Source organism: Winogradskyella endarachnes, from assembly GCF_009741275.1.
GTDB classification, from domain to species: Bacteria; Bacteroidota; Bacteroidia; order Flavobacteriales; family Flavobacteriaceae; genus Winogradskyella; species Winogradskyella endarachnes.
Window position 1 is genome coordinate 461374 of record NZ_WOWS01000002.1, and the last position, 57671, is coordinate 519044.

At 31.7% G+C, this 57671-nt stretch carries 52 protein-coding genes (2 of these 52 only partly in view); 20 read left to right on the top strand and 32 right to left on the bottom strand.

Annotated features, from left to right (window positions below):
• The 5 genes from GN138_RS06710 to GN138_RS06730 all read right to left on the bottom strand — a co-directional run.
• Positions 1–475: the 5' portion of an acylneuraminate cytidylyltransferase family protein gene (locus tag GN138_RS06710; RefSeq protein WP_157363025.1), read on the bottom strand. The gene continues 206 nt to the left of window position 1, outside the view; only the first 475 of its 681 coding nucleotides appear in the window; its start codon is at positions 473–475; its stop codon lies beyond the left edge, outside the window.
• Between the two features lies 1 nt (position 476).
• The gene (locus GN138_RS06715; RefSeq protein ID WP_157363026.1) at positions 477–1181 is read right to left on the bottom strand and encodes a sugar phosphate nucleotidyltransferase; all 705 of its coding nucleotides are present in this window, start codon (positions 1179–1181) and stop codon (positions 477–479) included.
• Between the two features lie 3 nt (positions 1182–1184).
• Positions 1185–2396, bottom strand: coding sequence for a UDP-N-acetylglucosamine 4,6-dehydratase (locus tag GN138_RS06720; RefSeq protein WP_157363027.1), 1212 nt, complete (start codon positions 2394–2396; stop codon positions 1185–1187).
• A gap of 165 nt (positions 2397–2561) precedes the next feature.
• Positions 2562–3410 (bottom strand): glycosyltransferase, encoded by an 849-nt coding sequence (locus tag GN138_RS06725; protein WP_197429323.1) that lies wholly within the window; start codon positions 3408–3410, stop codon positions 2562–2564.
• 1 nt (position 3411) lies between these two features.
• The gene (locus GN138_RS06730) at positions 3412–4311 is read right to left on the bottom strand and encodes a polysaccharide pyruvyl transferase family protein (RefSeq protein ID WP_157363029.1); all 900 of its coding nucleotides are present in this window, start codon (positions 4309–4311) and stop codon (positions 3412–3414) included.
• A gap of 88 nt (positions 4312–4399) precedes the next feature.
• Between GN138_RS06730 and GN138_RS06735 the strand changes: the two genes are divergently transcribed.
• Positions 4400–5158 (top strand): Kdo domain containing protein, encoded by a 759-nt coding sequence (locus GN138_RS06735; protein WP_157363030.1) that lies wholly within the window; start codon positions 4400–4402, stop codon positions 5156–5158.
• A gap of 1 nt (position 5159) precedes the next feature.
• Here the strand turns inward: GN138_RS06735 and GN138_RS06740 are convergent, their stop codons facing one another.
• Positions 5160–5921, bottom strand: coding sequence for a glycosyltransferase family 2 protein (locus GN138_RS06740; RefSeq protein WP_157363031.1), 762 nt, complete (start codon positions 5919–5921; stop codon positions 5160–5162).
• A gap of 40 nt (positions 5922–5961) precedes the next feature.
• Here GN138_RS06740 and GN138_RS06745 point away from each other — a divergent pair, with 40 nt between their 5' ends.
• Entirely contained in the window at positions 5962–6789 is an 828-nt protein-coding gene (locus GN138_RS06745) for a glycosyltransferase family 2 protein (protein WP_157363032.1), read from the top strand.
• 3 nt (positions 6790–6792) lie between these two features.
• Positions 6793–7614, top strand: a complete 822-nt coding sequence (locus GN138_RS06750; protein ID WP_157363033.1) for a glycosyltransferase family 2 protein — start codon at positions 6793–6795, stop codon at positions 7612–7614.
• Here GN138_RS06750 and GN138_RS06755 read toward each other — a convergent pair.
• Together GN138_RS06755 and GN138_RS06760 are read right to left on the bottom strand one after the other, a co-directional pair.
• Positions 7611–8678 carry a glycosyltransferase family 9 protein gene (locus GN138_RS06755; RefSeq protein WP_157363034.1) on the bottom strand — a complete coding sequence of 356 codons (1068 nt, stop codon included), beginning with the start codon at positions 8676–8678 and terminating at the stop codon, positions 7611–7613. The genes GN138_RS06750 and GN138_RS06755 overlap by 4 nt on opposite strands.
• A gap of 87 nt (positions 8679–8765) precedes the next feature.
• Entirely contained in the window at positions 8766–9581 is an 816-nt protein-coding gene (locus GN138_RS06760; RefSeq protein WP_157363035.1) for a 2,3,4,5-tetrahydropyridine-2,6-dicarboxylate N-succinyltransferase, read from the bottom strand.
• Positions 9582–10057: 476 nt separating this feature from the next.
• Between GN138_RS06760 and ruvX the strand changes: the two genes are divergently transcribed.
• The 4 genes from ruvX (at position 10058) to mazG (ending at position 12453) form a co-directional block, all read left to right on the top strand.
• Complete coding sequence (gene ruvX, locus GN138_RS06765) at positions 10058–10471, top strand: Holliday junction resolvase RuvX (RefSeq protein WP_157363036.1); 414 nt, start codon at positions 10058–10060, stop codon at positions 10469–10471.
• A 127-nt stretch (positions 10472–10598) separates the two neighbouring features.
• Positions 10599–11189 carry a peptide deformylase gene (gene def, locus GN138_RS06770; protein WP_157363037.1) on the top strand — a complete coding sequence of 197 codons (591 nt, stop codon included), beginning with the start codon at positions 10599–10601 and terminating at the stop codon, positions 11187–11189.
• 10 nt (positions 11190–11199) lie between these two features.
• Positions 11200–11619, top strand: a complete 420-nt coding sequence (locus tag GN138_RS06775) for a DUF5606 family protein (RefSeq protein ID WP_157363038.1) — start codon at positions 11200–11202, stop codon at positions 11617–11619.
• 60 nt (positions 11620–11679) lie between these two features.
• Positions 11680–12453 carry a nucleoside triphosphate pyrophosphohydrolase gene (gene mazG, locus GN138_RS06780; RefSeq protein WP_157363039.1) on the top strand — a complete coding sequence of 258 codons (774 nt, stop codon included), beginning with the start codon at positions 11680–11682 and terminating at the stop codon, positions 12451–12453.
• 300 nt (positions 12454–12753) lie between these two features.
• Here the strand turns inward: mazG and GN138_RS06785 are convergent, their stop codons facing one another.
• The 18 genes from GN138_RS06785 to GN138_RS06870 form a co-directional block, all read right to left on the bottom strand.
• Positions 12754–14727, bottom strand: coding sequence for a DUF349 domain-containing protein (locus GN138_RS06785; RefSeq protein ID WP_157363040.1), 1974 nt, complete (start codon positions 14725–14727; stop codon positions 12754–12756).
• 77 nt (positions 14728–14804) lie between these two features.
• The gene (locus tag GN138_RS06790) at positions 14805–15566 is read right to left on the bottom strand and encodes a shikimate dehydrogenase family protein (protein WP_157363041.1); all 762 of its coding nucleotides are present in this window, start codon (positions 15564–15566) and stop codon (positions 14805–14807) included.
• Positions 15535–16554 carry a DUF368 domain-containing protein gene (locus GN138_RS06795; protein ID WP_157363042.1) on the bottom strand — a complete coding sequence of 340 codons (1020 nt, stop codon included), beginning with the start codon at positions 16552–16554 and terminating at the stop codon, positions 15535–15537. Before GN138_RS06795 ends, GN138_RS06790 begins: the two co-directional genes overlap by 32 nt.
• On the bottom strand, positions 16554–17522 hold the full coding sequence (locus GN138_RS06800) for a DUF368 domain-containing protein (protein ID WP_157363043.1): 969 nt from the start codon (positions 17520–17522) through the stop codon (positions 16554–16556). The genes GN138_RS06795 and GN138_RS06800 overlap by 1 nt, the downstream gene beginning before the upstream one ends.
• A 38-nt stretch (positions 17523–17560) precedes the next feature.
• Complete coding sequence (locus tag GN138_RS06805; protein WP_157363044.1) at positions 17561–18967, bottom strand: tetratricopeptide repeat protein; 1407 nt, start codon at positions 18965–18967, stop codon at positions 17561–17563.
• Positions 18968–19128: 161 nt separating this feature from the next.
• Positions 19129–20304: an aspartate aminotransferase family protein gene (locus GN138_RS06810; protein ID WP_157363045.1), complete on the bottom strand. Its 1176-nt coding sequence runs from the start codon at positions 20302–20304 to the stop codon at positions 19129–19131.
• A complete protein-coding gene (locus GN138_RS06815; protein ID WP_394366119.1) occupies positions 20305–22167 on the bottom strand; it encodes an OstA-like protein in 1863 nt (620 codons plus the stop codon).
• Between the two features lie 86 nt (positions 22168–22253).
• Positions 22254–23534: an adenylosuccinate synthase gene (locus GN138_RS06820; RefSeq protein ID WP_157363047.1), complete on the bottom strand. Its 1281-nt coding sequence runs from the start codon at positions 23532–23534 to the stop codon at positions 22254–22256.
• 11 nt (positions 23535–23545) lie between these two features.
• Positions 23546–23998, bottom strand: a complete 453-nt coding sequence (locus GN138_RS06825; RefSeq protein WP_157363048.1) for a Fur family transcriptional regulator — start codon at positions 23996–23998, stop codon at positions 23546–23548.
• 115 nt (positions 23999–24113) lie between these two features.
• Positions 24114–26321 carry a RelA/SpoT family protein gene (locus tag GN138_RS06830; RefSeq protein WP_157363049.1) on the bottom strand — a complete coding sequence of 736 codons (2208 nt, stop codon included), beginning with the start codon at positions 26319–26321 and terminating at the stop codon, positions 24114–24116.
• Positions 26322–26532: 211 nt separating this feature from the next.
• Positions 26533–27858, bottom strand: a complete 1326-nt coding sequence (locus tag GN138_RS06835) for a TolC family protein (RefSeq protein ID WP_231743047.1) — start codon at positions 27856–27858, stop codon at positions 26533–26535.
• 4 nt (positions 27859–27862) lie between these two features.
• A complete protein-coding gene (locus GN138_RS06840) occupies positions 27863–30970 on the bottom strand; it encodes an efflux RND transporter permease subunit (RefSeq protein ID WP_157363050.1) in 3108 nt (1035 codons plus the stop codon).
• Between the two features lie 3 nt (positions 30971–30973).
• Positions 30974–32029, bottom strand: coding sequence for an efflux RND transporter periplasmic adaptor subunit (locus GN138_RS06845; RefSeq protein WP_157363051.1), 1056 nt, complete (start codon positions 32027–32029; stop codon positions 30974–30976).
• Positions 32030–32035: 6 nt separating this feature from the next.
• Positions 32036–32638 (bottom strand): TetR/AcrR family transcriptional regulator, encoded by a 603-nt coding sequence (locus tag GN138_RS06850; RefSeq protein ID WP_157363052.1) that lies wholly within the window; start codon positions 32636–32638, stop codon positions 32036–32038.
• Between the two features lie 408 nt (positions 32639–33046).
• Positions 33047–33766, bottom strand: a complete 720-nt coding sequence (locus GN138_RS06855; RefSeq protein WP_157363053.1) for a 3-ketoacyl-ACP reductase — start codon at positions 33764–33766, stop codon at positions 33047–33049.
• A gap of 114 nt (positions 33767–33880) precedes the next feature.
• Entirely contained in the window at positions 33881–34330 is a 450-nt protein-coding gene (locus tag GN138_RS06860; RefSeq protein WP_157363054.1) for an SET domain-containing protein-lysine N-methyltransferase, read from the bottom strand.
• A 15-nt stretch (positions 34331–34345) separates the two neighbouring features.
• Positions 34346–35578, bottom strand: coding sequence for a M48 family metallopeptidase (locus GN138_RS06865; protein ID WP_157363055.1), 1233 nt, complete (start codon positions 35576–35578; stop codon positions 34346–34348).
• Positions 35579–35712: 134 nt separating this feature from the next.
• Positions 35713–36510: a TrmH family RNA methyltransferase gene (locus GN138_RS06870; protein WP_157363056.1), complete on the bottom strand. Its 798-nt coding sequence runs from the start codon at positions 36508–36510 to the stop codon at positions 35713–35715.
• A gap of 287 nt (positions 36511–36797) precedes the next feature.
• On the opposite strand from GN138_RS06870, the gene GN138_RS06875 reads away from it, so the two are divergent.
• A complete protein-coding gene (locus tag GN138_RS06875) occupies positions 36798–37577 on the top strand; it encodes a hypothetical protein (RefSeq protein ID WP_157363057.1) in 780 nt (259 codons plus the stop codon).
• 148 nt (positions 37578–37725) lie between these two features.
• The gene (locus GN138_RS06880) at positions 37726–38526 is read left to right on the top strand and encodes a DUF6503 family protein (RefSeq protein WP_157363058.1); all 801 of its coding nucleotides are present in this window, start codon (positions 37726–37728) and stop codon (positions 38524–38526) included.
• Positions 38527–38797: 271 nt separating this feature from the next.
• Here the strand turns inward: GN138_RS06880 and GN138_RS06885 are convergent, their stop codons facing one another.
• The 3 genes from GN138_RS06885 to GN138_RS06895 form a co-directional block, all read right to left on the bottom strand.
• Positions 38798–40111, bottom strand: a complete 1314-nt coding sequence (locus GN138_RS06885; protein WP_157363059.1) for an amidohydrolase family protein — start codon at positions 40109–40111, stop codon at positions 38798–38800.
• Between the two features lie 12 nt (positions 40112–40123).
• The gene (locus GN138_RS06890) at positions 40124–43108 is read right to left on the bottom strand and encodes an amidohydrolase family protein (protein WP_231743048.1); all 2985 of its coding nucleotides are present in this window, start codon (positions 43106–43108) and stop codon (positions 40124–40126) included.
• Between the two features lie 185 nt (positions 43109–43293).
• Positions 43294–44361, bottom strand: a complete 1068-nt coding sequence (locus GN138_RS06895) for a DUF3810 domain-containing protein (RefSeq protein ID WP_157363060.1) — start codon at positions 44359–44361, stop codon at positions 43294–43296.
• A 230-nt stretch (positions 44362–44591) separates the two neighbouring features.
• Between GN138_RS06895 and GN138_RS06900 the strand changes: the two genes are divergently transcribed.
• The 3 genes from GN138_RS06900 (at position 44592) to GN138_RS06910 (ending at position 49885) form a co-directional block, all read left to right on the top strand.
• Positions 44592–46055, top strand: a complete 1464-nt coding sequence (locus tag GN138_RS06900) for an aminoacyl-histidine dipeptidase (protein ID WP_157363061.1) — start codon at positions 44592–44594, stop codon at positions 46053–46055.
• A 433-nt stretch (positions 46056–46488) separates the two neighbouring features.
• Entirely contained in the window at positions 46489–48009 is a 1521-nt protein-coding gene (locus GN138_RS06905) for a PhoX family protein (protein ID WP_157363062.1), read from the top strand.
• Positions 48010–48079: 70 nt separating this feature from the next.
• Positions 48080–49885 carry a cytochrome-c peroxidase gene (locus tag GN138_RS06910; protein ID WP_157363063.1) on the top strand — a complete coding sequence of 602 codons (1806 nt, stop codon included), beginning with the start codon at positions 48080–48082 and terminating at the stop codon, positions 49883–49885.
• Between the two features lie 86 nt (positions 49886–49971).
• Here the strand turns inward: GN138_RS06910 and GN138_RS06915 are convergent, their stop codons facing one another.
• From GN138_RS06915 to GN138_RS06925, 3 genes are read right to left on the bottom strand one after another with little or no spacing between them, the layout of a single operon-like run.
• On the bottom strand, positions 49972–51135 hold the full coding sequence (locus tag GN138_RS06915; protein WP_157363064.1) for a peptidylprolyl isomerase: 1164 nt from the start codon (positions 51133–51135) through the stop codon (positions 49972–49974).
• Entirely contained in the window at positions 51128–51661 is a 534-nt protein-coding gene (gldI, locus tag GN138_RS06920) for a gliding motility-associated peptidyl-prolyl isomerase GldI (RefSeq protein WP_157363065.1), read from the bottom strand. The genes GN138_RS06915 and gldI overlap by 8 nt, the downstream gene beginning before the upstream one ends.
• A gap of 10 nt (positions 51662–51671) precedes the next feature.
• Positions 51672–52706 (bottom strand): DHH family phosphoesterase, encoded by a 1035-nt coding sequence (locus tag GN138_RS06925; RefSeq protein ID WP_157363066.1) that lies wholly within the window; start codon positions 52704–52706, stop codon positions 51672–51674.
• Between the two features lie 234 nt (positions 52707–52940).
• Here GN138_RS06925 and GN138_RS06930 point away from each other — a divergent pair, with 234 nt between their 5' ends.
• From GN138_RS06930 to GN138_RS06965, 8 genes are all read left to right on the top strand, one after another.
• On the top strand, positions 52941–53360 hold the full coding sequence (locus tag GN138_RS06930; protein WP_157363067.1) for a nucleoside-diphosphate kinase: 420 nt from the start codon (positions 52941–52943) through the stop codon (positions 53358–53360).
• A gap of 493 nt (positions 53361–53853) precedes the next feature.
• Positions 53854–54276: a DUF2141 domain-containing protein gene (locus tag GN138_RS06935; RefSeq protein ID WP_157363068.1), complete on the top strand. Its 423-nt coding sequence runs from the start codon at positions 53854–53856 to the stop codon at positions 54274–54276.
• 17 nt (positions 54277–54293) lie between these two features.
• Complete coding sequence (locus GN138_RS06940; protein WP_231743049.1) at positions 54294–54959, top strand: tetratricopeptide repeat protein; 666 nt, start codon at positions 54294–54296, stop codon at positions 54957–54959.
• Positions 54960–54971: 12 nt separating this feature from the next.
• On the top strand, positions 54972–56324 hold the full coding sequence (locus tag GN138_RS06945) for a histidine kinase (protein WP_157363069.1): 1353 nt from the start codon (positions 54972–54974) through the stop codon (positions 56322–56324).
• A 10-nt stretch (positions 56325–56334) separates the two neighbouring features.
• A complete protein-coding gene (locus tag GN138_RS06950) occupies positions 56335–56655 on the top strand; it encodes a 2TM domain-containing protein (RefSeq protein ID WP_157363070.1) in 321 nt (106 codons plus the stop codon).
• A gap of 11 nt (positions 56656–56666) precedes the next feature.
• Positions 56667–57005, top strand: coding sequence for a 2TM domain-containing protein (locus tag GN138_RS06955; protein ID WP_157363071.1), 339 nt, complete (start codon positions 56667–56669; stop codon positions 57003–57005).
• 10 nt (positions 57006–57015) lie between these two features.
• On the top strand, positions 57016–57336 hold the full coding sequence (locus GN138_RS06960; protein ID WP_197429324.1) for a 2TM domain-containing protein: 321 nt from the start codon (positions 57016–57018) through the stop codon (positions 57334–57336).
• Between the two features lie 46 nt (positions 57337–57382).
• Positions 57383–57671 carry the 5' end (the start) of a LytR/AlgR family response regulator transcription factor gene (locus tag GN138_RS06965; protein ID WP_157363073.1) on the top strand. Its footprint extends 467 nt past the window's final position, so only the first 289 of its 756 coding nucleotides appear in the window; its start codon is at positions 57383–57385; the stop codon falls past the right edge of the window.

Sequence of the window (57671 nt, forward strand, 5' to 3'; positions counted from 1 at the left end):
CTTTAGATGGTTTTAAATAACCGTTGTGCTCTTCGTATAAATTATAATACGGATTTGCAGAAGCTTGTTTAGCCGAAACTACCATGTCTATTGAGTTATTGTACAATTCTATACAATCTTTTACTTGCTGTATAGTTCTAAATGGAGACGTTGGTTGTAATAGTAAAATGGCATCATAGCTTTTGTTATTTAACGTTTCATAAGCGTCTAAAGCATGTAAAATTACATCTCTAGAGTTGGCTGTGTCTGTAGCTAATTCTGCAGGACGTTTAAACGGTACTTCTAGCCCTAAAGTTGTGGCAACCTCAATAATTTCATCACTATCTGAGGTAAAACAAATATCTTTTATATCTGCAATTTGTTTTGCTATATCTATGCTGTAGGCTATGAGCGGTTTTCCGTTTAAAAGCTTAATATTTTTTTTAGGAATACCTTTACTTCCGCCTCTTGCAGTAATGACAACTAAAAAATTCATGTTACAATTTTAGGTTTTTTATATCGTTTTGTGCTTTTTTGAAATCTTCAGGACTACCAATATCTAACCAATACTCTGAAATTGAATAATTAGATATTTGTTTCCCATTTGTTAGCAGGATTTTAATTAAATCTGTAGCATCAAAAAATGTATCATCTGGAATAAAATCGATGCATTGGCGCTTAAATAAATATATGCCTGCATTTAAATTATAGGTATAATTGTGTTTTGGTTTTAAGTTTGTTACTAGACCTTTTTTAGTTTCAATAATATCATGCGGAACCTTAATATTGTATGGTACAGTTGCAATTAAAGCATCACTTTTGTTTGATAAAAATTGATTAAAAAGCGCTTCAAAATTTATGGTAGTTAATAAATCTGAATTCATTACTAAAATATAATCATTATAAAGATTCTTCATTAATTTTAAAGCACCAATTGTACCTAAAGATTTAGATTCTGTAATAAAATTAAAATTAATTTGATGCGGATTATTTGTTTTAAAGTAATCTATTATCTGTTCTTTTAGATAGTTAACAGAAATATTAATTTCTTTTATTTGCTGTGATGCAAGTAAATCAATGTTGTATTCAATAATAGGTTTGTGTCCTATTTTTAATAGTGGTTTAGGCGTGTTTTGGGTTAGCGGCATTAAGCGATTTCCCTTTCCGCCCGCCATTATTACAACATCTAATTTCTGGTACATTAATTACATTTTTTGGTCTAAATATTTACCCGTTTCTTTATGGTTAAAGTTCGGTAAAATTTTACGGACTAACGTTACTAAATCTTCCTTAGTCCAATGTTTTTTGGTTTTTAAAGCATTTATACTATTAGTGAAATCTAATATTGCATTAGAATTTATAACTTTTGGATTTTGTTTAATAATGCCAATAGCTGAAAATTGACTTAAATCTATGTTGTCGTCGTCTGTAAAAAATATTTCAGATTCTTTTTCTCCTGTGGTATCACTTTTAGAAATAAAATAGGGCCACTGACCTTTGCTTGGTAGGCTTTTAGCTAGTAATCTTGCCGTATCCTCGTTTTCGCATAATTGTGGCTCTAACTGTAAGTGTTTTAAATAATTTATAGCTATGTCTTTAAAACTAGTTAATTTTAGATTAGAATTTAATTTTGGAAAAAAAATGTCGTTATTGTTTCCAAAAATACAGGCTAATAAACAGAGTTCACCAGCTTCTTTTGGTGTAATGAAATAGCGTTTAATGTTATGTGGTACTACAATAGGTTGTTGTTTCTTAATCCGTTGTTCAAAACCATGTAATAAAGAGCCGTCAGAAAAAGCAACATTAGCAAAACGCGCTGTAGAAATACTAATTTCTTTACTTTTCTGAAGTAAAAATAATTCCATAATTCGTTTAGAAGCACCCATCATATTTACTGGGTCTGCGGCTTTATCTGTAGAGACGCAAAAGTATTTTTTAACCCCTTTATTAATAGATTGTTGAAGCGTTTTTTCAGTATTAAAAATATTTGTCTGAATCATTCTCATTAATGTAAATGGGTCTTCTTCACTACGCACATGTTTTAATGCAGAAAGATTTAAAACATAATCATAATTTCCGTCTGAAGTTATAAAGGCATCATATTCAAACGAGCCAATATCTAAAGCAAAGGTTTTAAATTCACCAGCAATATAGCCAAAAGAACTTCTGATATCTCTTACTAATTCTACTAAGTTATTTTCACTAATATCTACAATATGTAACTTTAAAGGATTGCGCTCAAAGATTTCTTTGGTAACGGCTTGGCCTATTGTACCTGCGCCTCCTAGAATTAAGAATTTTGAAGAAGCTACTATATTATTTAAAATACTATTGTTAGCAAAGTCCTCAGTAAACAAGGCTTCTTTTCTACCTATTAATTTGGTGCAGTTATTTGGTGTAAGCTGATTAAATTTCATTTGCGTTTTTTAGCCATATTTGTTTATTTAGAATCAATGATATGGTTAAATACGTAAATATAAGTTAAGTCTGTAATCTTTAAAAATGAATTAACTACAGTTTTGTCAGATTAGACAGAAATAAGTTAAGCTTTGTCTATGCTTTATATTTTAATTAGCAAGTAGTTATTTGTACTTGTAAACCCCTAAAGCCTTTTTTAAGTTTTTGTACTGATAATTAAAATGAGATTTAAGCCTCATTTTAAAGTTATAATATTCAAAATTATTGGCAGGAATAATATGTTGTTTAATGTAATCTTGCTGATTTTTAGAAATTATAAAAGTATTTAAATAATCGTCTATATTAACTTTGCCATATCCTCCAAAACCATTGACTTTGTTTTCTAAATGAGATACAGCTGTCCATAGATTAACATGTCTTACAAATTGCACGTTTTTTTCACGTTTCCAGTGGGAGTGACTTGCGCTCCACACTGTTTTAGGGTTATCATTTTTTTCTATAAGACTAATAAAAGGAGAGTATTGATCTATACGTTTACCAATTTTTACGTTGGGTTTAATTTGTAAAGAGTAACCATCTATAAAATCTATGGCCATAAAATGCTGTTTATTAAAGCGTTTTTGTACTTCTTCAATATAATATTTACTAATACAATCATCATTATCTAATCGACTTGTAATAATATACTCTTCATTAAAATTAGAAATATAGTCTTTAATTGAAGGTAAGTATAAATCCATGCCATCAATGTAAATTGGGTAAAAATTATCCATCCTTGATTTAAAAGAATCAATAATATCTCTGTATTTCTGAGGTGTTGTAGTATCAAAAAAAACGAGCCACTGAAAATTTTTGTTGGTTTGGTTATTTACGCTTTCAAAACAAAAATCATTAAATAATTTAAACCTATTGTCGTGCCATTGGTCTGTTAAAATTGGAGCGTTTTTTTTATCTGCAACCCATTTAGGGTTTCTTAAGTTAAAACGAGTAATAAGGAAATGTTTGTAAACCACTTTATGATAAGTTAAGATAGTTAAATGCTTTCTCAGCAAAGTTATGATTAATCTCTCTACATTCTTCTAATATACCAGAATAACTCTTAGCCTTTTTTAAATCGTCTTCAAAGGTGTCAAAAGAAGAAAATACGGGTTTGTATTTAAAATCGTAAAATTTTGAAGAATTAGGTATGGCAATTACCTTTTTGTTTAATAACATAGACCAATACATGGCATGGTAACTATCTGTTACAATGGTTTCGGATTTACCAATAAAGCTTATCATTTCGTTAAGATTAGTGGTGTTAGAACTTGTAGCGTAATTTTCTAATCGCTTTACTAAATTATCTTTTTTTAACGTGTCTTTGTGAAAAATAATTCCTGTTTCTTGTGTGCTAGTAAATTCTGTGTCAAAAATAGGATGCAAACAACTAACACAAGGTACATATTCACCTGGCATATTGTAATCTCTTGTGCCAACTAATCCAAATTTTGAAAGCTCAATATTGTAGTCTATATAATTATTATATGTAGAAGAGTCTTTGCGATTATGACCTAAACCCCAAAGTACAATTTTTTTGTTTTTATCAGTTAATTTTTCAAAAAGCTTCATTTGTTTAGAAAAACCAGAACGGTTAAGTAATCCGCCACCACCTACAATTAAACTATTGTTAGATATTTTTTCAATAAAATTATTTGTTGTGGTTTTGTTATCTACCTTATAATCAAAAATATCTAGTGATTTATCTTTTAAAACATCAAAATAAAGATGTGGTGCACAGAAAAAATCACCAACATTATTTTTGTCTATTCTATGAAGATTAACAACAGAATTGTTGTATTGTTCAGAATTTAAAATAGCATTTATGGTTTTCTTTTTAATGCGTTTTCTTTTTAGTGAAGCTAAAATGTTTTTCATTTGTTTACATCTAAAAATTTATTGACGATTTATTTTCAATATCGGCTAAATTAAGGTAAAAGTTATAAACTAATTGTAATTTTGTAAGATGAATAGAGTTATATCAGAAAATTTTACAGCCTTTACAGATCAATTAGATTATAGTATTCTAAACTTTGATGCTTCTGGTACTCCGTTCGGAAATCAAGATAGAAATTCTTTAAAACTATTTAATATTGACGGTAAGGTTCTTAACGTTAAGTCATTTAAGATTCCAAATATAATAAACCAGTTAGCTTACAGGTTTTTAAGAAAAAGTAAAGCGCAACGCTCTTATGAATATGCTAATAAACTTATAGAGCTAGGAATAGGAACTCCTCAGCCAATTGCTTACTACGAGTTTAAGACTCCTTTGTTGTTTAAGAAAAGTTATTATGTAAGCGAGCAATTAGATTGCGATTTAACTTATAGGGAGCTAACCACAGATTTAAATTATCCTAATCATGAAGACATTCTAAGAGCTTTCACAAGATTTACATATAATTTACACGAAAAAAATGTTAATTTTTTAGACCATTCGCCTGGTAATACTCTTATAAAAATTAATGATAATAGTTACGATTTCTTTCTTGTAGATCTTAATCGTATGCAATTTGGTTCTATGGATTTTGAGACCAGAATTAAAAACTTTGCAAAATTAACAACTCATAAATCTATGGTAAAAGTTATGAGTGATGAGTACGCTAAATGTTCTAATGAGTCATTTGATAAAGTGTTTAATTTAATGTGGTCTTCTACGCAAGCTTTTCAGGAAAAGTATTATCGAAAAAAGCGATTAAAGAGAAAGCTTAAATTTTGGAAACGTTAATCTATGGGTTTGTTTTATTTAATTGGCGCAATTTAGCATACTTTAAAAATCTAATATGCGCGGTTTGTACAGAAATGTAAAAACCATTAAATCCATCTAAAAAACCCAATTTTAATATATAAGATTGAAAAAAGGCCCAAGTAGGATTTACAATAATTTTGAAAAGAGAAGCTTCTTTACCTAAATCGTAATAAGCCTCTGCTGCTAAAGATGTAAATTTTTCAATTTGTTGATTATGTTCTGAGTACGTTTGATAATTTCGGTGTAAAATGTCGCCTTTTAGTTTCCCTGTTTTAGCATCTTTAGAATTTAAGCTAACTGTTTCGTGTATTTTTAAACCGGTCCAAGCAGCTTTTGTTTTATCAAAAACCCTTAGTTTTTTTTCAGGATACCATGTTGTGTGCTTTATCCATTGACCACAAAAGTTATTAAAACGGTTAACGTAGTATCCATCAAATTTCCAATTAGATTTAAGATTGGTTATAGAATTTTGTAAAGTCTCTGATAAGGCTTCATCACCATCTAAAGACACTATTTTATTATAAGTTGCTTTTGATAGGGCAAAATTCTTCTGTTCTACGTAACCTAAAAATTTTTGTTCAAAAAATTTCACATTGTACTTTTCACAGATAACTTTGGTATTATCTGTAGAAAAAGAATCTACAACTACAATTTCGTCCACTACATTTACCAAAGATTTTAAACAATCTTCAATATTATTTTCTTCGTTAAATGTAATTATAACTCCAGATAGTTTAATCATAGTTGTAATTTTTCATTTGTAAAAATAGTATTTTTGCGTTATGCTATCTAATAATACAACAGCTTCTGTAATTATAAGTACTTATAATAAACCAAATTGGTTAAAGTTGGTTCTGCACAGTTATAGCTTACAGACCGTTACTAACTTTGAAATTATTGTTGCAGATGATGGTTCAGATGAAAAAACAAAATTGGTGATAGATGCATTTGCATTGCAAAGTGGTTTACAAATAACACATGTTTGGCAAAAAGACGATGGTTTTCAGAAAACTAAAATTTTAAATAAAGCAATTACAGCATCAAAAGGGGATTACTTAATTTTTACAGATGGAGATTGTATTGCAAGACAAGATTTTGTAGAAACGCATTTAAAACTAAGAAAAGTAAACTGTGCACTCTCAGGTGGTTATTTTAAGTTAGTAGATTGTATTACAAATTCAATTTCTATAGATGTAATAAACAATCAGCAATGTTTTAATAAAGATTGGCTTCTTAAAAAAGGTCAGCCAAAAAGTTTTAAATTAAATAAATTAACAAAATCGAAGCTAAAAGCAAATATTTTAAATAGAATAACACCCACAAAAGCTACATTTGATGGCATGAATATATCTTGCTATAAAAAGGATATTTTAAACGTAAATGGTTTTGATGAACGCATGAAATACGGTGGTTTGGATAGAGAAGTAGGTGAGCGCATGATGAATAATGGAGTGCAATTTAAACAAGTTCGTTATAGTTGTATTTGCGTACATTTGCACCATGATAGACCTTATAAAAATGAGGAAAGTTTAGCTTTTAATGCAGAGATTAGAAGAGCAACAAAACAGAACAAATTAACCTATACTAATTTTGGTATAGAGAAAAAATAGACTATGACATTACCGAGTATAACAGTAATTATTGCAACTTATAATAAAATAGATTGGTTAGAGAAAGTGCTCTATGGATATAGTGTTCAGACGTATAAGAATTTTGATATTATTATTGCAGACGATGGCTCTACAAATGAGACTAAAGTTTTAATTGATAAGTTTAAAGCTAATTATCCCGTAAATATTACGCATGCTTGGCATGAAGACAAAGGTTATAGACGTCAAAAAATATTGAACGAAGCTATAGTTATGGCTAAAAATGATTATATATTGTTTACAGATGGTGATTGTATTCCTCGTGAAGATTTTGTAGAAACACATGCTAGATTTGCTGAAAAAGGCTATTTTCTATCTGGAGGCTATTGTAAGCTTAATATGGATTTAAGCGAAACCATTTCTAAAGAAGATATAACATCTCAAAATTGTTTCAATGTAAAATGGTTAAAATCTAAAGGGCAACTGGGGAGAAAAAACACCTTGAAACTTTCTGTAAAAGATGGTTTAGCTAGTTTTTTAGATGTAGTAACTCCAACAGGTGCAACATTTAATAATTGTAACTCTTCTGTTTGGAAACAAGATTTAATTGCAATAAATGGGTATGATGAACGTATGCAATATGGAGGACCTGATAGAGAATTGGGAGAACGACTAGTAAACTTTGGAATGAAGACTAAACAAATTAGATATAAAGCAATTGTTCTGCATTTAGACCATGCTCGTGGTTATAAAACCCAAGAGTCGTTAGATAGAAATTTAGCAATAAGAGCTAAAGTGAAAAAAGAAAATTTAAAATGGACTGAATTTGGGATTAAGAAAACTTAATTAATGCGTTTTAAGAAAGTATTTAACTCCTCTTTAAAATTAGAGGGCTTAAACTCTAAATATAATTCTGAAGCTTTTGATTTTAATGCTTTAGGGTGTTGTATATTAAGATACACTTGTTCTTTATAATCTTTAAGATGAACCGAAACATGCTTTTTGCCATCATCAAACATATTCCAAGCTTCTTTTTTAATCCAAGGTGAAAATATTGTAAACGTAGGTATGTCTAAGGCCTTTGCCATATTTATAGCGCCACCTTCATTACCAATAAGCGCATTACAATGTGAAGTAATTGCTAGGAAATCTCTCAAACTTTTTCCAAACACATTAAAATAAATTTGGTTTTGAGTTTCTGTAGCACATAATTCTAAAATGGCTTTAGCATCTTTCTCTTGCTTTGGGATATAATTGAAAATAATTTGGCCTTCGGGTTCTTCTATCGCAAGTTTGTCAATCACTTTTGCCATATATTTAAATGGATAGGTTTTGTTGTATCCACTACCCAAAACACCAATCATAAATAAAGGCTTGTTTAAATCAATGCCATTAGATTTTAAAAATTGTTTAGCCTTAAGTTTTTCTTTTTCGGTAAGATATATTTTCGGTTTTACAATTTCTAAAGGATTTATCTTTAAAGGTTGTAATAATTGTAAACGATTTTCAATAGCTAAACCAGCATTTGTGTCGGCTTTTAATTTATGTTTAAATGTATGGTTGTATATAAATGATTTGTTGCCTTTGTCTATTGAAATCTTAGTTTTAGCATTAGATAAATAGCTTATTAACTTGCTAGACAACTTAATGTAAACATCTATTACTACGTCAAAATTTTCTTTTTTTAAAGTTTTAGCAAATTTATAGAGTTGAAATTTACTCTTTTCTAGTACAGGTGTAAAAAAATGAATTTTATCTATAAACGGATTGTTTTCAACTACCGGAAATGTATGAGAATTAATTACATAGTGTAGATCTGCATTTGGATAGGTTTTTTTTATGGCTTCAAATAAAATACTTGTAGCCAAAACGTCACCAATCATTTTCTGTTGAATTATTAAAATTTTCATTTTTCAAGTAAAAAACCAACAGTTAAATTAATAAAATACTGTTGGTTTTTTGGTAGTTATGTAATTTGTAATTTAAAGGTACAATTATTAAACCGCCACGTCATACTCACGTAAAGCATCATTTAATGATGTCTTTTTGTTGGTGCTTTCTTTACGCTTTCCTATAATTAATGCACAAGGTACTTGGTATTCTCCTGCAGCAAATTTCTTGGTGTAACTACCCGGAATTACAACAGAACGAGGAGGAACCTCGCCTTTCATTTCTATTGGTTCATCTCCAGTAACATCTATAATTTTAGTACTCATAGTTAACACAACATTTGCACCCAAAACCGCTTCTTTACCAACTCTTACACCTTCTACAACAATACAACGCGATCCTAAAAAAGCACCATCTTCAATAATTACAGGAGCAGCTTGTAATGGTTCTAAAACACCACCAATACCAACACCTCCAGAAAGGTGTACATTTTTGCCAATCTGTGCGCAGCTGCCAACAGTTGCCCAAGTATCTACCATTGTACCTTCGTCTACATAGGCACCAATATTAATATAACTAGGCATTAAAATAGTACCGGCAGAAACATATGCTCCTTGACGAACTGACGCGCCAGGTACTACACGCACTCCTTTTTCTGCATAGTTAGTTTTTAATGGCATTTTATCATGATATTCAAAAATTCCAGCTTCTAACGTTTCCATTTTCTGAATAGGGAAGTATAAGACTACTGCCTTTTTTACCCATTCATTTACTTGCCATCCATCGGCAGTTGGTTCAGCAACTCGTAGAGTTCCTGCGTCTATTAAATCTATAACTTTTCTAATAGTATCAATAGTTTCGGTGTTAGACAAAAGTGAACGGTCTTCCCAAGCCTTTTCTATAATAGATTGAAATTCTTTCATTTTTAATTGTTTATTAGGCGTATTTATGGAGTGTTATTAAATAAGTTAGTTTTAAAATACGCATATCTTTATTGTAAAAAAATTAAGCTCAAATATAAGTCATATGTGTCCATGAAAAAATAATTTAATTTTTTTTTTAGTACAAATGTGACTTGTTAAAAATGTAAGTGTCTTAAAATTAGTTAAACGGATGATAATTTATTTCTAATAATTTTATCTGAGAATTTAATTAATAGCTAATTTAGAAAACCCCTTTCCCCTTATTTAAGGGGTTTTCTTTTTTATAAAGAAAACAATATGTGACCACTTAAATTAATGTGTGTCTTATAAGTAATTAATGAAATGATTTATTTTTAGAGGGAATAAAATCATAAAATTGGTTTGTTTTAGATTGGTTATCTAATGAAACGCTTCCTTTTTTAGGAGGCGTTTTTTATTATGTATAATAACATATTATTTACAGTATCTTTGCAGTTATGGGAAGAGTTTTAGCAATTGATTATGGTACAAAGCGAACAGGTTTAGCAGTGACAGACCCAATGCAGATTATAGCATCTGGTTTAACAACTGTAAATACCAAAGAGTTATTAAGTTTTTTAAAAGATTATGTCTCTAAAGAAAGTGTTGAAAAAATAGTAGTTGGCTTACCAAAACAAATGGATAATACAGCTTCAGAAAGTGAAGTTTATATTCAAAAATTTTTAACTCAATTAGAAAAATCCCTTCCAGAAATTCCTGTAAGTAGAATAGATGAAAGGTTTACCTCAAAAATGGCTTTTCAGACCATGATAGATAGTGGGTTAAAAAAGAAGCAAAGAAAAAATAAAGCGTTAATAGATGAAATCAGTGCAACACTGATTTTACAGAGTTATCTCGCAGGAGTTCAATAGTAAATTACAAAGTTATTATTATAATTAATGGCTTTGATTTGGAGTAAAATTCATTAGAATTTAGTTTTTAAAATTTGAAATATTATCCGCGATTTTTGATACTTTTGCACCCGAAAATATACGAATTATGATATTACCAATCGTTGCATATGGTGACCCAGTTTTAAAGAAAAAGGCTGTAAACATTGATCAAGATTATCCTAAGCTAAATGAGCTTATTCAAAACATGTACGAAACTATGTATGGTGCTTATGGTGTTGGTTTAGCAGCACCACAAATAGGATTAGCGATTCGCATGTTTTTAGTAGATACAAGTCCGTTTGCAGAGGACGAAAGTTTATCTAAAGAAGAACAAGAGCAACTAAAAAACTTTAAAAAAACTTTTATTAATGCACAGATTTTAGAAGAAGAAGGTGAAGAATGGGCATTTAATGAAGGTTGCTTAAGTATACCAGATGTAAGAGAAGATGTCTTTCGGCGTCCAAACATAAAAATTCAATATCAAGATGAGAATTTTGAGACTCATATTGAAGAATATGATGGATTAATTGCTAGAGTTATTCAGCATGAATACGACCATATTGAAGGCGTGTTGTTTACAGATAAATTATCTTCTTTTAAAAAACGATTAATTAAAGGTCGTTTAACAAATATTTCAAAAGGAAAAATTAAAATAGATTACAAAATGCGTTTTCCATTAATGAGTAAAAAACGCTAATACAATATTTATGAGCTTAGAAAAAATATTATCCATTTCAGGAAAACCAGGTTTATACCAAATCGTTACTCAAACCAGAACTGGCGCTGTAGTTGAGTCTTTAATTGACAAAAAACGAATCACTGTTGGTGCACATAGTAACATTAGCATTCTTAGTGAAATTGCTATTTATACATTAGCAGAAGAAGTGCCATTAAGAGATGTGCTTAAAAAAATAAAAGAAAAAGAAGGTGGTAACCCTACATCAATTAGTCATAAAGACGGAAAAGATGTTTTAGAGGAATTTTTCTTTGAAGTTTTGCCAGATTATGATGAAGATAGAGTATATCCTTCAGATATTAAGAAAATTGTACAATGGTATAACTTACTGCATAAAAATGATTTGTTAGATGCTTTAGAGGATGCTAAAGATTCTTCTGAGGAAGAATAAATTATCTTACACGTCATTTCGAGAAATTTACTCGAAGTGACGTAATTTTTACTACTTAATATGTCTGATAAAACAGCCCAATTAAAAGCCTTTGAGCGTTTGTTAATTATCATGGATGAGTTGCGTGAACAATGTCCTTGGGATAAAAAGCAGACCATGGAAACCTTACGACATCTTACCATTGAGGAAGTGTACGAACTAGGTGATGCCATTTTAGACAATGATTTAGATGAGGTTAAAAAGGAATTGGGTGATGTATTACTTCATATTGTTTTTTATTCTAAAATAGGAAGCGAAACTAACCAATTTGATATTGCAGATGTTTGTAATAGTATTTGTGATAAATTAATAAATCGTCATCCACATATTTACAGTGATGTTGTGGTTAAGGACGAAGAAGATGTAAAACGTAATTGGGAAGCATTAAAACTTAAAGAAGGTAAGGATAGCGTTTTAGAAGGTGTTCCTAAAAGTTTACCAGCAATGGTAAAAGCTAGTAGAATACAAGAAAAAGTAGCAGGTGTAGGATTTGATTGGGAAGCGCCAGAACAGGTTTTTGCTAAAGTAGAAGAGGAGCTAGCAGAACTAAAAGTTGAAATAGTAAAAGGTGATCAAGATACTATTGAAAGTGAATTTGGTGACGTTTTATTCTCAATGATTAATTATGCGCGTTTCCTTAAAGTTAATCCAGAAAACGCTTTAGAGCGTACTAACAAAAAATTTATTAAACGCTTTCAGTATCTAGAATCTAAAGCTAAAGAATTAAATAAATCATTAAAAGACATGTCGCTTGCAGAAATGGATGTGTTTTGGGAAGAAGCTAAGTCTTTATAAAAAAATCTCTTCAAATTAAAACCTGTCGTTCTTAATAAATTAGAGGGTTCTCTTATTCAAAAATTTAGAATATTCTGACTTTTTTTATAAGTGTTAAAGTTATCTAAAAAGTATTATCTAAACATCCAAACGTAATTGTTCAACGTAACTACTATATATAAAAGCCAAACGCTTTTATTTCTTAGTAGGAAATCTTAATTATTATTTTAAGCGGTTGTAATTAAGGTTAAATTTAGTTTAGTTAGGGCAAAACCCATCTGTTGAGGCAGATGGGTTTTGAATTTTATAATGTTGTAATTTTTATTTGTACATGCCTTTAACTTTAGACAATTTTGCTTTCCAAGTTTCTAATTCTTTTTTGTGGTTTGCAATATTTTTGTGTACATCTTTTACAAGTGGATTGTCTGCTTTTACATTAGAGAAAAACTGTAAGTTGTTTTCTAATTGATTAATTTCAGATTTAATCTCACTCATACGTTTTTTGATAAAGTTATACTCGTTATCAAGTAATCTTGTATCATCAGGGTTAGCTAAGTTTTCCAGTTTACTGTCAAACTTAATCATCTCTAATTTAGCTTTATCCATTTTAAGTTTATCAAACGCGTCATCAATAGCTTTATAGAATTTACCATCAATATATCGTTTGCTTTGTGGTACGTGTCCTATAGCTTTCCATTCAGAAATTTTGGCTTTTAAAACATCAATATCAGCTTTAGGGTCTTCAGTAAGTTCCATGGCTTTTAAGGCATCTAATAGCTTCACTTTTTTGTCAAAAGCATCAAATAGATGTTGGTCTTCTGCTTTTCTTGCTGCATGCATTTTATCAAAATAGTGGTTACATGCATTTTTAAATTGCTTCCAAATTTTATCACTATCGCGTCTTGGTACGTGGCCTATTTTTTTCCAGTCATTTTGAATTTTCTTCATCAAAGGTGTAACTGTCTTAAAATCGTCACTATCCTTATTGTCTTCTGCAATTTGAATTAATTCTTTTTTCTTTTTAAGATTTTCGTATTGGTCTTTCTTTAGGTCTTTATAAAAACTATTTTTTCCTCTATTAAAGGTTCTAACAGCATCTTTAAACTTTGCCCAAGTTGCTTCGTTAACCTTAATTGGTACTTTTCCGGCTTTAAAGAAGGCCTCTCTTAATGCTTCAATTTCCTTTATTTTTTTCTGCCAAGCACTGTGAGAGTTGCTTTTGTCTTCAGCAATTGCAGAAATTTGCGCAATAATTTCTTCCTTACGTTCAAGATTTTTTTCATGAGCTTTGTCCATGTCGGCAAAGTATGCTTGGCGCTTATCATGTATAGCTTTGGTTGCATTACTAAAACGTTCCCAAATAACTTCTCTATGTTCTTTACTTACAGGCCCAAGTTCTTCTTTCCACATTTTGTGCAAAACTTGTAATTCTCTAAATGAACGGTTGGTATTTTCATCTTGTGCTAACTCTTCAGCACGTTCTATAATTTTTATTTTTTGATCGTAATTATGTTTAAAATCCATATCTCTCAAATCGTTATTGAGATGTAAGAAATCATAAAAACGCTCTACATGATGGTGGTATGTATTCCAAGCATTATTATACTTGTCTCTAGGAATTGGACCAGCATTACGCCATTTTTCTTGTAATTCTTTAAAGGTTTTATAAGTTGTACCCATGTTTTCTTCAACGCTGAGTAAACCTTTAATATCTTCTATTATTTGTAATCTATTTTCTAAATTTAGTTTTAGATTTTGCTCACGCTCATTGTAATAGGCGTTTATAGATTGTTTGTATTCTTTATAAAGCGAATTAAAGAGCTTTTTGGTATCGTTAGAGTAGTAAAAATCCATCTCTACACCACCATCTGCAATAAATTCTTCCTTTTTTTCTTCTAACAGTTCGCTGAATTTAGCATTGAACTCTGACTTAATTTCATTGATGTTTTTAGAAATAGTCTGAACTTTATGATGCTTTAATAAACGATTGAATTCAGTTACCAACTCATCCATAGACATAGCGTGGTAATCTTTTTCTTCAACATCATGACGCTCAGCATTAGATTCATCTTCTGCATCTTCTGCGTTTGAAGCTTCAATTTCGTCTACGTGTTCTTCTTTTGTAGTTTCAGTTGCAGTAACTTCAGTTTCCGCTTCAATATTTTCTATTGCAGCTTCTGTTTCCGCTTTAGCTTCTTCAGCAGCAGGTTGTGTTGTTTTTTCTATTGGAGTAGTATTTGTAGATTCTACTTCGTTTTTTCCGTCTGCTTCTTGCAGGTTATCATTCTGAGACATATGTCAAGTTTTTTATAGGAGTTAAAGATACTAACAACTGTTAGAATTACAAAGGAATTGCTTCTAGAGCTTATATTTTATGACTTATGCCATATTTCCCAAGATTTTTCTGCTTGTAATTTTAGCATTTCTAAACCATTTATAGTAGTAGCACCTTTTATGAAACCATGATTTAAGAATTTGGTTTGTTCGGGATTATATATTAAATCATATAAAATATGATATTTTGTAAGTCCTTTATAAGGAATATCAGGACATGCTTCGACGTTAGGAAATGTGCCAATTGGTGTACAATTTATTATAATAGTATATTCTGACACAATTGCTTCCGTTAAATCTGAATACGAAAATGTAACACCTTTTTTGTGTGATCGAGATACAAAATCGAACTGAATTTTTAATTTTTTTAGCGCATAAGCAATTGCTTTAGAGGCGCCTCCTGTACCCAGAATTAATGCTTTTTTATGGTGTGCTTGTATATGTGGTTGCAATGAGTTTTTAAAACCGTAGAAATCTGTATTGTAGCCGACTAATTTATTTTTTTTTGTAAACCTTATAGTGTTAACAGCGCCAATTTCTTTAGCTGTTTTATTTAATTTGTCTAATAAAGGAATAACTTGTTCTTTGTAAGGAATAGTTACGTTGATACCTTTTAGATTATGAGTATTTTTTATAATTGTCTTTAATTCTTCAATAGTTTGTAAATCGAAATTTACATAAGAATGAGGCAAATTTTCATTCTCAAATTTCTTAGCAAAGTAACCTCTAGAGAACGAGTAGGAGATGTCTCTTCCTAATAATCCAAATTTATATTTTTTGTTGTCTTGTGCGTTTTCCATACCATTCTAATCCTAAAACTATGAGAATTCCTAGAGCAATATAAACAATTGCAATATAAGTTTGACTGTTAAATTCGGGTAAAAAGCGTTTGTAGTTGGCAATAATATGTTTTCCTCTAGAATCTAAAAGTAATGAACCATCAATATTGGTTTTATATATAGTTTCTTTCCAAGGCCATACAACGCCAAGTGAGCCTATAATAAAACCCATTATGGTTGCCAGCGTTATATTTTTGTAGTGTTTAAGAATGTAATTTAGAATATGAGAAAAGGTCACTAAACCAGCTACAGAACCTAAAGTAAAAACTACTAAAACTTTTAATAATCTTACACGAGATTCATTCTGTGTAAATTCAAAATTACCGTTAAGCATATCTACCATAGTGTCAAATAAGGCGTTAACAGAGTCTACTAATAGCAATACGTAATTACCAAGAAGTATAAGAATAAATGAACCTGAAAAGCCAGGAAGTGTCATACCAGAAACACTAATGATTCCACAAAAGAAGACAAAGAATAAATTGTCGTTTTCTTTTGCAGGATCCAAGAAACTAATACTTAGGCCTGCAATTGAACCAACAATTAAGGCAATAACAGTTGTTCGGCTCCATTCTTTAAAATCTTTGCTTAAATAGTATATAGAACCGACTATCATACCAAAAAAGGTACTCCAAACGTAGAGTTGGTAATTTACAATGAGGTAATCTAAAATTTTAGAAATACTGAAGTAGCTTATTATCATTCCTAAGAATAATAAGCTCAAAAACTTACCATTGATATATTGAAAAAAACTTTTAAAGCGACCATTAATTAAAAGACCAAATGCTTTTTTATTAACACGTTGTAGCGAATAAATAAACTCCTCGTAGAAGCCAGCCACAAAAGCAACAACACCTCCAGAAACGCCTGGTACTTTGTTGGCTGCTCCCATAGCCAAACCTTTAATAACCAGGAATAAACGGTCTTTAAAGCTTCTAGTGCTTTGCATTATGCTTTATCTTTTCCTTTTCCTAATGTTTCTATAAGAAGTATAGCACCAAAACCTATAACAATTAATACAATAGCCATTACCAATTGATTGTCGCCAACATAAGATGTAGGTAAAATACTGCGGTCTAATAGCGTGACTATTTCACCTTCAGAATTAATACGTGTTTTTAAAACTTCTTTCCAAGGCCAAATTTTATTTAGTGACCCAATCATAAAACCAGTTAATATGCCTAAGGTTAGATTTTTTTGATGTTTAAACATCCAGTTTAAAGCTTTAGAAAAAACTTTTAAACCAACTACAGCACCAACGGCAAGCAATATAAATTTTAAAAAGGCGTCTTTAAATAATTCCATATTACCATTTAAAACACCATCTCTTAAGTTATTTATAGTATCAATTGCAGTTTGGTAAGCACCTAAAATTAATAATATAAATGCACCAGAAACACCAGGTAAAATCATAGCTATTATGGCAATAAAACCACAAAATAAAAGATAAAAAGGACTATCTGGTGATGCAAACGGTTCTGCTAATGTGATATAATATGATAAAACAGAAGTGATAATTATTGCAATAATAACTTTTGGCGACCAACCTTTAATCTGTTTGGCGATGTAAAGAATACTTGCAAGTACTAGTCCAAAAAAGAAAGACCAAAGTAAAATAGGCTTGTGATGTAATAACCATTTAATTAATTTAGCTAAGGATAATATACTAATGGCAATACCAGAGAATAAAGCGAGTAAGAAATTACCATTTATAGAGTGCCATGCTCTTTTAAAACCTTCTTTTTTCCAAACTTTTAAAATACCAAGGTTTATCTTGTCTATGCTTTCTAGTAGTTCTTCATAAATACCAGAGATAAAAGCTATGGTTCCGCCAGAAACACCAGGAACGACATCTGCTGCTCCCATAGCAATACCTTTTAAAGTGATGGCTAAGTAATCTATTAAACGTCTTTGCATTTTGTGTCTTATATATGACTGCTAAGGTATGGTTTTTTTTAGTTCGATGACTTTTTACCATCTGAAATAATAGCCTTAATCATAGGTCTATCTGTAAGTTGTGGAAATAATTCTGAAACAATAAAGCTATAATCGATATTAAGACGTGTTGCATTTTTAAGATGAAAACGTCCTTCTTCAGATTGATGTACTGTAAAATAAAGGCCTGCTAAACGGTATTCTATCTCTGCATTTTCAGGGTAAAACTCTGTTGCTTGAAGTAAATTAAAAATAGCAGCTTGGTATTCACCTAGTGAAACTAAAATATCAGTTCTATTTAACCAAGTATCTAATTCATAATTCCCTAATTCTAAAGTGCGTTTATAAGCCTGTTCTGCTTCTTCTAAGAAATTTAAACGTTTGTTTACAGTTGCATATAATTTCCAGTAAACAACATTATCGCCGTCAACAGCTACAGCACGTCTTATATAATCATTGGCGTTATGATAGTCTAAACGTTTCATATAAAACTTAGTAATTGCAATCCACCCTTTATCTAATAAAGGGTCTTCATCGATGGTTTTTTTTAAAAACTGAATCGCTAAATCATCTTGTCCTAGTTTAGAGTAACATTTACCTATGCGTAATAGCGCAAATGATGTTGGGTCTTCTAAGGCCAAAGTGATTTTATAGTTTTCTATAGCTTCTTCATATTTTTTAAGTTTTTCTAAAACCTTACCTTTTTCAATATAAGCACCAACAAATGTGTCATCAGAAATAATGGCAAAATCAAAGGCAGCATTGGCTTTAGCAAAATCATTTATGGCAAAATATTGTCTTCCTAATTGGTGCCAAGCTACTTCGCAATATGGGTTTTTGTCAATAAAGAGATTAAGGAACTCAATGGCTTCTGTATTAAGATTTAGAAAATCGTAACAATAAATAAGGTTATGCAACGCTGAATAATCAGAAACATCACATTCAAGGCATTTTTTAAAGAATATAATGGCTTTATTAAATTTATCTAAAAACAAATATTCCATACCAACTAATGCATATAAATCCGCATCGTCTTCAGGTGTGTTAGACATTTCAATAGCAATAAGTAAAGTGTCTATTGCTTTTTGGTGTTCATCTTGTTTAGATAATACATTTGCTTTCTGAATAAAAATTTCTTCATTGGTAGGTTCTAAATTATGAAGTTGATCTAATAATTCGTCCGCTTCGCTGAACTTATTTTCAATGACAAAAATTTCTACTTGAAATAGTCTTAAGTTTATTGAGCTTGGGTGTTGCTCTAAACCTAACTTTATAGCGCGTTTAGATAAGGCTATTTTGCCATTCTCTAGGTAGTAATGAATTATATTTTCAAACTCGTTAGAGTCAAAGAATAAAATATCATTAGTCTTTAACATCGATTCAAATCGAGTGAGGGATAAGTTTTCGTCGTCGCGACTGTATTGCATAAAAGGATTAATAGTTCAGTGGAATAAAATTACATTTATACTTAAAACAAGATAGAATTTTTAAGTATTGTTTTTAACAAAGTAGTTAACATTGATAAAATACTATATTAAAAAATGCTTCAAATTCTGACTATTAGTGTAAATTATGCTCTGTGAAATGGTTAAATTTTATCTAATACGGAAGTGATAATTTTACAACCTTTAATTATTTCGTCATTAGAAATTGTTAAAGGAGGCGTAATTCTGATGGCTTTGGGTTCAAAAAGTAACCAAAATAATATTAAGCCTTGCTTCTGTGCTTCTAAAATTACATGGTTTGTTAACTCAGCATTTTCTGTAAAAGCTGCTAGCATTAAACCTCTTCCTCTAATTTCAGTGATGCGTTTATGTTGAAGTTGTTGACGTATTAATTGTTCTTTTTCTAAAGTTTCAGTAATAAGATTAGTCTCTGTAATCTCTTTTAAAGTGGCTAAAGCTGCAGCAGCAATTACAGGATTACCGCCAAAAGTAGTAATGTGTCCTAGTTTAGGGTTATCACTTAAAGTAGCCATCATTTCTCTAGATGCTGTAAATGCACCAATGGGTAAACCACCGCCTAAACCTTTGCCTGTTACTACAATATCTGGTTGACAATTGTAATTTTGAAAGCCAAATAATTTGCCTGTTCTACCTATTCCTGGTTGTATTTCATCTAAAATAAAAACCGCTCCAACTTGGTTACATCGTTTTTGAATTTTTGACAAATAATTATTTGTGGGTTCTATAAAACCAGCACCTCCTTGAATGGTTTCTAAAATAACGGCAGCTGTATTTTCTGTTATTTTGGCTATATCACTTTCTAAGTTAAATGTTATATGTTTTACATCTGGTATTAATGGTAAAAACGGTTTTTTACGTTCTTCGTAATCCATTAGACTCAATGAGCCCATTGTATTTCCGTGATATGCGTTATGTGCGGCAATAATTTCTGAACGCCCTGTGTAACGTCTTGCCAGTTTAATGCTACCTTCAATGGCTTCGGTTCCAGAATTTACTAGGTATGTAGATTTTAATGGTTTTGGTAAGTGCTTTGCTATTAGTTTTGCTAAATCTACAGCTGGTTGTTGCACATATTCTCCGTAAACCATAACATGGAGATATTGGTCTAATTGCGCTTTTACAGCATCAACGACTTTTGGGTGCGAATGGCCTAGACTACAAGCTGAAACGCCTGCAACAAAATCGAGATAGGCTTTGTTATGAGTATCGAAAATATAAGAACCTTTGGCGTGACTAATTTCCATCGCTAAAGGATGTGGTGTCGTTTGCGCTTGGTATTTTATAAAATCGTTTTTCAATTATTTATCTTCTTTTTCAACCACTTTTTTTACCTCTTCTTTTGCTTCTTTAGTTAAAGCATTAGGTGCATTTGTTTTCAAGGTTTTTTTAACTTGTTGAATTGGCGCTATACTATCCGTTTTACTGAGTGGTAACGCAGTAGTAGGTTTTGGTAAATTTCTAGCGGCTTTATTCTCCTTTTTCGGTACAGCCTTACCTGCTTCTTCAATACGTTCTGTAACAGTATCATCAATAAATTCTTCAGATGGAACGTAATCATCTAAACCTTTAATTATTGGTAAATTGAGAGGTGGATCATCTTTAAATAAATCTTCTACAGATAAAGGTCGTTCTTCACCACGCCAATCAAATCCTCTTAAACGCCTACCGTTTTTTGGAAATTCTGATTCTGGAAATAATTCAGCATCAGTTTGAAGTATAAAACGTGTTTCTACAATTTCTTTATTTTCAATTTGAATATTAATACTACCAGATTTAGATTTATCAATTCCAACAAGTTCATTTTTATCATTTCTTAGATAATATATAACTTCAGCATTCTTTATAATATCTACATTGTAGAGTTCATTATCTCTGAATAAACCAATTAGGCGTTTTCCTTTTATTTGATTATATCCATCTTCACTCAAGGTGTCTTTACTTACTATAAAAGCATTTTCAAATACCTTTAAAGAGTCTAGTTTTTCTGTAACTACATTAGAAATTAGGTGAATGGTGTCACCTGTCATTTGGTTGCCAACATTCCATAGAACAGGTTTTCGCTTAGTTGCAAAGGCGTCTGTAGAGCTAAATTTACTTAGATTAATTAATTGAGTTAGTCCTTTTTTATGATCAACATGAATAGAATCTGCTTTACCAGCCATATTACTTTTAAATAACTTTACATTATAAAAAGCTCTGGTAATGCGGTTAGGTTCCTTACCTGTTATCATTAAAGTGTCTGCATGTATATAAACTGAATCTTGTTCTTGAACCGTAATAGCTACCGCACGTTTGGTAATAAAAACTGAATCTTTTGCGCGCCAAACTTCTGCATAATGACCTCTAACGATACTTTTATTTAATGTATCGGTAACCGTTATATTATTGGTGGCTGAGGCAAAACTTTTATTGCGGTCAAAATATAAACTATCACCTTCTACGGTTCGGTTGTCGTAATCAATTCTGGCATTTCGTTGAAAATTTCCAACGTTATTATTGGTGTCATAAAAACCACGTTCGCAATACACCTTACTTGTTTCGCCAGTAATAGTTGATGGACCAAAAAGGTAAGCATGGCCATTTTCCGTAAAAAAGTCTAAACGTTCTGTGTTTAATGTGTACTGAGGATTGACAAGTACAACATCTTTTACAAATTGATATTTACTTGCAGCCATGTAGTAGCGACCAATTTTACTAGTAATGGTACCAGAAGAATCTCTAACGACTGTACCACCTGTGTTATAATAGGCTTGTTGTTTTACTCTATCAAAATGAAGTGTATCTGTTTTTAGTGTAGATTGAGGTTCTGTTAAAACCACATCACCTCTTGCAAAAGCTAGTTGTGTTTTACCACTATATTCAACATACTTGGCGACCATGTTTATAGTGTCACCTTGTTTCATAATAACGTTACTAAAGGCTTCAAGATAATCTTGGTCTTCGTAATAAATAGCTTTATCACACCAAACATTGACGCCTTTATGTATAAAATGAACTTGTTGAGATTTATCTCTAAGGAAAACTAAAGCACCATCCTCAATGTCTGGTGCTGTTGATGTATTACCTGAATATTCTACGGTTATTTTTTGTTTTTCTTGAGCAAAACCAAAGGTTACTGCAGTAAAACAAACAAAAAAGATTAGATTTTTAAAACGTTTCAAAGTCATATATTTTACAAAATAACACTTAAAAGATTTGCATTGGTATATGTTAACGTTTTTTTTAACAGAAAAAATATGTTAAAAATCTAAACCGTTTTACGAATAATAGTTTGCTTTCTATCTGGTCCTACAGATACAATTGTAATAGGAATGTTTAATTCTTTTTCTAAGAATTCTACATAAGCATTTAAATTATCTGGTAATTCTGATGCTTCTGTCATACCAGTTAAATCAGCATCCCAACCATTTATTTCTGTATAAATAGGAGTAACGTTTTCTTCTTCTATGTTATATGGTAAATGTGTAATAGTTTCACCTTTATAATTGTAAGATGTACACACTTTTAAGGTTTTAAAACCAGACAATACATCACCTTTCATCATTATTAATTGTGTAACACCATTAACTTGGCAAGCATAACGTAAAGCTACTAAATCTAACCAACCACAACGCCTTGGGCGGCCTGTTGTTGCACCAAATTCGTTACCAACTTTAGCCATAGTTTCGCCATCCTTATCAAATAATTCAGTAGGGAAAGGACCTGAACCAACACGTGTAGTATACGCTTTAAATATCCCGAAGACTTCACCAATTTGGTTAGGCGCAACACCTAAACCAGTACAAGCGCCTGCAGCAGTTGTATTAGATGACGTTACAAATGGGTAGGTACCAAAATCAATATCTAATAAAGAACCTTGAGCACCTTCTGCTAATATAGATTTACCAGATTGTTGTGCTTGGTGAACATATTCTTCAGAATCTATGAATTTTAAACTCTTTAACGTTTCAATAGCTTCAAAGAAATCAGTTTCTAATTCCTTTAGGTCGTATTGAATATCTACATCGTAAAAAGCAATCATTGCTTCATGCTTATCAGCTAAGGCTCTGTATTTATCTTTCCAATCGGATAATTCTATATCGCCAACTCTAATTCCGTTTCTTCCAGTTTTGTCCATATATGTTGGGCCAATACCTTTCAATGTAGAACCTATTTTAGCTTTTCCTTTGGAAGCTTCACTGGCAGCATCTAACAAACGATGCGTTGGTAAAATTATATGTGCTTTTCTAGAAATACAAAGCGATTTTCTGTAATCTATATTTTGTTCTTCTAATTTATCTAGTTCTTTTTTAAAAATAACAGGATCTATAACAACACCATTACCTACAAGGTTTACTTTACCTTCGTGAAAAATACCAGAAGGAATAGTGTGTAACACATGTTTTTTACCGTTAAAAACCAAAGTGTGACCTGCATTTGGTCCTCCTTGAAAACGTGCAATAATATCGTATTTAGAGGTAAATACATCAACAATTTTTCCTTTGCCTTCGTCTCCCCATTGTAGTCCAAGTAGTAAATCTACTGCCATTATATATTTTATTAGTCTTCTTTTTTACGATTGCCGTAAAAGTATAGTGAATGATTAGTTATTTGAATATTAAAAACCTCTTCTATGGTTTTCTTAATAGATTGAATACGTGGGTCACAGAATTCAATTACTTCGCCAGTATCTGTTAAAATAACATGATCGTGGTTTTTATCGAAATATGATTTTTCGTAATGTGCCTGACTTTGCCCAAATTGATGTTTTCGGACTAATGCACATTCTAGTAGTAACTCTATAGTGTTATAAAGTGTTGCTCTACTTACACGATAGTTTTTGTTTTTCATTTTGATATAAAGTGATTCTATATCAAAGTGCTCTTCACTGTCGTAAATTTCTTGAAGTATAGCATAACGCTCAGGCGTTTTTCTATGACCTTTGTCTTCAAGGAATTGAGTAAATACACGTTTTACTATTTCCTGATTACTTTCTTCTTTTGTTATATTCATAATTACGATGCAAATTTAAGTAATTTTTACATGAAATGAATTAAAAAAAATAAGGATTAAGAAAGAAAGAAATGAACATGCTTTTAATAACTTTTTTAAAGGTATAAAAAAGGCATCATACTCTAGAAACTTTATCTATACCATTAATTTTTTTTAGGTTATCAATTAATTTTTTAAGCATGGTTTGATTTTGTACATCTACGGTAATTCTTCCAGTAAAAACACCATCATCACTAGAAAAACTTAGACTTTTCATGTTAACATGCATGTTTTCTGATATTAGCTTAGTAATGTGGTTTACAAGTCCCATATCATCTATGCCAGATAATTTAAGTTGTGATGTGTATACTTGTTGCGATGAATCTATCCATTTTGCTTGTAAAATTCTATACGCATAGTTAGATTGTAAGCTTACTGCATTAGGGCAGTTTTTCTTATGAATTTTAATTCCATCATTAATGGTTAAAAAGCCAAAAACTTTATCTCCAGGTATAGGATTACAACAATTGGCTAAAGTATAATTTAGCTTTTCTTCTTCTTTGCCAAACACCAACATATCATACTTAGAAGTAATTTCTTCTTTATGTATATCTTTTGGTTGTGTGGGTTTGTAAATTTTATTTTTAAAATAACTTACAAGAGCATTGCTACGAGACGATGCAAAGGCTTTTAATTTTGTATTGTCTATAGTACCTATTCCTACACGATAGAATAAATCTAATGAGGTGTTTAGTTTAAAATAACTTACCAAATCATTTACAGAGCTTTCGTTTAAGTTAATTTTAAGTTGTTTTAATTTTCGTCTTAATATTTCTTTACCTTCTGCAGCTATAATTTTGGTATCTTCATTTAATGCAGATTTTATTTTACTTCTGGCTCTTGCAGTGGTTGCATAATCTAACCAATTGGCATTTGGTTTTGCATTGTCTGAGGTTAGAATTTCTACTCTGTCACCACTTTTTAATTCGGTGCTTAAAGGAACCAACTTACCGTTAACTTTTGCTCCTCTAGTTTTTAGACCAACTTCTGTATGAACACTAAAAGCAAAATCTAATGGTGTTGCACCTTTTGGTAAAGATTTTAAATCACCTTTAGGAGAAAAAACAAATATTTCTTTAGAGTATAAATTGAGTTTAAATTGTTCTACAAAATCTACAGCGTCTGTTTCGTGATTTTCTAAAGCCTCTTGCAAACGATTAATCCATAGGTCTAGATTATCTTCTTTTGCATCGGCATTTTTATATTTATAGTGCGCCGCATATCCTTTTTCAGCAATTTCATTCATGCGTTCACTTCTAATTTGAACCTCTACCCAACGACTTTTAGGGCCAACTACAGTAATATGTAGTGCTTCGTAACCGGTAGATTTAGGAGACGAAATCCAATCTCTTAATCTAATTGGGTTAGGAGTGAAGTGATCTGTAACAATGGAATAAATTTTCCAAGCTAAGAATTTTTCATTTGCTAAATCTGATTTATATATAATTCTTACGGCAAACTTATCATAGACTTCTTCAAAGGCGACACCTTGTTTTACCATTTTTCTACGAATACTAAAAATAGATTTAGGACGTCCTTTTATTTCATAATGAAGACCTTCCTTGGTAAGAGAGTCGTCAATTACTTTTGAAAATGCTTTTATGTAAGCATCTTGATCTTCTTTACTTTCTTTTATTTTTGCTAAAATGTCATTGTAGACCTCTGGTTCTGTATATTTAAGACCTAAATCTTCTAATTCGGTTTTAATATTATAAAGCCCAATTCTATGAGCTAGTGGTGCATAAATGTAAAGGGTTTCTGAAGCTATTTTCACTTGCTTGTCTGCGCGCATAGAATCCATAGTCTGCATATTATGCAAACGATCTGCTATTTTTATAATAATAACTCTAACATCGTCATTTAAAGTTAATAGCATTTTTCTAAAATTCTCTGCTTGAAGAGACACGTCCATGTCTTTTTTTAACGAAGAAATTTTTGTGAGTCCATCTACAATTCTGGCTACTGTTTCTCCAAATAATTGTTCCATATCATCTATGGTGTAATCCGGACTATCCTCTACCACATCATGTAATAAAGCGGCTGCAATAGATGTGGCATCCATACCAATTTCTTGCGCCACAATTTTTGCTACTGCAATAGGGTGAAAAATATAAGCTTCTCCAGATTTACGTCGTTGATCTTTATGAGCGTCAACAGCTACTTCAAAGGCGTGACGAATTAATTTCTTATCGTCATCCGTTAAAGTTTGGTAACTTACTTTTAGTAGCTCTTTATAAGCTTTTGCGATGGCTTTATTTTCTTTTTCTATAGCTTCCTCTGTCATAAGAACTAAAGTAAACAAAGTCTTTGATATAAGCAATGGGTTTTTTTAGAGAATTTTTGAAGTTATTTAAAAGATGGAATTTTCACGTTTTATAGATTCAATAGTTAACAGTATCGCTTATTTAAATCAAGTATCATTTTTGAAATAAAAAAAGCTAAAAACAGTGAAATTAAAACTGGTTTTAGCCTTTTTGCTGGTTTTAATTTTGCTATTAATCTAAATCTGGAATTTCTATTTGGTTGATACTATACAAGTATGTTGCTTCTTTTTGTTTAAAATTAGCTATGGCATTCACAACATCAGATTCGGCTTCTTCTTTGGCTTGTCTGGCATCTAATAAATCTGATAAATTATTTAAACCGTTGTTGTAGTTATCGCGTTGTGCTTCTAAATTTTCGGTAGAAAAATCGAGCTTATCTTTGGCAAATTGTATGCGTTTATTTGCTGTTTGTAAATCGTACCAATTTTTAGTAATGTATTTGGTTAATTGGTCTTCTATATCCAATAAATTATTTTCGGCAATTTGTAAATCCACTTCTTTTTGGTGAATTCGTTTTTTTTCTTTGCCCCAAAATGCCGAAATAGGAATGGTTACTGTCCCAAAAGCAATTGGTTGAACATCCATGTTAAAAGCATTGTTAAATGTGCCCACTTTTGCAGCATTAATACCTATTGCAACTTGTGGTAATAAGTTAGATTTTTCGTTTTTTATTTCTAATTGTGCCGCACTCACTTGCTTTTCTGATAACTGATAGAGGTTGTTGCTTTCTAAATCTATATTTAAATTGTTGCTTAAAATTGAAGCTGAAAAGTTGTCTTTTGTTATTGTGCTAGAAGCAACCATCGTAGTGTCGAAAGGTATGCCAACATACAGTGCTAAATCTAAAAGGGCAATTTTTCTTAAGTTAGAAAGTTCTAATTCGTTAGCCAGAATATTACTTTTTTCAACCTTTACTTGTAATAGTTGGCTTTTAGAAATGAGTCCTGCATCTAATAAATCTTGTTGCTGTTTTAAAAGCTCATTGACATAGGTTTTTCCGGCATTCAAAACTTTTTGTTGTTCTTGTATTTGTATTAATTGCCAAAATTTTAATTCGGTATTAAGCATCACAGAATCAACCGCTGTTTCATGACCAATTTTTCTAGCTTCCAGTTGTAATTCGGCAAGTTCGTTACCAATTCTAACTTTTCCACCAGCGTAAACGGCTTGTGTTGCCGTAGCACTTACAGAATATAAATTCTCTATGCCATTTGGTAAATACGTTGGAATTTCAGGTACCAAATAATCAAATGCCTGCACCGCAAATGCACTGGCAGATACTTCAGGGAAATAATTATGAAATGCTTCTTGTTTTACAAATTCGGCTCTTTTTATTAAAAGCGAATCGTTTTTAATACTTCTGCTATATTGCAGTGCTTTCTTTTTTAATTCCTCTAGTTTTAATTGTTTTTCTTGGGCATTTATAGTGGTGATGCTCAACAAGAAAATAAGAAAAAAGCTCGCTGTGAAATATGCTGATTTATAGGTGTTCATCATGATATTAAATGTTGTGTTCTTGTTCTTCTACTTTATCTTCATCTGCTCTAAAAAATAACCAATACAAAATCGGTAAGACATAAAGGGTTAATACCATAGAAACCAGTAAGCCAAATGCAATAACCGTTCCGAGTGGTCCCCAAAGACTAGAGCGACTAATAATCATAGGAGTTACACCTACAGCTGCAGCAGCTGAGGTTAAAAATATAGGCCGCATTCTACGCTCTGCCGATAAAATGGCAGCTTCTCTAAAGGTTTTACCATGGTGGCGATGAAGCTCATCTGCATAGTCTATTAAAATGATTCCATTTCTAACAACAATTCCACACAAGGCTAAAATGCCTAAGAACGATGTAAATCCAAAAGGATATTGCATTAAAAGAAGTCCGAGTGCTGCACCTAAAATACTTAATGGCATAGTTATAAAACTTAAAACCGCATGCTTAACTGATTTAAAATGCCAAATTAAAATGAGAACGATAATGATAACACTAACCATTAAAGACACTCCCATAGGAAGCAGATTTTCTTGAGCCATTTCAAACTCACCACCAAAATCTACCTTAATATGTTCAGGAAGGTTAAGTGTTTCTAATTTTGGTTTAATTTTATCTAAAACCACGTTGGCAACAGCACCTTTTTCAATATCAACTCTAACGGTTAAACAACGTAATCCATTTTGTCTAACAATACGCTCTTGTCCCCAGTTTGCTTTTATATCTGCCACCTGGTTTAATGGAATGCTCTTACCAGTAGCCGGAACAATAACAGAAAGTTGATTGAGCTCTGAAATGGTTTCGGCCTTATTGGTTTTAGACTTTACTTTTACGTTTATTGCATAGCTGTCATCGAAAATTTGTGTGGCGTGTAGGCCTTCCGTATTCATTGCAATGGTATTGGCGACATCTTGTTTTGTTAAGCCAGCTTGTGCCAGTTGTTGTTCTTTTAGTTTTATGCCAACTTTATTATACACTTCACCAAAATCGGTTCGAGACCAAATGGTTTGAGGGGTTTGTCTGGCAAGATTTATAATAGAATCTCCGTATTTATTCAGTTCAGCAATATCCTCACCATATAATTTAATTTCAATTGGTGCAGGTTTACCCACCATGTTTAATTGCTTCATCCGTAAATATGCATTCGGAAACATATCAGCATATTTTTCGTCGTAATCTCTTAAAACTTCTTCTGTAGCATCATCAGAAGTTGTTGTAACTAGAATTTGAGCATAGTTTTTTGCTGGTAAATTAGGCGCATAAACCATATGGAATCTTGGTGAACTTTCGCCTATAAAACTGGTGTAGTTAACCACGCGATCATCATTAGCTAATACTTTTTCAAATTCGTTAACAACTTTAGCGGTTTCTTCTAAGTTGCTAGATTTATTTAGGTTAACTTCTACTGCAAATTGATTTCTTTCCACTATTGGAAATAATTCTTGACTTACATTTGAGAATAAAAACAAACCTAAAACAATAGAAAGTACACCTGCTATAACTGTAATTCGGTAATGCTTCATAGCTCTATTTACCGTACTGTTAAAGAAATTTTGAATGCGGTCTAGCATCGATTTTTTGTGTTCTTCCCCTTCTTTTTTATTAGCATGCAATCCTTTTTTAATAAAAACGGTATTTAAATGCGGCACCAACAACACAGAAATGGTTAACGATAAGAATAAGGCTATAGATATCGTCCATGGGAAGGTACTTAAAAAGTCTTTTGCTGTACCACTCATAAAAAACATTAGTGGGAAAAATGTTGCCGAAATCGCTAAGGTTGCAGTGAATACAGATGGAAACAATTCGGTAGCACTTTCTAAAGCGGCTTTCCAACGGGATTTACCTTCATCTAGTTTTTCAATATAATTATCAATAACCACAATTGGGTCGTCTACCACAATACCTAAAACCACAATTAAAGCAGCTAGGGTAACGGTGTTTAATTCCATATTTAATAAATACATCACTGCCAAAGTAGAGGCAATGGTAATAGGAATCGTTGCTGCAGCTAGTGACGCGACACGGAACGGTAGTAACAACATACATACCAATATAACGCCCATAAGTGCGTAACCAAACTCTTTCATAAAATGCGCTATAGAATGGTGTACAGCTTCTGGTTGGTCCGCAATAACATTGATGTTAATGTCTTGCGGTAAGTCTTCTTTTATTTTGGATATATGTTCTTCAATCTCATCACCAAATTGAACAATATTGTTGCCTTTGGCCATTTCTAAAGTAATAATAATACTTCGGGTGCCGTTGCTTTGAATGTAAGAATCTGGCTCATTATATTCGCGTTTTACGTCAGCAATATCGCTAACACGAACCACATTTCCGTTGTCATCTGAAGCAAGAATGTGTTGCGAAATATCTGCAATATTATTAAATGATGGATTAATATGAATAGGATAATCTATGGTTTCCGATTCTAAATCTCCTGCAGCATTAATAGCACCTTGCGCATTTAAACTTTGCATTAACATGCCCGGACTTATGGCATATTCTGCGAGTTTATTTTGGTCTACGTAGACTGCAATTTGCTCAGTTATACTTCCGGAATAGCTAATTTTAGCCATTTCCTCAATGCCACGTAAATCGTCTATAATTTCTTCGGCATGCAGTTGTAAATCTTTATACGGTCTGTCTTTAGATTCTACCGTTAAAATCATGGCAGCAGTGTTACCAAAATCGCTATTAACTATAACGCCTCTAACTTCTGGTGGTAAGGACGTTTGCTGAAAAACAAATAAATCGTTTTTTAATCTGTTCCAAAATTGCTGTGTTTCATATTTATCAACTCTATTTGCAATTTCAACATAAATATAGCTCATACCATCTTGCGAATACGAGTACGTTTTTGCTTTGTCTATTTCATTATAGCTAAATAAATATTCTTCTAATTTTGTGGTGAGTTGTGCTTCAACCTCTTCAGAACTTGCTCCAGGATATACACCAACAACAAGTCCTGTACGTATGGTAAAATCTGGAAACTCGTTTCTAGACATATTAACTAAGCCCAAAATACCAATACAAAAAAACACCACAGCTAGCGCTACAGGGAAAGCGGTGTTTTTCATTCCCCATTCAATAAGTGAACCTTTTTGTTTCATCTTTTATTTTGTTAAAATTTTAATGGGTGTATTGTTTGTTAGTTTGTGGTAGCCAGAAGTAATAACTTTATCTCCAATAGCAAGGCCACTTTTAATTTCTATACCATCGTTATAGAGTTTACCTATTTCCACGATTTTGCGTTGTGCTGTTTGGTTTTCGGTATTGACTACATAAACAAAATTTTGACCTTCGTTGGTTATGGAAACCACATCTATAGGAAGTTTAAAAGTTTGCTTTGAAGTATCGCTTACCGTGTTAATTTTATCTTCAATAATATTAGTACAGGTCATTCCTGGTTTTAAAATTAAATCAGGATTGTTTACCGTGATTTTAGCAGTATAAACAGGGGTTTGGCTTTCGGATTGTACGGCAATTTCGGTTAAAGTGCCTGAAAATGTTTGGTTTAATGTTGGGACATAAATATTTGCTTTACTACCTGTTTTATAATTGTTGATTTCATGGTCTGATAAGGAAATGATGGCTTGTACTTTACTTAAATCTACCAATTCTACAATAGGTCTTCCTGGTGAAGCCACATCGCCAGATTCCATTAATTTGTTGCTGATATAACCGCTAAAAGGTGCTGTTAATTTGGTATGGTTTACATTTTTGCTTGCTGCATTCAAAGCCGATTGTGCTTGTTCGTAATTAGATTTTGCTTCTAGCATTCGTATTTCGGCAATACTCCCTTTTTGAAACACATTATTTATTCTTGTAAAGTTTTCTTTAGCTAGGTTGGCTTGCGCTTTATTAGCTTCATATTGTGCATTGTATATTGAAGGGTCTATGGCAGCGATAAGTTGTCCTTTTTTTACATAGTCGCCCAAATTAACCGGTAGTTTTGTGATATCTCCTGCAACTTGAAAACTAACATTGGCTGTTTTTATAGGTTTAATAATACCAGGAAATTTTTCGGAATTACTATCTACACCATTGTCCTGTGTTATATTTACAATATTTACGGCTATAGGATTAATTGATTTGCTTGTTTGTTCTTCTCCACAAGACACTATTAAGAGTCCAAAGAGCAAGGTGTATAAAAAATGTTTAGTCATCATTTTTGCTTATTTGATTTTTAATGATTGTATAAGCAGATTGTTAATCCACTTTATTTTTGTTAGGATATCGCTTTTAAAAGACTCGTAAATAAAATATTCTTTTTTAGTGTTTTCGGTGGTATTTATAATAACAGTTGCCAAGAAATTAATATGTTCATCATCTAGCGTTTTTATTTCATTATTTTCTATAGCCCATATGAGACAGTTTTTTATGACGTCCATGTCTTGCTCACGTAATTGAACGGCTAAAGATGATATAAAATCTTCACCTTCTCTTAAATCATTTAGTATGGCTTTGTAGGTTTCTACACCACTTTTGATATGAATGATTTGTTCGTTGGCATATATGGAAAGATTTGTTTCTAAGCTATTATTACTAGAAAGTTTAGATTTATAACTCTTTAATAGTGGTTTGTGAAAATCAACCATAAATGCTTTAAAAACATCCTCTTTATTTTTATAGTAATAATAGAGTGTGCTTCTACCTTTTCCACTAGCTTCTGCGATTAGTGCCATATTGGCCTTATTATAACCGTAGTTTTTAAATACCGTTTTAGCAGCTTCGATGATTTGGTTTTTTACGAATTCGTCTTTAGTTAAATTCGACATATATTTAGTTTATGTTTGTTTTTCGACAAAAGTACAAATAATGTCTAAAAATTGATTAAAAGAAATAATAATTAACAAAATATTAAAATATAAGACTTGTAATTAGAGTTGTGCTATTAATTGGTTTAGACGTCTATTGGATTAATAAAAAGACATCGAAGTATTCTTAGTGAAAATCACAGTTATCGATAAAGTTTGAAACTGGGAAGGTTTCATTAAGACCATGTAATCTCTATGTTGAATGGCGTCTGGATAACATAAATTTGGCATTAATTATAAAATCAACTAAAGGAAGATTTTTAATTGATGATATTATAGTTTATGTGGTGAAAAACTAAATATATGACGTGGTAAAACAACAAAACCCACAATAAAGTGGGTTCTGTTTAATAGTTTTATTACACTAAATTACGGATTGGTAGACCATAATGACGCATTAGCCATCATAGCGCGTCTTGGTAATTTTAATCCTGATACAATTAACTCTGCAAAATCTTCTGGTTGTAAAACGCTGTCTTCAGAATTACTATCTGCAATACCTAAGCCAATTGACATATCTGAAGCAATTGTACTCGGTGTTAATGTACATACTCTAATATTGTTTTTTCTTACTTCTTTCATTAGTGATTGCGACATACCAATGACTGCAAATTTAGATGCTGAATATGCAGAAACTGTGGCATTACCATTTAAACCAGCAGTTGAAGATACGTTGATAATATCACCTTCGTTTTTATCAATTAAATGTGGTAAAACTTCTTTAGTTACATAATACATTCCCATTAGGTTGGTCTGTATAATTTGGCTCCATTGGCTCACTTCCATATCTATAAAAGAACCAAAAGCCGCAATACCTGCATTGTTTACTAAAATATCTATAGTACCTAAAGTGTCAATTAAAGATTTAATGTTTGTTTTAACGTCTTCATAATTACTGATATCAAAAGCAGCGTAAGTAGCATTAACACCTAGAGCTTTTAATTCTTCAACGGTTGCTTTTAGAGTTTCTTCATTTCTTCCTGTGATAGCAACATCAATGCCTTCTTTTGCAAATGCAATCGCAGTTGCTTTTCCAAGACCTCTACTGCCTCCTGTAATTATTGCTTTTCTATTTTTTAGCTCTGTCATGATTTTATATTTTCTGTATTCAAAGTTATAAAAACAGCGATTGTTTTATGTTATAATAATGTGAAGTTAATACACAATTTTCCTAAAAAAAAGATAGAGTAGAAGAGGTTAGGTCTAATTAGAGTGTTTTTTCCAGTATGGTTCACCATAGCTACAAAATATTTCTTCGCCTGCATCAATGTTTCTAGCGGCTTTGATACAAACTTTATCGTTATCATTTAAAGTAATAATGGCATTATTTTTAAATGGACTTTCTATTAAACCTTCGGCATCATTGGCATATTTAGCAAAACAATCTGTATGCATGCTATCCATTATTGAGCCATCTAGTAGATTGATAAAATATCTATCCTCGTTACGTTGCGCTCTTTGTTCTGCTTCTAGATTATTAATAATGTCACCTTTAAACAATGCAATAATTTCATCTTCAAAAATATCGATAGCCGTAAATAGGCCTTTGCCAGCATTTTGAATTTGAGAAGTTTCGGTGTATAAATAATCAGATTCTGAGGCTTCAATGATGTTTAAGTTGATATAGTCGTCGTCCTTTGAAGAATTAATCAAGATTAATATTGGTTTTTATTTTAATAAATTTTGAATGCGTTCTGCAAGAGTTGGATGCGAATAATGCATAAAGACATACGCTTTGTGAGGCGTTAAATTACTCAAACTATTTTTGGATAACTTTTTTAACGACGAAATTAAAGGTGCTGCTTTGTACGTGTGTTTTGCATAATCATCTGCTTGATATTCAAAAACACGCGATACGTAATTCATAATCAGTCCTGTGATTTCTTGTATAGGCGAATACAGTAAACCAAATGCAATCAGTCCAACATGAAAACTTGGCGTCTCAACACCAATCGCGTTAGAGAGTAAAGGATTTGAAACAAAAATAGAAAGAATAAACAACGTTAAACCGGTGAGTAGGATAGAGGTAATTAAATTGAAAATAATGTGTTTGCGTTTGTAGTGGCCAACTTCGTGAGCTAAAACGGCAACAATTTCTTCATCATCTAAATCATTAACTAAGGTATCGTAAAGCGTCACACGTTTTTCGTTTCCAAAGCCCGAAAAATACGCATTAGCTTTTGTGCTTCGTTTAGAACCGTCGATAATGAATATTTTTTCGAGATTAAAACCTACAGATTCTGCATATGCTGAAATTTTAGTGCGCAAATCGCCTTCCTCTAAAGGTGTTTGTTTATTGAATAAAGGCACAATGAGTTTAGAGTAATACATATTCATAAACACAGTAAAAACGGTTATAATTCCCCAAGCATATAACCAAAATTGATTTCCTGTAATTTGGTAAAACCAAACAATTAGGGAAATAATACCACCTCCAAGAATAACGGTCATGAGTAGACCTTTTAATTTATCTAAAATAAAAGTCTTTTTTGAGGTTTTATTAAACCCAAATTTTTCTTCAATAACAAAAGTTTTATAATAGCCAAATGGTGTTGTGATGATGTCGCTCGCAATCATAATTATTCCAAAGAAAATTAAAGCAATGATGATTGGGTTGTCTGAATAACTTCTAGCAATATTATCTACATATTCAAAACCATCTAAAAGCAAAAATCCTATAGTTAGTGCAAATGAAAATAAAGAACTTCCTAGCCCAAATTTATAATTTACGGTTTTATAAGCTTGAGATTTTTTGTATTCAGTTTCATCGTAAACATCGTTTAGTGTTTCCGGAATTGGGTCATTGTAATGTTTAGCATTTATGGCATCTAAAACTTTATCGATTATAAAGTTGATGATGATAATGGCTATGATGATGTAGAAAAGGGTATTTGCTGTCATTTTTGTATTTGTAAATTCGTCACTTCGCGTGAATTTTTTTTAGAAATTTTGTATCGAGAATTTTATTGTTTACCATGGTTCTCGATACAATTTTATCGTTCTTCAAAAAAATCACTTGAACTGACGTTTTTCATTTATTTAAAATCGCGCTGGCGTTTGGCTTCAAAAATAAGAATTCCTGCAGCAACAGAAACATTCATAGAGTCTATAACACCTTGCATTGGTATACTAATATTCTGTGTGGCTGCTTTTCGCCATTCTTGAGTTAAACCAGTGGCTTCTGTACCAACAACAATTGCAGTTGGTAAGGTATAATCTTGTAAGTGATAAGGTTTAGATTCCTGAAGAATAGCCGAAAAAATATTGAAATTATATTTCTGTAAAAAAGCAATGGCTTCCTCAGAGCTCGCCATGGCAATTTCTGTAGTAAAGACACAGCCTACGCTTGAACGAATAATATTAGGATTATATAAATCTGATTTGGGATTAGCAATAATCACAGCATCTACATTTGCTGCATCAGCTGTGCGTAGTAAGGCACCAATATTACCTGGTTTTTCTGGTGCTTCGGCAACTAAAATTAAAGGATTTTTGTTTTGAAGTTTTAAATCTTCGAGGTTATGGTTTTTAGAATTTACAAGCGCAATAACGCCTTCGGTTGTATCTCGGTGTGCTAATTTTTGAAATACGTCCTTAGAAATCTCAATAATTTCTATACCATAAGAACTCATCGCTTTTGCTTCACTTTCCGAAAATAAATCTGGAAAAAACAAAAGTGTTTTTATCTTATAACCACCTTTAATCGCCAAAGATAATTCACGTTTGCCTTCAATTAAAAACTGCCCAGATTTTTTTCGTTGCCGCGATTTTTCTTTGAGCAGAACCAATTGCTTAATTAGTGGATTTTGTGAGCTTGTAATAATCTTATTCATATAAAATGGGTCTTCAAAAGAAAGGTAAAGTTAAGAATTTACTACATCTAATAGAATTATTTTGAGATAAGATATAATGTTTAATCTAAGCGATAGATGGCATATTAATTTAAGCGAATTTCTAATAAAAATAAACGAATATGGATTTTGGAGCAATTGTTGTGTTGTAATATATGATTGTGACATTATAGATTAAATACGGTCTAATAAGTATCGTATTTATGTTACTTAAAATAGATGCCAGTCATATAGAGAAAACAAATAATATTTAAATTTTAGTAGTTGATATGAAAAAAATGATTAAAAAATGTTGCTTTTTAGTAGTTGTTACAATTAGTCTATTTTCATATAGTCAGGAGATTGTTTTTCATAAAAATGATAATTCTACAACTAGTGAATTGTTAGTGAAACAAGAACTCAATAAACATGGAGATAGTCTCATTTTAGAAAGTGCTAACATTAAGATTCAACAAGTTGATATATTAAATGATGACCATTTTGAAACTATAAAAGTAGATAGTGTTAAAACCAGAGTAGGTCTAGATAAATTGCCTTACGGAAATTATGTAATACAAGCCAAATTTGAAAAACATTGGATTGTTATGTATATGGAGAAAAGTAGAACTATAGGTGAAGAAATCGATTTTATGGAAATTGTAGCAAATGCAAAGTTAAACAAAGTTACTAATACGCCTACAAATGTTAAGGATGAGACTTTGTCGTTGAAGGAAAAAGTAACAGAGAGTCAAGTTGAAGAAAAAATCTTGTATTGGGTTGTTTATGAAAGCAATACGCATTTGTCATCAACTAAAACGATGGGTTTAAAAGGGGCAGAAGAAATAAATGATTTAATTTATAAAATTAGAATAGAAGCAAAATCTAAAGTTGGCAGGCATAATAAGCTCCTAGTATTTGAGGTTTACAATACCTCAGAATTTATGAGAAAGCAACTTAGAGATGGTTCGTATTATGAGAGCACAAAATCAAAGAGCTTTAACGTAAAACCTATATATAACTCTGATAAAGAGCAACGATATAGTACTCTTGCTAATGTTTCTTATAAATAAGATGATTTTTTCGTACAATCATTGAAAAATTAAAGGTCAACAAAACATAATTACTTTCCAATTAAAAAAGCTTCAGATAATTTCTGAAGCTTTTTTTGTAATGTATGCAATTTGTCTTCGTCAAAAGAAACTAAATAAAAACCATACCATGAAAAAATTATTACCATTATTCGCTTTTGCAATGCTTATAATTTCGTGTAAAAACGAAACAAAACAAGAACCAGAGAAAATGATAGAACCGGTTAAATCAGAAAACATCACAACCAGTATTTATCCAGAATCTATCACTAAAGTTTTTAATGCTCACGGTACTATTGAAGCATGGAATAAAATGAAAACACTTTCCTTTTCTATTGATAAACCAACGGGAAAAGAAGTTTTTACAGAAAATTTAAAAACGAGAGCAGAACAAATTGATACTCCAAATTACACGCAAGGTTTTGATGGTGCAACGCTTTGGATTAGTGAAAAAGACGGAAAAGAATATAAAGGCAAACCAAAATTTTATAAAGGCTTAATGTTTTATTTCTATGCCATGCCTTTTGTTTTAGGTGATGACGGTATACAGTATAAAGATATAGAACCTTTAGTCTTTGAAGGCAAATCGTATCCTGGAATTCTGATTTCTTACGAAGATGGTATAGGCGAATCTTCAAATGACCAGTACAAGATTTTTTATGATGCTGACTCAGGGAAAATGGAATGGCTAGGTTACACGGTAACATATGGAAAAGATGAAGGTAGTGACGATTTTCATTTTATAAGATATAACAATTGGCAAACGGTTAACGGTTTGGTAGTACCAGCTAGTATAGATTGGTATAAGTATGAAAATAACCTACCAACAGAAAAACGAAACACCGTTGCATTTAAAGATATCGTACTTTCTGAAAAAGCGCCAGATGCAAAATTATTTGTGCAACCAGAAGGTGCAAAAGTGATTGAGTAATGTATATAAATTAGAGATGAGGTGCATCACTTCATGCTGAATGAATAAAAAAAGCGAGCCAATTGGCTCGCTTTTTTATTTAGGTTTCATATCAATATTTATAATATAATTGCTCTTTCTTAAATGTTTTGAAGCTTCAATTTTTTTAAACATAGAATTACTAATTTCTTTTCTTTCAAAAACACCCCTAAAGTCCCCTCAAGGGGACAATCCTACCAAGTTTAATCTATGGATTGTCCCCTTGAGGGAACTTTAGGGGTGTAAACTATAACTATTTATCTGGCTGATTAAGTTTCTCAGAATAACGTTTCCAAAGCGTCGTTTGGTGTGTTTCTAAACTTAAGCTTCTACCATCGATAAATGCATGCGTTAATATGTTTGTTCGCATATCTAAAGCATCGCCTTCACTAATAAAAAGAGTGGCGCTTTTTCCAACTTTAAGTGTGCCATACAAATTATCAATGCCTAATATCTTAGCCGGATTTTCAGTTATTAATTGCAACGCTTGTGCTTTTGTTAATCCGTATGCAACTGTTGTGCCAGCATAAAATGGAAGGTTTCTAGAATTCATACGTTCCATTTGTCCGCTAGGTTCTAAAGCCACTAATACGCCTGCATCGACTAATGTTTTTGCGAGTTTAAAAGGTAAATCGTAATCATCATCTTCTAGTTCTGGTCTAGAGTGTACACGTCTTAGAAAAACAGATACATTATTCTCTTTTAGGAAACTGGTTAATTTATCGGCTTGGTAAGCACCAACAATAGTAATTTTAGAGACACCTTGTGCTTTAGCAAAATTAACAGCGTCAGTAATACCTTTTTCATCATCTACATTAATGTATAAACGTTTAGAACCATCAAATAATCCAGACATAGCTTCGTATGGTAAATGAGATTCTTTTTTATCACCATTATTGTAGCTTTTAGATTCTGTGAAATAAGCTTCTAATTCTGTAACTTGTTTGTTGTAGTTTTTGTTTGGTTTAAGTCCGGCATCTTCGCCTAACCACCAACGACCACGACTAAAACTGCTTGGCCAATTCATATGGATACCATCATCCGTTTTAATAGCTGCATCTTCCCAGTTCCATGCATCATATTGAACCACAGATGAGGTGCCAGAAATTCGTCCGCCTCTTGGCACAACTTGTCCAAGCAACACACCATTAGGTCGCATAGATTCCACAACTTTAGATTCTGTATTGTAGGCGATAATACTTCTTATATGAGGATTGTAAGTTCCCAGTTCCGATAAATCTACAGAGGCTTTTACAGCATCTACTTCTACTAAACCTAAAGTTCCGTTAGCCACAATAAAGCCAGGATATACGTGCTTACCTTTGGCATCAATAATGTTCATAGCTTGCTTTGTAAGTGGTGTTGAGGCTTCTGGTCCTATGGTTGTAATTTTTCCATCACTAACCACAATTACACTGTTTTCAATAACGGTTCCATCGCCAATATGAGCGGTTGCACCAACAATGGCAAAATCTTTAGTTTGCTTAGGTGCAGGCGTTTGTTGTGCAAAACTTAATGTAATACACAATAAAAATAAGGCTATATGTATTTTATGTATAGTTTTCATTTTTATTAGAGTTTAGTGGTAATGATTTGTATGTTCGCCATCCATTGAATCGCAATGCAACAGTCTGTCTTCTTTCTTCTTAACAGGTTGGGTTTTTAATCCTTTGTTTTTATCCTGAAGCATTAAATTAATTAACTCGCTTTTTTCTTTTTTAATGGCTTCACGCATTTGCTTGTCTTTTTCTAAATCAAAATACGTAACGCCTTCAATAATTGTTTTTTCTGCTTTGGCATAAATAGACATAGGATGGTCCGTCCATAAGACCACATCCGCATCTTTTCCAACTTTAAGACTTCCAACTCTATCATCTAAGTGTAAAAGTTTCGCCGGATTTAAAGTCACAAATTTCCATGCCTCTTCTTCACTAATGCCTCCATATTTTACCGATTTAGCCGCTTCCTGGTTGAGTCGTCTAGACATTTCGGCATCATCAGAATTTATGGCTACTGTAACACCTGCATTGTGCATAATTGCTGCATTGTAAGGTATAGCATCATTTACTTCGTATTTATAAGCCCACCAATCGCTAAAAGTAGAACCACCAACGCCATGGTCTTTCATTTTATCAGCAACTTTATAGCCTTCAAGAATGTGAGTAAACGTGTTAATTTTAAAATCGAATTGCTCGGCAACTTTCATTAACATATTTATTTCACTTTGCACATAAGAATGACAAGAAATAAAGCGTTCGCTATTTAGAATTTCAGCAAGCGTTTCCATTTCTATATCCTTTCGGTATGGTTGGCCACTTTTCTTTAATTCATCATAAGCTTTAGCTCTCGTAAAGTAATCTATGAAGACTTGTTCAACACCCATTCTAGACTGTGGGAAACGCGAATTTCTTCGCATACGCGATTGTTTTACGTTTTCTCCTAAAGCGAATTTTATAAACTTTGGCGAATTATCGTAGATTAAATTTTCGGCAGATTCTCCCCATTTTAATTTTATAATAGCAGAACGTCCGCCAATAGGATTTGCCGAACCATGTAAAATTTGAATTGAAGTTACACCACCTGCTAAATTTCTATAAATTTCAATGGATTCATCATCTAAAACATCTTCAATAGTTACTTCTGCAGAGGAATTCTGTCCACCTTCATTTATAGATGACGCTGCAATATGTGAATGTTCATCTATAATGCCAGCTGTTATATGTTTGCCAGTAGCATCAATAACTTTTGCTTTTTTGCTTGAAAGGTTTTTACCAATTTTAGAAATTTTTCCATCCTTAATTAAAACATCTGTGTTCTCTAAAACACCTTCCTTTTCATTTGTCCAAACGGTTGCGTTTTTAAATAATAAGGTTTCAGATTTAGGTTTTTCTTCAAAACCATACGCTAAATTAGGATACGAAATAGGACTCATAAAAGGGGTTTCCTTTACAACGTCATGGCGCTTTTTGCCATCTTTTTTATCTTCCTTTTGTTTTGCTTTTATAGCATTGAAAGGCATTTCATTACCATTAGATAGTATAGCTTTTCCGCTCAACGAATTATGGTTAGTAGCGTTGGCAACAATTCTAATAAACTCTTGTTTTGTGCTGTCTGCCGTTTTAAAAGTGAAAGTCGCCCAATCATCATTGTAACTCATTTTGGTACCTAAATCCTTATCATCACTCTTTATTTTAGCATTAGGTTTGCTTGTACTACCAGAGATATTTAATTCGTAATCCGAACCATTAATTTTAAAGGTATACGCGCCATCAATATCTGTTTTACTCATGTCAGTAATTACATTAGCAGTACCTTGAACCCAGTTTTCAAACAATTTGGTTTTCTTTTCAAAAATATCGCCATCGGTAATTAAAAAGTTAGCGTAGCTACCTGCTTTTAAAGTTCCTAAAACATCTGATTTTCCTAATAATGAAGCCGGAACCGTTGTTAAAGCTTCTAAAGCTTTTTGCTTAGAAAGTCCCATTTCTATGGCTTTCATTAGGTTGGTTTTAAATGATTTTTTAGATTTTAAACCATGTGTAGTCAACGTGAAATTGATGCCGTTTTCAGCTAATAATCTCGGATTGTGAGGTTCTTGATTCCAAGAACGCATATCGCTCAAAGACAACGTGCTTGCTAAGAAAGGGTCTTCAACATTATAAGCCAATTGAAAATCTAATGGAAGAATTATGGTGGCATTTGTCGCTTTAACTTCGCTAATACGTTCGTATTCGTCGCCACCACCTAAAATGGTGTATTGAATGTTATAAGCATCGCCAACTTTATCGGCACGTAATAGATTTATTCTGCTACCAGCTTCAAAAATCTGCAATAAATTCTTGTTGTTATTTAAAGCTTCTAACGATAAGTCTTTTGTGTCAATATGGCCTTCGGCATACCAATCGGCATCGAGATACATTTGTCTTAATAATGCCATGCTTCCCATTATAGAAGACGGATAAGATTGGTTTGATTTGGCACTTTTACTAAAGGAAAAATGCTGAGATGTTTTGGCATCAACGATGCGTAAGGCATTGTCAGCATCATTGTTTAAAGCAATTAATGCACCAGTTCCGCGCACCACACCATCAGGAAAATGTGTGTTTACGGTTCCGAAACCTAAGTTAAGTAATTCTGTTGCGGACTTTTTATCGTATTTAAAATAGGTCATTACGTCTTGTTCGGGCATTACGTGGTCGTTCCAGTAAAAACCGCTCCGGCTTGGTCCATATTGAGATTCGCCACGTTGTCTTTTTGGTTTTTCTACACCAAATGTGGTGTATAAATCAATAAAAGAAGGATAAATTGTTTTACCAGAAAGGTCAATGGTTGTGGTGTTTTTTGGAATAGAAACCGATTGACCAACGCTTACCACTTTGCCATCTTTAATAAGAAGCGTGGCATTGCTTATAACTTCCGTTGGTGAGACATGTATCGTTGCATTTGTAAATGCCGTGTAATTAGTGTTATTTGCTATGACACCAGAATTACTCGGAAAGTAATCTTGAGCAAATAATGAAAAACTGCACATCAGTACGAGCAGTAGTAAGTAATGTTTTAACATAAAATATATGGGTTGGTTTAATGATTTTAAATATAGGAATTTAAGTGTGAAGATGAATTATAAATTGATATATTTAACTTTTTCTACCGACTTAATGCCATGCAGAGTGTGCAATATGTAATGAAATAATACTTTTTGTGATTGAATGAGGTTTCTACTGTGTTCAAACTAACTTATTAGAACTATTACAAAGTTTTGTCCTCATAATAATTAACCAAAAGCGCAACCACGTAGCTATAGCTTTTCATACCTGCGGACTGGTTGTTCGCTTTAAGGAAATTATCAAAGGTTTTTTCAAAAAATGGTTCTATCGGATTTTTGTAAGCGTACCAGAAATCCTGATTTTCTTGATAATTTTTCAAGATGCCTTTGTTTATGGTAGGTAATATAGTTTCATAGCGTTCTGGTTCACGTCGGTAAACTTCGGCTAAACAATAACGTAAGGCAAATGTGTAACCAGAATATTTAAAATAAGTGTCTTTATTATGAATGGCAGCTAAACTTCCAATAAAATTAGCTTCATTTTCGGCAGCATAACCTAATTGATGCGCGGCTTCATGACAGGATGTGGTTGGGAATTTATACGTAGGAATTAAACCATTTACTTGAGCTTCATTGGTAAACGGATTAATATAACCAGAAAATCCCATGTACGTTAACGCCAAACTGTAAATAGATTTTTTAATGCTTTTAGGATGGTATTCTAAATGTGGATATTCTTCAGATAAGGATTGGTAACCATCTTTAACCATAGCCAAAACCTCTGTTTTTGAGTATGGTAATTCAACTTTTACAGTATCGTTTTTTACGAGTTGAATTTGAAGTGAATTCGAATTTTTAATTAAACGTTCTGTAAATGTGATGAGTTGCTCTGTGGTATATTCTGCTTCAAGATTTAAGGATTTATACAATGGTTGTCTGTAATAATTGAAAGCCCAAAGCATATGAAATGCAAAATAGGCGAGTGATAAGGTGGCACCAATATCTAATAACCAATTTTTAGTATCTTTTACAATGCGTTTTCTGTTGATAATAAGCCATCTTATTAGATAAATGCCAGCTAAAGTGTAAAATATATCGCCTATAGAAAAAGGCAACCAACCAAAAACATAACGCGATAATTTTGATAAAAACTGATAAATTCCGTTGCTGTAAAATTGCTCAACAAATTCAGGATAATGCTTTAATTGAGATAAAATAAGCAGCTGAATTCCGAAGAAAATAACAAGGATTAGTTTTTTGTTTTTGCGCATGTTTCAAATTTAGGGAAAAGTTGGAAGGTTGGGAAGTGTTAACGTTTTAAAGTAGTGAAGTTTGAAAAGTTGTAAAGATACAAGGATGCAGAGTAGAAAAGTTTAGAGTAACAAAACAGAAAATGAAACAAGTTTATAATCCCAACAAAGACTGCTTCATATTTCGTAAATTTGCACAACTAAAAAATGAATTATTAACTTAAAAGATACCCAATTTTTTGGGCATATATATGAGTCAGGAAATAAGAAACTTAGAGCCAAAACAACTTTGGAACAAATTCGCAGATTTAAACGCAGTACCACGACCTTCAAAAAAGGAAGAACGCGTGATTCAGTTTATGAAAGATTTCGGAAACCATCTTGGATTAGAAACTATTGAAGACGAAGTAGGTAATGTTATTATCCGTAAACCTGCAACGGCTGGTATGGAAGATAGAAAGCCAATTGTGATGCAAAGTCATTTAGATATGGTGCACCAAAAAAATAATGATACGGTTTTCGATTTTGATACGCAAGGTATTGAAATGTATGTAGAAGGCGATTGGGTAAAAGCAAAAGGTACCACACTAGGTGCAGATAACGGCTTAGGTGTTGCAACCATTATGGCTATTTTAGAAAGTGATTCTATAGCTCATCCTGCGTTAGAAGCTTTGTTTACAATTGACGAAGAAACCGGAATGACAGGTGCACAAGGTTTAAAAGGAGGTTTACTAAAAGGCGAAATCCTTTTAAATTTAGATACCGAAGAAGATGATGAAATAGGCGTAGGTTGTGCTGGAGGCGTAGATGTTACAGCAACTAGAGATTACAAAGAAGAAGAAACACCTGAGTTTAAAATTGGTTATACGATTACTGTAAAAGGTTTACAAGGAGGTCATTCAGGTATGCAAATCCATGAAGGTTTAGGAAATGCCAATAAACTTATGAATCGTTTATTATTTGATGGTTTTGAAAACTTTGGATTACGAATTTCTGAAATTGATGGCGGAAGTTTACGTAATGCCATTCCAAGAGAAAGTAATGCTATAGTAGCCATAGATGCTGTGCATGAAGCTGCTTTTGAGGCTGAAATGAAAGATTTTGCTGATTTACTTAAAGTGGAATTTAAAACCATGGAACCAGATTTAGAAATTATAGTGTCTAAAACAGAGCTTCCTGAAAAAATTATGGATTTAGGTGTGCAAGAAGGCTTAACTAGAGCGTTATATGCAGCACACAATGGTGTTTACAGAATGAGTCCTGATATTGAAGGTTTAGTTGAAACATCAAATAACATTGCGAGAGTTATTGTAAAAGATGGCGCGATAAAAATAGGCTGTTTAACACGTAGCTCGGTTGATAGTACAAAAAATGATTTAGCGAATACATTACGTGCTACTTTTGAATTAACAGGTTGCGAGGTTGAATTCTCTGGCGATTATCCTGGTTGGGCACCCAATATGGATTCTGATATTTTAAAAGTGATGGTGCCAATTTACGAGCGTTTAAACAACGGAGAGAAACCTCACGTTGCAGCTTGCCACGCAGGACTAGAATGTGGGATTTTAGGAACTAATTATCCTAATATGGATATGATTAGTTTTGGCCCAAACATTAAAGGTGCGCACTCACCTGATGAACGTGCTCAGATTTCTTCCGCCCAGAAGTATTGGGAATTTGTATTAGAGATTTTGAAAAATATTCCTAAAAAATAACTATTTAAAACTACAGGTAAATTTCATAGCAAAAGCTTAATGAGACTTAATATCTGAGAAATCTTTGGCTTTTCATAACAAAAGCAATAGTGCTATTTAAAAGATAGTATCTGTTGCTTTTTTTGTATGAGAATGTATTATTAATGAACTGATGAGTTTTACATTTATTAAATATGCTTATAGACATATTAGGTTAATTTAAACAGGTCGAATGGTTTTAACTAACTGAATATTAGTGTTTTGTTGTTTTTTTTGAAATAATCATTCTAAATTAACTACGCTTATTTAGAATGATTATTGTTATTAACTTTTGTCTAACTTACATAACTTTTAAATAAGCTAAACTTCATTTAAGAATTACAATTCGTTAACTGTAGTAAATCATTGAAATCATAATTTTGGATCAAATTAACTAACAAATTTATAAGAAATTATGACCAAGTACTTTAAATTATTTTTATTCCTTTTTGTTGTTACAATAACCAGTGTAACAGTTGTAAGTTGTGCCGAAGATGGTGTTAACGGTCTTGACGGTGTTGATGGTATAGATGGAGAAGACGGAGAAGATGGAGAAGATTTGACAATAGAGCCTACTATTTTTGAGAACAAATCTTCGTTACAACCACTAGTATCAATTCAACCTCAATTTAATTATGTTGAGGCATATTCATTAATTAGCTCAACTGATGAATTGGCTGATGGTTTTAAATTATTAGGTGCACAAGATGGTGCAGGATTTTTACAAGATGGAGATGGCTACATATATGTAGTTAATTCAGAAGATGACCATGCTGTTTCTAGAATTCATTTTGATGAATACATGAATCCAACTGGCGGAGAATGGCTTTTAACTGATGATGTTGCCGATGAAGCACGTCAATGTTCTGCCACTATGTGGGAAGCTGCAATTCATGGAGGATCTCAAGATATATTTTTATCTGCATCAGAAAGTATTAACTATGATGTAAAAGGAATAGATCCTTGGGTTGAAACGCCTACACCAACAGCTGATTTTGGTTTAGATGCTTTAGGAGAATTTTCTTGGGAAAATGCAGTTCCATTACCAAAAGATGCATATTCAGGAAAAACTGTAATTATTGGTGGTGATGATGATTCTAGTGGGTCGGAAGGTCAGGTAATATTATATTACTCAGAAAATGGCGATGCAGATTTAACAGGTGGTAAAATCTATGTATTAAAATTAAAAGAAGTTTCTAATTCTGCTGGTGGTGTTCAAGATGTCGTTGCTGGCACAATTTACAATGAGTCAAATTTAGATCTTCAAGTATCTTATGAGGTAGAATTTGTTGAAATAGTTAACGGTGCAGCAATGACTAAAAATGAGATGGAAGATGCTTGTGTAGCTGTTCAAGCTTCAGCATTTATGAGAGTAGAAGATGTTGATTACCAAAAAGGAGACGATGCAAATGCAAGAAATGTATTCTTTGCGGTAACAGGAAGAGGTCCTAATGCAAATACTTATAATGATTGGGGTACAATTTATAAATTAGAGTTAGATGATGATTCTCCATTAACAGGTTCTTTAACTCAAATTGTAAGTGGAAATACTGAGACAAATAATGCAGATGGTAACAATAGTTTATTACAGAGCCCAGACAACATTTGTGTAACAGAAAATTTTGTTTATTATCAAGAAGATCCAAATTCTTTTGATAGAAACCATGCAGCTTATATTTATCAAACAAACTTAAATGGAGATAACTCTCATGTAGTTTTAGAGTTATTAGTTCGTCAAGATTTAGATCCAACAGGAAGTACTGGATATAGTGGTGAATTTGGTGCGTTAATTGATGTTTCGGATAAATTAGGACAGCCAGACACGTTTATGTTGGCTTTACAACCTCACTATTGGGAAAGTGATGATTTTGTAGTTGATGGTTTACCAGATGATCAAGGTGGACAAATAATACTACTAAAAGGATTACCTAGATAAATTTAAACTAATAAGCAGAGACCTCCAAGTACACTTGGAGGTTTTTGTATTTAAATAAAACTTGTTTTTAATGTTAAAAAATATTTTTACCATTCTTGTTTTTTGCCTGTTATTGGGTTGTAAACCAGAAGCTAAACAAAAAGAAATAATTGCAACTGTAGATTTTACGATGGCTCATGATTATTATTTGCAAAACATAACCAGAGCAGTTAAAGAAATTGACTCATTAATGTCTATTGATATGAATGATACTGTTGCTAAAAGCATATTTAAAAACTTACGACTTTCATTTAAAAAAGCTGAGCCATACGTTTCGTATTTAAAACCAGAAGTAGGACATAGAATTAACGGACCTGCTTTACCAATTTACGCAGAGGATACAGGTAAAATGCTTTTACCTTATGGATTACAAAAAATAGAAGAAAGTATATTTGAAGGTGAGGAAGAAAAATTTTATAAAGAAGAATTACGTATTACAAAAGGCTTATTGACAAACCTTCAAAAATACATGCAAAAAAGACCTTTAAATTCTCAACGTTTTTTTATGGCAACTCACGAGCAGTTATTAAGGATTGTAAGTCATGGTATTTCTGGTTTTGATACTCCTGTTAGTCATTTTGGTATACATGAAAGTGCAGTTTCATTACAGAGTTTAAAAGATGTTTATAAGATTAGTATACAACCAATAATTAAAAATGTTAATCTAGATTTAGATACTAATTTTATTAAAGATATTGATAAGGCTGTTTCATATATAAATGATAATCCTGATTTTGATTCTTTTGACAGGTATACCTTTATAAGAGACTATTTTAATGCCATAACTAGACATTGGGTTCAAATTAGAAAAGAAAGTGGTTTATGGAATGGTGTAGATAATAAAGTATTTAACTACGATGCACCTACTTTTTTTGAAAATAATTCATTTAACACTAACTATTTTTTGCCTGTTGTCAATAAAAACCCATCTAAAGAACAAATTGCTTTAGGAGAAAAATTGTTTACAGACAAAAACTTATCATTTAACAAAGGTATGGCTTGTGTTACTTGTCATAATCCAAATAAAGGATATGCAGACGGCGTAAAAACTAATTTAGATAATACAGGGAAGCCGCTAGAAAGAAATTCACCAACCTTAATAAATGCTATATATCAAAAGGCATTTTTTTGGGATGGGAGATCACCAACTTTAGATGATCAAATTTCAGCGGTTTTTTCAAATGATAAAGAATTTGATTCTAATGTTCATAGATTTTCTACCGAGATATTAAAAGACAGTTCATACATCAAATTATTTGAAGAGGTTTATGGTAAAGTACCAACTAAAAATATAGAGATTATTAGAGCTATTTCTGCCTATGTTGCAACTTTGAATAGCTTTAATTCTAAGTTTGATAGAAACATTAGAGCAGAAGAAGCTACTTACACACAAGAAGAAAAAAAAGGGTTAAACCTATTTATGGGAAAAGCCTTATGTGCAACCTGCCACTTTATGCCTTTAACAAACGGTACTGTACCTCCTTTTTTTAAAGAAACTGAAAAAGAGGTTATTGGAGTACCAAATACATTAGATAATAAAGAACTTGATGCAGATGTTGGTTTTTATATTGTGTATAAAGAGCCTTTGCATAAAGGAATGTTTAAAACACCAACGGTTAGAAATGTTGAATTTACAGCACCTTATATGCACAATGGCGTATATAATACCTTAGAACAGGTAATTGATTTTTATAACAAAGGAGGAGGTGCAGGTTTAGGTTTCGACTTAGAGCATCAGACCTTACCGTTTAATGAACTCAGTTTAACCGATGAAGAGCAAAAAGCATTGGTTGCCTTTATGAAAACTTTATCTGATACAGATGTAGCATCTTATTAAATAAATGAGTGTTACAAAAAAACCATTCTCTATTAGAAAGAGAATGGTTTTTTATTAAATTTTGTTTTACGTTTTTATGTGGTAAACTATTCTTTAATACTAGCTAATTCAATATCAAAAATTAAGTTTGCACTTGGCGGAATTACTGGAGGATTTCCTCTTTCTCCATAACCTAAGTAATATGGAATAAAAACTCTGGCTTTATCTCCAATTTTCATGTTAAGCATAGCTTCTTTAAAACCAGCAATTAAACCTGCGGTTTTATTATAAGGCATGTCAAAAGATGTATAACGACCAGCTTTATCTGTACGTTCATCATATTTTCCATTCTTTTCTGCTACATCTTTCCAAGTAGTCCAAAATAATTCACCATTTTCTAAATACCCAGCACATTCAATATTTACACGATCTGTAGGTTCTGGTGTTACACCATTACTTTCGTGTGTGAAAATCATAGCCATACCAGTTGGTGATTCTATTTTTCGTCCTGTTAAATTTTCATTCTTTTTTAAGAAGGCTAATTGTGCTTGTTTGGCTAATTCTTCAGCTTTCTTTTTAGCTTCTTCTTTAAGTTTGGCTTGTTTTTCCTTTATTTTAGGTAGTTCTTCAGTAAAAACTTTAGGAGCATCAAAAGATTTTGCTTCAGCACCTTTTCTAATAATATTTAGTTTTGTTATTACAACATCATCAACAGGTTTGTGATTTCTAGCTCTTGGGTCAATAACTTTAACGTTAGAAATAGAATCTTGTATCTCTATACCTTCTACTAATTCTCCAAAAACAGCATGCTTATTATCTAATCTTGGGTCTGGTCTTTCCATAATAAAGAATTGACTTCCGTTACCATTTGGTCCACCATTTGCCATAGATAAAATACCAGGTTTGTCGTGTTTTAAATCTGGGTGAAATTCATCATCAAATTTATAACCAGGATCACCCATTCCTGTGGCAGTTGGGTCTCCACCTTGTATCATAAAACCATCTATAACTCTATGAAACGTTGTACCATCATAATAAGGTTTTCCTTTGTATTCTTCTTTTGCTAAAGGGTGATTTCCTTCTGCCAATGCAACAAAATTAGCAACAGTTACAGGTGCTTTGTCTGTATATAGTTTGGCTACCATTGTGCCTTTGTTAGTTACAAACTCTGCATAAAGTCCATCTTCTAAATTAGGATATTGAACTTGGCAAGAGAAATTTACAGTTATCAATAATACTGCAACGATTGTAGTTAGCGTTTTTTTAATCATTTGTTTTAATAATTGTGTTTAAAGTTACTTCGCAAATTAACGGAACGTTGGTTCCTATTTTATGTTCGTCTCCATAATAACCAAATGCTTTTTGAGACGGAAAAATAAATGTTGCTGATTCTGTTGGTTTTAAAAGTTTTAACCCTTCACGCAGACCTGTAAATAATTCTTCTTTATCCATTACGTAGGTTTTATTGGTGTCTGCATAGATTTCGTCACCTTCTATATTAGAAACATCGTATGTAAAATCTATAACATCACCAAATTGAGGTTGCGCTGCTTCTGATTCTACTTGTGTATTATAAGTATACCAAAATCCGCTTTCTGAAGCAATATAATTTTTGTCTGGATTATTATTTATAACATTAAGAATTTGTTTGTGCTCTAATTCATTTAATTTTTTATTACGTTCTGCAGAAGCTTTTAAAAAGGATCCGGATTGCACAGTTTCAGGTAGTCTTGCCTCTGGTGATTTACAACCAAAACAAACTAAAGTAATAGCAAATATTAAGAGTAGGTTTTTCATATTTATATGGTTATGGTCTATTTTGGGTTATAGACAGTTCGTTTTTATACTGTTGTAATATACTAATAAATTTATTTATAGTGTTTTCCATACTTTCTGCACTGCGTCCACCTGCGGCATTTGTATGGCCACCACCATTAAAATGGCTTCTAGATAATTCATTTACTGAGAAGTTGCCTTTACTTCGTAAAGATATCTTTATTATATTGTCTTTGGTGTTTTCAGTAAACATCGCCGCAAAAATAATACCTTTTAAAGACAAGGCATAATTTACAAACCCTTCAGTATCTCCCTTTTTATAATTAAATTGGTCTAACTCTGCTTGAGTAAGTGATATATAAGCGGTTCTTAATTCTGGAATTACTTTTAAATTTTGCATAGCTCTACCTAATAATTGTAAACGACTGTAACTATTAGTATCGTATATATTATTGTGTATTTCCGAGTTATTAGCACCTTTTTGTATTAAATTTCCGATAACTTGGTGTGTTCTTGCTGTGGTAGCAGGAAATCTAAAAGAGCCTGTATCTGTCATTATACCAACATATAAGCACGTTGCTATCTTGCTATCTATTTTAGCATCGTCACCGAGCATTTCAATAAAATTATAAACCATTTCACAAGTAGAAGACATGGTTACATCTGAATAAGTGTATGTAGCATAATCATCTGGTTGTTGGTGATGGTCTATCATTATTTTGGTAGTGTTAGATAGTTCTAAAACGTCTGCCATTAAATGACCAGCTCTATGTAAGGCATTAAAATCTAATGTAAAAATTAAATCTGCTTTATTAATTTTGGTGGTACTTTCTTCTTGTTGGGTTTCAAATTTTAAGACTGTATCATCTCCTGGTAACCATTTTAAAAAATCTGGATAATCATTAGGCGCAATCACAGTTGTATTATGGTTGTATAGTTTTAAATAGTTATACAAGCCAAGCGTTGATCCCATTGCATCTCCATCTGGATTTATATGCGGAACAATAACAATGTTCTTTGGAGTGCTTAAAAGCGTCTTTATTTCTGAAATTTGTGTTTTAATCATAGGTGGCGAAGATACGTTTTTCGGAGATTTTGAAGACAATTTTTAGTATGAAATTAAGACAATACTCAGTACTATTATAGTATTTTTAAGATAAGAGTTGTATAAATTTTAAACATCGTTATACAGGATGATAAGTTATTTTTCTTAATGAAAATACTTGTTTTATTTGTTGTTTGTGGTTGTTGCTTAATTAAAGAAATACATTACTTTTGCAGAATATTTAAAAAAAGATACATGGTAACTAACAGAACATTTACAATGTTAAAGCCAGATGCTGTTGAAAAAGGACACATTGGCGCAATTTTAGAAAAGATTACTGCTTCAGGTTTTAGAATCGTGGCAATGAAACTCACGCAAATGACTAAAACAGATGCTGAAGAATTTTATGCTATACATAACGAACGTCCGTTTTTTGGAGAGTTAGTAGAATATATGACTCGTGGTCCAATCGTTGCAGCTGTTTTAGAAAAAGACAATGCTGTTGAAGATTTTAGAACACTAATTGGTGCTACAAATCCTGCTGATGCAGCAGAGGGCACTATCCGTAACATGTTTGCAGATTCAATTAGTGAAAACGCTATTCACGGAAGTGATAGTGATGAAAATGCAGCTATTGAAAGTGCTTTCCATTTTGCAGGAAGAGATATGTTTTAATAACATAAAAGCTTTATATTATAAAAAAGACCATCATTAATAGATGGTCTTTTTTTGTTTAAATTTTTTTTAATCATTTATATGATAACCTTGTTTTTTCTATATCGTTTCTAAATTGGTTTTCTGAGGGTCTTAAATAAGCAATATATAAAATTTTAATAAGGCCAATTATTTTAAAAGCGGGTTTTAAAATTAAAAATGCAACATCTTTAAGAACTGTTAAGCGAATAATTGAAGCGGTTTGATAAAAAGGTACTTTTTCTTCAAGCTTTAATTGAATATCTATGTTTTTTTTACTGATTGAGATATAAAAAATACTAATTTTTAGAATTTAAACCTAGTAAATTAAATTAATATGGGTTGCGTTTATACTTCAGTTTAATTCATTTTTCAATTTTTTTACAATTCAGTATTAAAAAAATACAATTCGGTAAGTTCAATTATAAAAAACAATACATGTGTGTGATATTTGTGTCAAACAAAACTATTTATCATGACTACACTTGTAAAAATAACTGTTACTCTACTGATTAGCTTTTTTAGTTTTCAGTTAGAAGCTCAAAATAATTACGCTGTTACTATTAAGGTAGAAAAAGCGCAAAGTAACAATGGTAAAATGTTTATTGCACTTTACAATAAAGAATCTGGGTTTTTAGAAAAGGCTTATAAAAGCACCAAAAGTGAAATAGAACATCAATCTTGTAGTGTTGTATTTAACGATATTCCAGAAGGAACTTACGCTGTTTCAATTTTTCATGATGAGAATGACAATGGTAAAATGGACACTAATTTTTTTGGGATACCTTCTGAAGATTATGGATGTTCTAATGGAGCTGTAGGATTTTTTGGTCCACCACAATGGGAGGATGCTAAATTTGAATTAAAAGAAAATAAATCGTTAACAATAACTCTATAATTTTAAAATATTTCAAAATGAAAACTAACATTCAAACAATCCAAAACAGAAATATGATGATTAAAAATATTATAATAATAACCTTTCTTGTGATTTCTAGTGTTTTACCAGCACAAGCCAATTTTAATAAAGGAATGAAAAAAGCTTTTGAGTATTGGCAAAATGGAAATACTGATGAAGCTGAAAATATGTTTGAGCGCATTGCAAAAGCAGAACCAAAAGAATGGTTACCTAGTTATTACATAGCGCAGATTAACAGTTTAAAAAGTTGGAATGAGAAAGACGAAGCAATATTAAAAAACCAATTAGATAAAGCACAAGAACATTTAGATTTGGCAATGACTATTAGTGAAGATAACCCTGAGCTTATAGTAATGCAAGCACAAATATTAACTAATTGGGTGGTTTTTGATGGTATGACGTATGGTATGAAATACGGCGCAAAAATATCTGAACTTTATGCAAAAGCCTTAGAACTAGAACCTGAAAACCCAAGAGCAACGTTATGTAAAGCAGATTGGGAATTAAATAGTGCTAAATATTTTGGAAAAGATATAGCACCATTTTGCGAGGAGATTGAAGCATCTGTAAAACTTTTTGATACCTTTAAACCAGAGAGCGAGTTTCATCCAAATTGGGGAAAAGAACGTGCAGTTGTTGTCGCTGAAGAATGTAAAGCTTAACACTTATAACTAATGAAAAAGTCAATAAAAAAAATCATTTTAACCTTTGCAATAGGAAGTTTAATCTTTGTAATTGGTCATCTATTATCTGGTGGATTTAACTTTAAATCGGTTAATGAGTTTTTAATAAACTTTGGCTTTTATCAGCTTTATGCTTTTGTTTTAGGGTATTCTAATATGGCGTTTTTTGATTATATGGAAAAACGACAATGGAAAACAAGAGACACCATAAAAAGAATTATATCTGGTATTTTTGGCAGCACTTTAATTACAATAGTTGGAATCTTTTTATTAAGACTATTAACGGCATTCACATTACATAATATAGATTTTGAAACATTTATAAGCAATGAATCTTGGCAAGGATATTCATTTGGGTTGTGGGCAACGTTATCTGTAGTTACTATTTTTCACATCATTTATTTTTATAACCGTTACCAAAAAAATAAAATAAAAGAGCAGAAAGTTATTGCAGGTACGGCAAGTGCTAAGTTTGATGCTTTAAAAAATCAATTAGACCCTCATTTTTTATTTAATAGTTTAAATGTTTTAACCAGTTTAATTGAAGAGAATCCAGATAAAGCTCAAAAATTTACTACCTCATTATCTAAGGTTTATCGCTATGTTTTAGAACAGAAAAGTAAGGAATTAGTAACAGTTGATGAAGAATTGAAATTTGCTAAAACTTACATGTCACTTCTAAAAATGCGCTTTGAGGATAGCATTATTTTTGAAATTCCGGACAAAGCTTCAAACCCAGAAAGTAAAGTAGTGCCTTTGTCATTGCAATTACTTCTAGAAAACGCCGTAAAACATAATATGGTGACAACAACAAAGCCATTACATGTTAAAATATATGAGGATGGTGATTATTTAGTGGTTCAAAATAATCTTCAACCCAAACAAATAGTAAAAAAGAGTAGTGGTGTTGGTTTAGAAAATATTAAACAGCGTTACAATTTACTTTCAAAACGAAGAGTATACATCAATCAACGAGCAACGGATTTTGCAGTAGCTATACCAATGCTCACAAAACAAATATCAATTATGAGAACAGCACAAAAATCACAAGCTAGATTAAACGACGATTACGTTAGAGCACGCAAACGTGTAGAAGAATTAAAGGCTTTTTATTACAGTTTATTATCTTATATAGTAGTTATTCCTTTTTTAGTCTTTATATGGTATAAATATTCTTACATGACTATTCAATGGTTCTGGTTTCCGGCCTTTGGTTGGGGTTTAAGCTTAATTTTTCAGGCTTACAGAGTTTTTGTAGACGATGGTGCTTTTGGTGCAGGTTGGGAAAAACGAAAAATTGAAGAATACATGAATAAGGAAAACAAAAAGGAACGTTGGAATTAATTTAAATGTTATGAAGTATCAAGATTCAAATTTAGAATATTTAAAAGCTAAAAATAGAGTAGAAAAACTAAAACGCTTTTACATACACTTAGGCGTTTATTTTGTAATTAATTCAATTATTACGGTAATTAAGGTAATGTATAATATGAATAAAGGATTGTCCTTTGAAGATGCTCTTTTTAATTTCCCAGCACTCGCGTCTTGGGTAATTTGGGGATTAGTGTTGGCCATACATGCGTTTTCTGTTTACGGACTTCCACTAATTTTAGGCTACGATTGGGAAGAACGAAAAATTGAACAATACATGAATGAAGAATTAAACAACGATTAAAACAAAACACAATGGAAAAATATCATATAGAACCTTATGAAGATCGTGATGACTCACGAGATTTTAGAAAAGAAGAAGCTTATTTAAGAGCTAAAAAAAAGGTGGATGCGTTAATTGGTTTTTATTGGCATTTAGCTGCTTATGTAGTTGTCAATTTATTCTTAATTATTCTTATTGGAGTGAATTCTAGCTTTTTTCAATTCGGAACTTATGCAACAGCCTTTTTTTGGGGCATTGGTTTAGTATTTCATTTTTTAGGTGTTTTTGGTACAAATTTCCTTTTTGGAAAAAACTGGGAAAACAAGAAAATTAAGGAATACATGGATAAAGAGAATGAAGATTGGGAATAGTAACAATGAAATGAATCAGAACGAAAAAAATAAGTGGCAATACAATAACGCTAAAGAAAAGGTTAGAAAACTAAAACTTTTTTACCTTCATTTAATTGGCTATTTTATAGGTTCAGCTTTACTTTTATACAATTTGTATATTGTTGCTGGTCCGTATAAAAATAATATTATCAGCTTAAACCTAAGTATATTATTTTTTTGGACAGTCTTAATAATTATCCATGGATTAATTGTTTTTAAGCACAAGCACATTTTTAAAAAGAGTTGGGAAGACAAGAAAACAGAACAGTTTTTAAAAGAAAAAGAAGAAAAAACTACATATTGGGAATAGTAAATTAGTTTTATACGCAAATATTAGAAAGTAGAAAATATAGACTATGAATGTAATTATTATAGAGGACGAAAAACCATCAGCAAGACGATTGCAGAGAATGTTAAAAGGTTTAGACATAAATGCAGAAATCATGTTACATTCTGTTGAAGAATCTTTAGAATGGTTTCAAAATAACGAGCATCCAGATTTAATATTTTTAGATATTCAATTAAGTGACGGATTATCTTTTGAAATATTTGAAGCTATTGAAATTAAATCTGCAGTAATTTTTACAACTGCTTATGATGAATATGCTTTACAAGCTTTTAAATTAAATAGTATTGATTATTTAT

Excerpts from the sequence above, each read along its gene's own strand:
- GN138_RS06715 (WP_157363026.1), bottom strand. The coding sequence starts at position 1,181 with ATGTACCAGAAATTAGATGTTGTAATAATGGCGGGCGGAAAGGGAAAT.
- GN138_RS06720 (WP_157363027.1), bottom strand. The coding sequence starts at position 2,396 with ATGAAATTTAATCAGCTTACACCAAATAACTGCACCAAATTAATAGGT.
- GN138_RS06730 (WP_157363029.1), bottom strand. The coding sequence starts at position 4,311 with ATGAAAAACATTTTAGCTTCACTAAAAAGAAAACGCATTAAAAAGAAA.
- GN138_RS06735 (WP_157363030.1), top strand. The coding sequence starts at position 4,400 with ATGAATAGAGTTATATCAGAAAATTTTACAGCCTTTACAGATCAATTA.
- GN138_RS06740 (WP_157363031.1), bottom strand. The coding sequence starts at position 5,921 with ATGATTAAACTATCTGGAGTTATAATTACATTTAACGAAGAAAATAAT.
- GN138_RS06745 (WP_157363032.1), top strand. The coding sequence starts at position 5,962 with ATGCTATCTAATAATACAACAGCTTCTGTAATTATAAGTACTTATAAT.
- GN138_RS06750 (WP_157363033.1), top strand. The coding sequence starts at position 6,793 with ATGACATTACCGAGTATAACAGTAATTATTGCAACTTATAATAAAATA.
- GN138_RS06755 (WP_157363034.1), bottom strand. The coding sequence starts at position 8,678 with ATGAAAATTTTAATAATTCAACAGAAAATGATTGGTGACGTTTTGGCT.
- GN138_RS06760 (WP_157363035.1), bottom strand. The coding sequence starts at position 9,581 with ATGAAAGAATTTCAATCTATTATAGAAAAGGCTTGGGAAGACCGTTCA.
- ruvX (WP_157363036.1), top strand. The coding sequence starts at position 10,058 with ATGGGAAGAGTTTTAGCAATTGATTATGGTACAAAGCGAACAGGTTTA.
- def (WP_157363037.1), top strand. The coding sequence starts at position 10,599 with ATGATATTACCAATCGTTGCATATGGTGACCCAGTTTTAAAGAAAAAG.
- GN138_RS06775 (WP_157363038.1), top strand. The coding sequence starts at position 11,200 with ATGAGCTTAGAAAAAATATTATCCATTTCAGGAAAACCAGGTTTATAC.
- mazG (WP_157363039.1), top strand. The coding sequence starts at position 11,680 with ATGTCTGATAAAACAGCCCAATTAAAAGCCTTTGAGCGTTTGTTAATT.
- GN138_RS06785 (WP_157363040.1), bottom strand. The coding sequence starts at position 14,727 with ATGTCTCAGAATGATAACCTGCAAGAAGCAGACGGAAAAAACGAAGTA.
- GN138_RS06790 (WP_157363041.1), bottom strand. The coding sequence starts at position 15,566 with ATGGAAAACGCACAAGACAACAAAAAATATAAATTTGGATTATTAGGA.
- GN138_RS06795 (WP_157363042.1), bottom strand. The coding sequence starts at position 16,554 with ATGCAAAGCACTAGAAGCTTTAAAGACCGTTTATTCCTGGTTATTAAA.
- GN138_RS06800 (WP_157363043.1), bottom strand. The coding sequence starts at position 17,522 with ATGCAAAGACGTTTAATAGATTACTTAGCCATCACTTTAAAAGGTATT.
- GN138_RS06805 (WP_157363044.1), bottom strand. The coding sequence starts at position 18,967 with ATGCAATACAGTCGCGACGACGAAAACTTATCCCTCACTCGATTTGAA.
- GN138_RS06820 (WP_157363047.1), bottom strand. The coding sequence starts at position 23,534 with ATGGCAGTAGATTTACTACTTGGACTACAATGGGGAGACGAAGGCAAA.
- GN138_RS06825 (WP_157363048.1), bottom strand. The coding sequence starts at position 23,998 with ATGAATATAACAAAAGAAGAAAGTAATCAGGAAATAGTAAAACGTGTA.
- GN138_RS06830 (WP_157363049.1), bottom strand. The coding sequence starts at position 26,321 with ATGACAGAGGAAGCTATAGAAAAAGAAAATAAAGCCATCGCAAAAGCT.
- GN138_RS06835 (WP_231743047.1), bottom strand. The coding sequence starts at position 27,858 with ATGATGAACACCTATAAATCAGCATATTTCACAGCGAGCTTTTTTCTT.
- GN138_RS06840 (WP_157363050.1), bottom strand. The coding sequence starts at position 30,970 with ATGAAACAAAAAGGTTCACTTATTGAATGGGGAATGAAAAACACCGCT.
- GN138_RS06845 (WP_157363051.1), bottom strand. The coding sequence starts at position 32,029 with ATGATGACTAAACATTTTTTATACACCTTGCTCTTTGGACTCTTAATA.
- GN138_RS06850 (WP_157363052.1), bottom strand. The coding sequence starts at position 32,638 with ATGTCGAATTTAACTAAAGACGAATTCGTAAAAAACCAAATCATCGAA.
- GN138_RS06855 (WP_157363053.1), bottom strand. The coding sequence starts at position 33,766 with ATGACAGAGCTAAAAAATAGAAAAGCAATAATTACAGGAGGCAGTAGA.
- GN138_RS06865 (WP_157363055.1), bottom strand. The coding sequence starts at position 35,578 with ATGACAGCAAATACCCTTTTCTACATCATCATAGCCATTATCATCATC.
- GN138_RS06870 (WP_157363056.1), bottom strand. The coding sequence starts at position 36,510 with ATGAATAAGATTATTACAAGCTCACAAAATCCACTAATTAAGCAATTG.
- GN138_RS06875 (WP_157363057.1), top strand. The coding sequence starts at position 36,798 with ATGAAAAAAATGATTAAAAAATGTTGCTTTTTAGTAGTTGTTACAATT.
- GN138_RS06880 (WP_157363058.1), top strand. The coding sequence starts at position 37,726 with ATGAAAAAATTATTACCATTATTCGCTTTTGCAATGCTTATAATTTCG.
- GN138_RS06885 (WP_157363059.1), bottom strand. The coding sequence starts at position 40,111 with ATGAAAACTATACATAAAATACATATAGCCTTATTTTTATTGTGTATT.
- GN138_RS06890 (WP_231743048.1), bottom strand. The coding sequence starts at position 43,108 with ATGTTAAAACATTACTTACTACTGCTCGTACTGATGTGCAGTTTTTCA.
- GN138_RS06895 (WP_157363060.1), bottom strand. The coding sequence starts at position 44,361 with ATGCGCAAAAACAAAAAACTAATCCTTGTTATTTTCTTCGGAATTCAG.
- GN138_RS06900 (WP_157363061.1), top strand. The coding sequence starts at position 44,592 with ATGAGTCAGGAAATAAGAAACTTAGAGCCAAAACAACTTTGGAACAAA.
- GN138_RS06905 (WP_157363062.1), top strand. The coding sequence starts at position 46,489 with ATGACCAAGTACTTTAAATTATTTTTATTCCTTTTTGTTGTTACAATA.
- GN138_RS06910 (WP_157363063.1), top strand. The coding sequence starts at position 48,080 with ATGTTAAAAAATATTTTTACCATTCTTGTTTTTTGCCTGTTATTGGGT.
- GN138_RS06915 (WP_157363064.1), bottom strand. The coding sequence starts at position 51,135 with ATGATTAAAAAAACGCTAACTACAATCGTTGCAGTATTATTGATAACT.
- gldI (WP_157363065.1), bottom strand. The coding sequence starts at position 51,661 with ATGAAAAACCTACTCTTAATATTTGCTATTACTTTAGTTTGTTTTGGT.
- GN138_RS06925 (WP_157363066.1), bottom strand. The coding sequence starts at position 52,706 with ATGATTAAAACACAAATTTCAGAAATAAAGACGCTTTTAAGCACTCCA.
- GN138_RS06930 (WP_157363067.1), top strand. The coding sequence starts at position 52,941 with ATGGTAACTAACAGAACATTTACAATGTTAAAGCCAGATGCTGTTGAA.
- GN138_RS06935 (WP_157363068.1), top strand. The coding sequence starts at position 53,854 with ATGACTACACTTGTAAAAATAACTGTTACTCTACTGATTAGCTTTTTT.
- GN138_RS06940 (WP_231743049.1), top strand. The coding sequence starts at position 54,294 with ATGAAAACTAACATTCAAACAATCCAAAACAGAAATATGATGATTAAA.
- GN138_RS06945 (WP_157363069.1), top strand. The coding sequence starts at position 54,972 with ATGAAAAAGTCAATAAAAAAAATCATTTTAACCTTTGCAATAGGAAGT.
- GN138_RS06950 (WP_157363070.1), top strand. The coding sequence starts at position 56,335 with ATGAAGTATCAAGATTCAAATTTAGAATATTTAAAAGCTAAAAATAGA.
- GN138_RS06955 (WP_157363071.1), top strand. The coding sequence starts at position 56,667 with ATGGAAAAATATCATATAGAACCTTATGAAGATCGTGATGACTCACGA.
- GN138_RS06960 (WP_197429324.1), top strand. The coding sequence starts at position 57,016 with ATGAATCAGAACGAAAAAAATAAGTGGCAATACAATAACGCTAAAGAA.